The organism is Haliea sp. E17, from assembly GCF_048323675.1.
Taxonomy (GTDB): Bacteria; Pseudomonadota; Gammaproteobacteria; order Pseudomonadales; family Halieaceae; genus Mangrovimicrobium.
The window spans coordinates 1,203,238-1,260,908 of the sequence record NZ_JBLWFK010000002.1; the positions used below are offsets into that span (position 1 = coordinate 1,203,238).

The following is a 57,671-nucleotide window of genomic DNA, read 5'->3' on the forward strand; positions in this document are numbered from 1 at the left end:
AATCGGCAGCCCCAACTACAGTCCCGTGAGTCGCCAGCACGAACGCGCACAACAGTGCGGACGAATGGCGGCTGATGGGCCCTGTAAATCGCGACATATTCCGGTTTTCTCCCGCCAGCTATTATTGGGCAAGGTGGACTGGCGTGGTCCAAGACTCGTGATCATCCAAGATTAGACCGCGGTATTCCATGTGTCAGGTCAAGGAATGCGAAGAAACAGCGCAGGGCGGGCGAGAAAATGGCATAACTGCAATGCAAGGCGGGCCGAAGCCCCCGGTGCAATCCCCATCCCGCCCTGGCTGGCTGGCTGGGGTATTGTACAAATGGCCGGTTAGTGGGATGGTTAATCCAACAGGCAGGAATGAGGTGCGCGAGTGGACGCCAGCAGTCCCCGGAAAAAAACACCCCGCAAGCGCCCGGCGCAAGCAAAAAGCGGTGGCAGGAAGCGCATTGCCGTCGACCGCTGGGAATTCCCCAAGCCCATCGTCGCCATTTTCGACGAGCACCGCTATGCGACGCGGCTGCTCCACCTGCTCAAGGCCGAGGCGGCGAACCTCCGGGCTGGCAAGGATGCCGACTTCGAAAGCATGGAAGCGATCATGCGCTACTTCGTCGAATTTCCCGATCGCTACCATCACCCCAAGGAGGACCTCATCTTCGCCAGGATGTCCGGCCTCGGCAGCGAGATGCGCAAGACGATTGCCAGGCTCGAGCGCGACCACGCAAAGACCGGGGAGCAAAGTGCGGACCTTTACCACCGGCTCCAGGCGCAGAACCGGCCGACGCGCGGTTCGCGCGCCACGGCCCTGGCGAACAAACTGGACAGCTACGCCGACGCCCTGTTGGCCCATATGCAGCTGGAAGAGCAGAGCGTATTCCTGCCCTCGCGCAGCGCCCTCGGCGACATCGACTGGCAGGAGATCAACAAGGCCATTCCGCCGGTAGAAGATCCCCTGTTCGGTGACCGTCTCGCACAGGATTACGTGCAGCTGATGGAGCGCTACCTCAACGAATTTACCTCGGTGGCCAGCAGCGGATCCTTTTCGGCGAACGCCATCCACGCCCCCTTCGTCTGCCTGGAACGGCTCAACTACGCCGCCGCCAAACTCCGCTACCAGTGCCGCGACATGAGTAAATTTTCCGGCGAATTCGCGGCGGAACGCCTGCACCACCTGGGCGAGATCACCGCTGTGCGCACGCCGCACGATCTGCTGGACTGGATTACCGAGGGCGCGGACGCACACCTGCAGGCCTGGGTCCACGCGGCCGGCAGCTGGCGCAAGACCCTGCGCTCGATCACCGCCAAAACCCGGGTGGATGACCCCAATGCGGCATTTGGTCCCATCACCCTGCAAACCGAATCGGAACTGCATGCCTTCCGGGAGCACCCCTACCAGTCCGCCGCCAACCCCCGACTCAGCTGGCAGGCGGCGCTGACCAGCCTCGCCTTCCGGCTGGCCCTGAAGCCGATGATGCGGCGCATGAGCCACGGCGACACCAGCGCTATTCCCTCGGTCGAGCGCATGCCGGCCCCGGTGACCCTGGAAGGTACTCACAGGGAAGTGGTGGAAAACAGAAATTTTCACGCTGAATGGATCAAGCCGGACAAGCAGCGAGCGACCCGCCGCACACTGCTGCATATTCCCGGCGGCGCCTTCGTGTTTCCCGCCAGCAACGGCCACCGGGCCATGCTCGGCAGGCTGGTCCGGCAGACCCGCGCCAATGCCCTGCTGGTCCACTACCGCCTGCTGCCGGAACATCCCTTTCCCGCGGGCCTGGAGGACGCCATCGCGGCCTACCGCTTCCTGCTGGAGTCCGGCACCGCGCCCGAGGACATCACGGTTTCCGGGGACTCCGCCGGTGGCTGCCTGGCACTGGCGCTGCTGCTGGCACTGCGGGAGGAAGGCCTGCCAATGCCGGCGGCCTGCGCGCTGATCAGCCCGCTGACCGACCTGAGTTTCTCCACCGCCGCCCGGATCACCAACCAGTGGCGCGACCCGATGACCCCGCGGCGGATGATGAAAATGGCGGCCTATCCGCTGTACGTGGATGCCAGCCGGGTTCGGGAGCCGCTGGTCTCGCCGATCTTCGGCAATTTCGAGGGGCTGCCGCCCACCTTCGCCCTGGTCTCCAGTACCGAAACCCTCCTCGACGACACCCTCATCGTGGCCAGGAAGGCGCGCGCCCAGGGCGTGGATTTCGAGGTCGAGGTCTGGGAGGGGCTGCCGCACGCCTGGCCGACCTTCTCCTTCATCCCCGAAGGGCAGCAGGCGATCACGCACGTGGGTGAGTTCTTCAATCGACACCTGGGCAAGGGCTCCCGCCGCGCCAGGGCGAGCGCACGCCGGTGAAAACACTGCGCCAGCTGACCCCGAGCGAATCCCTGTTTATCGGCGGGGAGACGCCCAGCGTCTACCAGCATACCGCCGCCCTCGTGGAACTGGACGCCCGGGCCGTGCCCGGTTACAGCTTCGCCACGTTCAAGCGGCACATGCAAACGCACATCCTGCGCATACCCCAGTTCCGCTGGAAACTGCACGAGGTTCCCCTGGGGCTGGACCTGCCCTACTGGGTGGAGGACCGGGATTTCGATCCGGACTGGCATATCCGCCGCATTGCCCTGCCCTCGCCCGGCGACAAAAAGGCGCTGTCCGAGCTTGCCGCCTGGCTCTACAGCCGGCACCTGGATCGCAGCCGGCCGCTGTGGGAGATATGGTTTATCGAGGGGCTTGGCGAGGGGCGCTTCGCCTTCCTGCAGAAGGTGCACCACTGCATGATGGACGGGGAAGGTGCCAACCGCCTGACCGCAGTCATGTGGGACCTCGAACCGGACGCCGGTCCGCGCGAGATCGACCCCGCCATCGCCAACGCCGCCGCAGGGGACGTTCCAGAAGCCTGGCAGCAGTCCCTGAACACCGCCCTTCACCTGACCCGCTCCTCGTTGCGCATCACCGGGGAGATTTATGACACGTTGCGGCACCAGCTCACCACCTACAACCCCTTTACACCGCCGAAACATGCCAGGGCGGGCGCGCCGGAGACCTGCCTCAACGGTGATATCAGCGGGGACCGGGGCCTCGTCTTTGGATCGCTGCCGCTGGCCGATATCAAGGCCATCAGGCGTCGCTATGGCGTCACCGTCAACGATGTGCTGCTGGCCATCGTGGGCGGCAGCATGCGGGAGTATCTGCTGGCCCGGGGGGAGCTTCCGCAACAGGCCCTGCGGACATCGGTGGCGATATCCCTGCGCACGGCAGCGGACGACAAATTCAGCAACCGGGTCACGACGACGTCAGTGACCCTGGCGACCGACCTCGCGGACCCCCTGGAGCGCCTGCGCGCGATCTCCGGGGAGTCCCAGCGGGCCAAGGAATCGGCACACCACGGCAGCAAGAGCGTCCTCGAATACCTGCAGCTGTTTCCCCCGCTCGCTGTCAAGGCGATGATGTACCTTGCCCCGGCGGAGCAGATTGCCAGGCTGATGGGGGTCAACCTGATCGTCTCCAATATCCACGGCAGCCCTCGCCCCATGTATGTGGGTGGAGCGCGCGCCAGGGCGATCTATCCCGTTTCCATCATCAGCCCCGGTGGCGGCCTGAATGTCACCTGCATGAGCTATGCGGGACGGGTGTACTTCGGCCTCACCATCGAACCGCGGCTGGTCGCCGAACCCTGGAAGCTCATGGATGGCATCCGCAAAGCGCTCAGGGAGTACAAGGCCCTGGCGGGTGTGGGCCGGAGGCGCTCCTAGCCGGCTCCCGTCCTGCTATTTTTACCCTTTACTGCGGCTCCGCCGATCTGCATCATTGCACTTCTCAGCCCCCCGACTGCTGACGCCGAGTCATTCAAGTACTGATCAAACCCGCTCCAACGCTTTTTTATGAACAATAGATTGAACATTGCGCTGCTCATCGCCAGCGTACTTTTACTGTCAGCCTGCAGCAACCAGCGCACGGCCTACAGCGACGAACACTTCGCGAGTGACAGCCCATTCAAGAAGCGCATCCACGGGGAAGTCGGTCCCGCCTGCGAAAGCGCCCGCCGCGTGCTGCTCGGCCAGGGCTACCTGATAGAGGGCGCGAACAGCGAAGGCGTCAAGGCGCGCAAGGCGGTCAAGCGGGAAGACAACCCGAACAGCTTTATCGAGATGAACGTGGTCTGCCTGCCAGAGAGCAGCGGCAGCACGGTGTTTGCCACAGGGCTGCTCACTACCTACGCGCTCAAGAAAAGCAGCAGCTCCGCCAGTGTTGGCGTGAGCGCCATCGGTACCATCTCCTTGCCCATAGGCCAGAGCGCGGATTCCCTGGTCAAGGTTTCAGAGGACACCATTGAAGACCCCGGCTTCTACCAGCGCTTTTTTGCTGCCGTCAAACGCACCCTGAACGACATGCAGCCCGACGCACCAGAGCCCGCAGTGGCAACCGACGCCGCCACACCGGAGCCGCCCACAAACGAGGCCGAGGCTATTATCGCCACGGAGTTTTCCGCCGTGCCGGAAACGACCAGCGAAGAACCCCAGCCCGGGACCGTGCAGCCGGCCGCGGGCGCAGCGATCGTGAGAGTGGCCCCGGCCCTGCCGCCGGAAACCACACCGGACGCGGAAAACACCGCCAGCCCCGGGGCTGTCGAACCGCTCCCCCCGGAGCAGCCGCAAGCCGTCGATTCGGATCCGTTGCAGGAAGCGGTGCCAGAGGCGCTGCCGGAAGTCCTGCCCGAACCCCTGCCCGAGCCCTCGTCCGAGCCGCTGCCGGAACCCTCGCCTGAACCGTCAACGGAGACAGTATCTGTGCCTGAACCTGCACCTGAATCAGGCGCGGTAACTGGCGAGGGCGATGCCACCCCGCCAGAAACCCCTGCACAGCTGTCCCCGGATTCTCCGCATCCCTACGGTGATCCCGCCGACTGGCACTACGACGAGGAATAGCGCCAGTTCCCGCGCCCTGTGCGGATCGAAAACGATATCGCGGCGCGGTTCCCGGGGAACAGAGCCACGGGTTAAATGGCACTTTTCGGCAAATCCAGGCTTCGCTGGAGCCCCATTCGGACTACAATCCGGTAAAAACGGTGGGGGAATAAGATCGCGTGAGGGGTTTGCTCGGAACGATGCTGGTTGCGCTGGCCGTGCTGGCGCATTCCGCCACTGCGGAGCGTGGACCAGTGGTGCTCGGCGCCGACCATCCGGCGGCAGTGCCCGCCGCCGGAACAGGACCCAGGCTCAAGGTGTACAAGTACACCGACCGCACGGGCGCCACCTCATTCTCGGATCGCGCACCCAGCGGGCAGAAATACCAGGTCGTCACGGTCATGCTCGGCTGCTACGCCTGCAATCCCCGATCAACCGTGGACTGGAATACCACGCCCCTTCACCTGAGCGCCTTCAAGGATATCATCGACACCACCGCGAACGAGTTCGGGATCGACCCCGCGCTGGTGCGCGCGGTAATCCATGCCGAGTCGGCGTTTCAATCCAACGCGAAATCCAGGGCGGGCGCGCTCGGCCTGATGCAGTTGATGCCTGACACGGCCAGCGACATGGGTGTTGCCGACCCCTATTCCCCGCAGGAAAACATCCAGGGCGGCGTGCGTTACCTCGCCTGGTTACTGGAAAAAAACCACGGCGATACCACGCTCGCAACCGCTGCCTATAACGCGGGACCCGGCGCAGTGGAACGCTTCAAGGGCATACCGCCCTACGAGGAAACCGAAGTCTACGTCAAGCGGGTGAAAATCCTGCACGCGCGCTACCGTGACGCGCTCTCCAAAACGTCCTAGGCATCACCCGCGAATATTCCGTGTACAGCCCCCCCCGGACAAACTGGTCCACTGCAGCGGTGTCGCCGCAGGTTGGCTACCCGCGCCGATTTTCCCACTCGAGCGGCAGGCGATCGACCCCGAATACACCGCCGGCGTGATAGCTCACCGTCTCGCCCTCCGGGATGCGGATATTGTCGAAGCGCGACAGGAAGGTCTCGATCACGATGGCGATTTCCCGCCTCGCGAGGTGCATCCCCAGGCAGATGTGCGGCCCTGTCGCAAACGACAGGTGGCGCGCCGACCGGTCGATGTCGATTTTGTCGGGGTCCGCGTAAACACGGGGGTCGCGGGCGGCGGCAGGGATGCAGGGTATAACCAGTTCGCCGGCTTTCATTGCGATGCCGTGGAATTCGCAATCCTCCCTGACCCGCCGGGTAGGGCTGGGCACACCGAACGCCCGGATGAATTCCTCGACGGCCCCGGGGATGCTCGCGGGGTCGTTGCGCAGGCGCGCCTGCAAGCCGGGGTCACTGGCGATATGCTTCAAGGTCCAGCCGAGAACGCTGTAAATGGTATCCAGACCGGCGATGTAAAGCAGGTAGCACATGCCCAGGATCTCCTCGTCGGTGAGTCCCCGGCTGTCGTCGTAACGGGCAGTCACCATCGCTTCGAGTAGCTCGGTCGTGGGGTTCTTTTTCTGTTGCTGGATGAACTCCCCGAGATAGCCGATGGTCGATTGCATTGCCGCTATGCGTTTGCCGGGGTCTTCGGCGCGTATCAGGTCGTGCTCCCAGGCGAGGAATTCGTCCAGGCGGTCTTTCGGCAGACCCATGAGGTCGAGAAAGATATGGGCGGGCAGGATCTCGCCGAATTCACTGATGAACTCGCAGGAACCCCGGTCTTCGAATTTGGCAATCAGGTCGTCGCAGGCAGCCCGGATCGCGTCCTCGCGTTCCCTGACTTTCAGCGGGGTAAAGAAGGGATTGAGAATCCGCCGGTAGAGATGGTGTTGGGGCGGATCGAATTCCAGCGGCGTCAGCTTCAGCGTCATGCCGAGTAATTCGAGGGCCCGGTAATCGCTGGAAAACTTCTCCCAGTCGCTGAATACCTCGCGAACATACTCGTTACTGGTGACCAGCCAGCCGGGCTGGCCAAAGTGCGCGTTGGTGATCCACACGACCCCCTCGCCCCCGTGCAGCCTGCTGATCGCCTTGAACGGGTCGTCGCCTTCCATGCTGTAACGGATGAAATCGTCATCGAGAAACAGCGCTTCGGGTACGTGCGAAGGCCTGGATGCGGTGTCGGTGGTCATGGCACTCCTCCTTTTTCGGGATGGGTTTACGGGGTTCAAAAATTCAGCGGACGCACCGTAAGACGCAGCCAGATAGCCCTGCCCGGCGCGACGTTGCAGTTGAGTTCATTGACGCCGCTGGCGCCCAGGAAGTCCTGGCCGGTGACCACATTGCCGAGAATGCCGCCGTTGGCATAGTCGGTACCGACACAGTTGCCCGAGACCAACTCGTCGGTGAGGTTGTCAGCGATCAGCGCGACATCCCAGCGGCCTTGCTTGTCCCGCAGCGCCAGGCTTGCGCTGATCTTGGTATAACTGTCCTGGTACATGTCGGCACGCGCCAGCGGGTTGGTCAGGAACTTCGATGACCAGCTGACATTGGAGCCGAACATGTATTCCATCGATGCGGTGAGATCGCTGGTATATTCGAAGCCGGCATTGGCCGACCATTCGGGTGCACGCAGTAATTCCGTGCCGCTGAGATCCTGGGCGGTGTAGCCACCCAGTCCGCCGTTGACCTTGTCGTCATAGAGCTGGTCGCAGCCGGCGGCGATTGTCTGGCCACCCCAGCAGGCCGCATCTCTGAAATCGGAGTACTCCGCCTTGTTCCAGCTGAGGGCGCCATAGAGCGTCATCGCGGGCAGGAAAGCGGGAATATAGGCGGCATCGACATCGACGCCGTACACGTCCGCGCTTGCCGCGTTGACCGTATGGGTGATGAGCGTGCCCGTATTGGGATCGAAGTCCGAGCGCTCGACCTGCAGGTCCTTGAACTCGTAGTAATAGCCCGCAGCATTGAAGGAGAACCGGCCGTCGCTGAAGCGCGCCTTGATGCCGCCCTCGCCACCGGCCACCTCTTCATCATCAAAAGACGTCGAGGTGCCGTCGGCGGGTATGCCGGCAACATCGTAGGATCCGGATTTATAGGCCTGCTTCAGGGCACCGAACAGCGTGATGTCGTCGCTGGGCGTGTAGGTCAGGGTCAATTCTGGCGCCCAGTTGTCGGAGCCTATCTTGGGCTCCAGCAAATCCACCCGGCGCGGACTGCCGCCATTGACGACATCGCTCAGGTTGTTCACTTGGTGCGTCCGCTCCTCGTCGGTCCAGCGCACACCCACACCCAATTCGAGCTCAGGCAGGATATTCCAGAGCAGTTGGCCGAAAAACGACAGCGCCTCTGTGTTCACCCGGTGTTGTGCTGTCCCCAGGCTCTGCAGGGGCAGGCGCTGCGCCTGCGCTATGATCTGGTTGAACGGCAGGTCGACGAAAAAGTCGGTGGTGCCATCCTGGTAGAACGCGCCCAGCAGGTAGTTCAGGTTTCCATCGTAATCAGAGGTCAGGCGCAGTTCCTGGGTGAAATCGTCGCGCTCCAGGTGGCTGAACGCCGAGAAAGCCGGACCAAACTGGGTGGTCGTCGTACCGTTGATCATGGCCTCGATATCGATATCGTAATAGCCCGTGACCGAGGTTATGACCAGTGCATCGCTGATCGAGTAGTTGAGTTCCAGCGTCGAGAACTGCTGGTCGGCCTCGGTGTAGGGTTGCCCGCCGTTTTTCACATTGGGATAAACTTCGGGTTTGAGTGAGGCCACGTTGACCTTGTCGTCGATCTTGCAGTCTTCCGATCCGCCGATGAAGTCGAGAAAGAGTCCGCCTGTTCCCTCCGGGCAGGATGCCATTTGCCCGACCCCTCCCGACCCCGGCGACTCGTCGCTGGCGTAGTTCAGTTTCAGTCGCGCGCTCAGTATGTCTGTGGGTTCCCAGACCACCGTGCCCCTCACCAGCCAGTACTCATGGCTGTCATAGTCCCTGCTGTCCGGCGCCCTCGCCCCGAGGCTGCCGTCGCCGAGGCTGGCTGCCAGGGGGTCGAATCCGGGCACTGCGGTGTTTTCGAAATAGCCGTCGCCATCGGCGTAGCGCGCGGCGAGCCTTACACCCAGCGTGTCGGTGAGCGGACCCGAGAGAATCATTTCCGTGAGCACTTCCTCGGATTCGTATTCATAGCCCCCGAGCAGGGAGATCTCCGCTTCGCTTCCCGGGTCCGCGGTGGTCACCGCGATCACGCCCGCGGGGCTCGCCTTGCCGAAGAACAGGGCCTGGGGACCCTTGAGCACTTCGAGTTGCGCGATGTCGAACATCGCCATGCGGTAGGCGAAACCCTGGGTCATCTGCATCCCGTCCACGTTCAGGGCCACGGACTGGTCCACAGCGGGATTCAGCGTCGAGGTGCCGATACCGCGCAAGGTCACTTGGGTGCCACTGGCGAGGACCTGGTTCCCGACGTTGAGACCGGGTACCTGCTCGGATACGGAATTGAGATCTTCCAGTGCATAGTTGCGGATTTGCTCGCCTGAAAGTGTGGTGGCTACCACCGGCACCTTCATGATCGATTCCTCCCGCTTGCGGGCAGTGACGATGACCTCTTCCAGTTGCGCCTGGGCGAGCGAGGGGAGCGGCTGGGTCATTGCTGCTGCGGCCACAGCGGCCGGCAGGTAGCGCAGTGCGTGGTATCCGGACATATTATTCACCATTTATAGTAATTCTCGGTGCTGCGACATGCAGGTTGCCGCATTTCGGGGCATGTTCCAGTGCTTGAGTTCACGCGCCAGTCTGTGGTGCTTCAGGCCACGAGAGCAGCTGAATCGGTCTCTGGAGTCGGCCTCCGACATAAGGTAAACTACACCGTACCGTTTATAAACGTCAAGCCAGGATTCCTGGCGCGGCTGCCTGGGCCGGGGTATTTGCGCTCTGCAGCGGCGAAAACCATAATGGCGGACCCGGGAAACCGCCAGCCATCCGGGCACAGGGAGACGCCAAGCAGTATGAAATCCACCCAGTCCTCCGCCAGGGAGCAACGGCGACGAGGAAAAATTCAGCAGATAGTCGATGCTGCTGCCGAGGTATTTTTCGAGGTGGGCTTCACCGCCGCCAGCATCGATAGCATTGTTGAAGCCGCCGGTGTGTCAAAGCGGACGATCTACAACTATTTCAGCAGCAAGGAAGAGATATTCATCGAGGTGATACGGCGCCAGCTCGACCATATCTATCAGGATTTCGAGCCCGGTCACCTCGATCAGCTGCCGCTCAAACTGCAGTTACAACACATTGGCAGGCATGTCCTGGAAATTACCAATGCTCCCGAAACGCTGGCCCTGTTCCGTAACATGGCCGCGGAATCCCGCCGCTTTCCGAAGCTGGCACGGCACTACCTCGAAGAAAGCAACGAGAAAGTCATCGAGGGCATCATGGCTGTTCTCGGAAGGGCGAACGGTCAGTCGGAATTGGCTATCGACGACATGCACGAGGCGGCGGAACATTTTCTGGATTTGCTCGTCGGCTCGGATTTCCACCGCGTCATCTTCGGCACACGGCCGCCGATGAGCACACGGATGATCAACAAAAAGACCGATAAAGCCATCGGTTACTTTTTCCGCGTGTACCAGCGGCGGAGCTGATTTCCGCTCCCGCCGGTCGAATGTTCCCGACCCCGCCCTGTGCTAGAATTCCGGTAACCTCTGCAGGAAAAAAACAGTAAGTTTCGCAACCAGGAGTTCACCCATTTGAAGGAGCGGCGTCACTGATCGCTGTCTCGAAAGGAATGCGCCAGACAACCGTCGGAAAAAGCTTGTTTCTCCTGATACCCTGCTGGTTTCTGGCATTGGTGGTATCTACCGCCTTGGCACAGGAGACCGTCAGCGTTGAAGACGGCAAAGTTTCCCTGCTGCAAGCCATCCTTGCCAACACGACCTGGCCCGATGAGCGGCAAATTGACCCTTTCGTCATCGGCCTGTACGGACGTGACAGGGCCCTCCTGATTGCACTCAGGAAGAAGGCACCGCAACTGTCGGTGCGCGGCAAACCTGTGGTCGTCATCCAGTACGATTCAGTGAAAAATGCCAGGGCGGCCCACGTCCTGGTGCTGTCCAAATCGAAAAGTGCCGACCTGGTTGACATCGATCGCGAGTTACACCAAAGCAACACCCTGATTGTTACCGATAGCAGTGACGATCAAAGCCATATCATGGTGAATTTCACGCACCCGACCGACCAACGGCTGTCCTTCGAAATCAACCGCAGCAATATCGTGTATGCGGGCTTGCAACTGTCGAAGGATATTTTACTTTTTGGCGGTACCGAACTCGATGCCGCCACGATATACCGCGAGACCGAGGCGGAACTGGTCCGGGCGAAGGCGATCGCCACCCAGCAACTGCAGCAACTGGAAGCCCAGAAACAGTTATTGGCGAAACAGGAAAGTACCATCGAGGCGCAACGGCGGGAGATGTCGGCGAACTCGGCGGAACTGACCCGGCTGGAACAGCAACTCACCGGCGTCCAGTCGACGCTCCAGGAGAATACGCAAAGGCTGAGGGAAAGTGAAAGCAGGCTGGGGGAGAATGCAACCGCACTGGCGGAGAAAGAGCGTATTCTCGCGGAAAAAGAGGCCCATATAGAAAGCTATTCGGCAAGAATCAACCAGAACCTGCAGCGGCTGGAGGAGCAGCAGGCGGAGATCGAAAGCCAGGAGCGCCGGATAGCGGAGCAGAGCACGGTGCTGGCAAAGCAGGTCAGCACTATCGAACACCAGCAGTTGATCCTGAGCGCGGCTATCGCTGCCCTGTTGCTGGTGCTGACGCTGATCGTCATCATATTTCGCGGCTACCGCAGCAAACACCGCATGGCCCGGAAACTGGAGGGCAAGACCCGGGAACTGGAGGTGCTCAACGAGCGACTGCAGCAGGTAACCGAGGCCAAGAGCCGCTTTCTCTCCACCATGAGCCACGAGATACGCACGCCGATGAACGGCGTGATAGGCATGGCTGAACTGCTGGAGGGCACCGACCTGACCGGCCAGCAAAGAGAATATGTGTCGTTGATTATCAAGTCGGCAGATACGCTGCTGGGCCTGATCAACAATATCCTGGACTTCTCCAAGATCGAAGCGGGCGGGCTCGAACTCGAGGCCATCCCCTTTAACGTGCGGGACATACTCGGCGACACCCTGCAGAGCATGGGGCTGCGTGCCGCCGAGAAAGGCCTGGAACTCACCTTCCATATCCCTCCCGAGGTCCCCGAGCACCTGATCGGCGATCCGCTGCGACTGCGGCAGATCATCGTGAACCTGGTGGGCAACGCGATAAAATTCACCGAATCCGGGGAGGTGGCGGTCGACCTGCAACTGGAATCGCACGACGCAGTCACGGCGCGAGTGGTGTTCGAGGTTCGCGATACCGGCCTGGGCATTTCCGCACAGCAACAACAGAAAATTTTTGAAGCGTTTGGCCAGGCCGACTCATCGACAACCCGCCAATACGGCGGTACCGGACTCGGCCTCGCGATTGCCGCCCAGCTGGCGGAGAAGATGGGCAGCAAAATGGAGGTGACCAGCGATATCGGGCTGGGCAGCACATTTTCATTCACAGTCGACTTCCAGCTGCCCCAGGGGCCGGTGGCCGAGCGCCTGCACCCGTCCAGCCTGCGCGCCAAGCGCGCCCTGGTGGTCGATGACAACAGTACCAATCGCGCTATCCTGCAGGAACTCCTGTCGAACTGGGGGATGCTGGTGAGTGTCGTCGATAGCGGCGAGGCCGCGCTCGCGGAACTTGCTCGCGCCGAGCGCGACGGGCACAAGTTCGTCATTGGTTTACTGGACGTCATGATGCCGCACATGGACGGCTTCGAACTGGCCGGGAAGATCCGCGAGCAAGCCGGGCAGGCAGATATGCGAATTCTCATGTTGACCTCGGCTGGCCGATCGAACCAGGAGGCACTGCGCGCCAGACTCGACATTTCCCGCATCCTGCTCAAGCCGGTAAAACACTCCGACCTGCTGGTGGCAATCACGGACGCCCTGGGTGTCACCAGGGCGGCACCCAGGACGCAAGTGCCCGGCGGGCGCCCGGAGGGACTTGTCGCTCGCCGGGTGTTGTTGGTGGAGGATAATCCGGTCAACCAGAAAGTGGCGCGGGACCTGCTGACCCGACGGGGGCATATCGTCGAACTGGCGCAAAATGGCCGGGAGGCGGTAGCGGCCCTCAGTCAGGGCGCGTTCGACGTGGTCTTGATGGACGTACACATGCCGGTAATGGATGGGCTCACAGCAACACGCACGATTCGCGAGCGCGAGCGCGGCACGGAGGCGCACGTACCGATCATTGCCATGACCGCGGGTGCGACCACCGAGGACCGGGAGCAGTGTTTCGCCGCCGGCATGGATGACTTCGTGACCAAGCCGTTTCGCGCCGTCGAATTGAACCGTGCAGTCGAGTCGGTTTTACCAGGACGCCAGGGGGCTGAATCCGCGGCGGCGGCGCATCAGGCGGAACGCGAATTACCCGGTGCGGGGGCTGGCGCTGCGGTATCTGGCGCCGCCGCGCTGGCGCTACCCGCCACCGGGAGGGACGCCAGCCGGGAGGGCGCAGCCTGCCTGGACTGGCAGGGCGCGCTGGAGAAGCTGGAGGGCGACGAGGCCCTGTTACTGGAACTGGCGGAAATGTTCCTGGACCAGTGTCCCGCCCTGCTGGCGACTATCGAGGAGGCAATTGCAGGGGAGGCGGCGGAAGCGCTGCGCCTGTCGGCGCATACCCTCAAGGGTTCCGCACAGGTCATCGGCGGGCGCGCCACAGGCGCCGCCGCCCTGGTACTGGAGAATCTGGGCCGGGAGAACAAGCTTGGCGCGGCCCCCGCCGCTCTTGACGAGCTGAAAGAAAGACTGGCCGAGCTGGAACAGGCGCTGGCGTCCATGCGCGACCGGGCGCCGGTGACTGACGGTGACTGAGGGTTTCTACTCCTTGCGTTCCAGATCCGCTCGCAGGGAATTGACCACCCCCTGAAATACCTCGCGATTTTGCGGGCTCAGCGAAGCCAGCGTCTCATGTGCGCTGAGGATGCGCGCGCCCTGCCCCGCCGGGTCGCTGTTCACCGGCCGCAGCGGAACCATGTTATCCGGGAGGGGGACGGCAGCAGGGTTTGCATGCTTCAGGACCTCGTCCATGCTCAGCTCCTCAAAGCTCTCCCGGATATTATCGGGCAGTCGCTGCAGGGAAACGGCGTCCGGTTGCGACATCACGATCTCGTGCAGGGTGCCGAGGCAGGTGCTGTCCAGGTAGGAGCATTCTCCCAGGTCAATCGTCAGCTGGTCACAGTGCGCAAGCAGCTCGCTGGCGGTCTCGAGGAAGGCCTGGCCGCAGGTCCAGGTGGCCGCCCCGGCAATACTGATAAAGGCGTGATTGTCCCGCACGGCCTGCCGCAGTTCGGGATGGGTGGAAGGTGCCTGGACTGCCTGGCGCTCTTCGCGGGCAGGGGTGTCGTCGAACCGGCTGGCGCCCTGCCCTCGCTCGACAAGGATGACGGTAATGTCGTCACGCTCCCCGGCGGCGTCCCGGGTGGCCGCCCTGTACAGGTTGCCGGGCACATCGGCCCGGTCGACCCCTGAACACAGCGTGCCGGCCAGGTCGTCACACGAGAAGGTCTCCCCCGCCCCCAGAACCCCATCGGTGTACATGAGCAGCCGATCACCGGCTTCCAGTTGGCAGGCCCGCTCGGTGTAGCTGGCGTCGGCGTCCAGGCCCAGCGCCGGGCCGGTGCGTTCGAGCAACTGGACCTCGCCGCCCGGCGTGCTGCGGATGCAGGGCGTATGCCCGGCCGAAGCCATCCGCAGCTCGCCAGTGTGCCGATTCACCATGACGTAGGCGGCGGTGATAAAGGTGCCGGGCGCCGACACGGTCGCGATCAGCCTGCGGTTGAGGTTTTCCAGGACCTGGTTTGGCATCAGCAGGTTGGCGTCCCGGTCGAAGAAGCTCAGGCGCAGCTTGAACAGCACCGATAGCATGGCCGCGGCAACACCGTGCCCGGAGGCGTCGGCAATCACCAGCCCCAGGTAATCGCGATTGAGTACGATGACATCGTAAAAGTCCCCGCCAACGCTGCTGCCAGAGCGGTACAGGGTCTGCATGCACCAGCCGTCGATTGCCGGTGGTTCCTGTGGTAACAGCGCGCGCTGGATAATTTCGGCCCGGTCGAGGTCCGCCTGGATTATCCCCGCCTGCTCCTCGAGCATGCCGCAGGCCTTCTCCAGTTGATCAACTTTTTCGGCAAGCTGCGCGTTGCGCTGCTCGAGCGCGTCGTACAGCCGCTTGCGTTCACGGACCAGCTCGATCTGGTCCAGGGCATTGCGCACCGCGACCCGCACACGCTGCACTTCCGGCGGCTTTGCCAGATAGTCGAAAGCGCCGAGTTGCAGCGCATCCACGGCGGCGTCGAAGGTCTCCAGCCCGGACAACACTATCCACAGCGGCCCCGGACAGTGCTGTTGGGCCCACTTCATGAGCTCGAGGCCGCTCATCTGGGGCATGAGCACGTCGGTAACCACCACATCGACGTGCTTCTCCAGCAGCACTGCCTGCGCCGCCGCTCCGTCCGCCACCTCAATCACCTCGGCTGGATCGAGCCTGGCAAGCCCCCTGGCAACGATCTTGCGCACCATCGGGTCGTCGTCCACCACCAGCAAGGTCGCGCCGTTGGTGCGGTGTTGGTTGGCCGCGATGGTTTCGCCGGCACTATCGGAAGGCTTATTGGTCATCGCTGGAAGTATAGCGTCCACAGGCCTCGCGCACCCGTGTTTACGCCATCCGGCCGGTACGCGAGCAAGCGCCCTGTACCCGGACAGCGCCGCGCTGCGCGGTCTACCGCAAGCCGGCGGTAGTGACCAGGAGGCGGGAACGGTGCCGGGAGGCCTGCACGGCGGGTGACATACCGGCGCCGGCCGTCCGCGCTTTGCTCAATGGACGTGCCGGTAGTATTCGGCGGTGTCCGCGGCGCTGCTGATGGTGGCATAGTCCGCCTTTGCCATCAGCGACATGAAGTCACCGTGCCCCAGGTGGATCAGGTGGCGGTGGTCGCCAGCCTCCAGATAGACCTCTTCAGCGTGGCGCAGGCTGTTATCCCACACCACTTTCATACCGTAGGCCTGGCCCAGAGCCGGGACCGCACCGGGTTCGCAGTCGGGAAACAGCCCGGCCAGTTCCTCTTCGCTCACCAGCTGGTAGTGGCCCCCGTAATCCCGTTCCACCCAGTTGAGTATCAGCTGGTTGCACGCGGGAAGGATGCACATGATCACCTGGTCCTGGCTGCGGATCACCACGCCCTTGGCCAGTTGAGCCGGCGTCACATGCGCCGCGTGGGCGGTCTGCAACGAGGTGCTCGAGTGGGGGTGCGCCACCACGTCAAAGGGGATGTGCTGCGTATTCAGGTAGTTTTCAACGACGGGAGAGAGACTCATCAACTTGCCTCCTCTACTGGATGGACCCTTCAAGTATAGTCCCCGGCGCACGCAGTAATTAATGAGAAACCCTTCTAAGGAGGCGGGTGAATCCATCGCCCGCGCTCTATGCCAAACGGGAGCGCTACCACTCACAGCGCGCGTTCAGGAAGCGGCAGCGGTGGACACTGGTAGCGGGGGTTGCCCCGGTGCCTAGCCGCTGCCCTACCGGGCGCGAGTTCCCGCTAACCGGGAGGCGGCCGTCCCTGTTGGCGCTGCGTTACTCCAGCATGCGCAGGATCTGGTCCTTCAACTGCACCCGGCGCAGTTTCATCTGTTCGAAGTTCTGGTCCGACGTGGGGATATTGCGCATTTCCAGGCCCCGGACACTGTGATCCAGCTTGTGGTATTCACTGGCGAGGCTGGCGAAGGCTGGGTCCTCCTGCTTGAGCTGCCGGATACGTTCGGCATGTTGCGGAAAATCGGTGTAGAGGCTGTGATTGAAATCGGACATGGATTGGCACTCCGTGGATTCATCGGGCATACGCCCGCGGCGGGGCGCACCCCGCCGCTGCCCGGGCCCGTTCGCGGGCCCTGGTAACAGTGTAGCCAATGGCCCCGCCCCCCTGCGTGCCCGGATGGTCGATCGGTAAATGGTTTTTTCGTCTAGGCATGAGTGCTGATATTCCCCATCGTTCTTTGACCCCAGTGCCGCTCCTCCGGCTGATGTCCTAAGCTGATAGGGATTCCCTCCCGCCAAGGGGGTTCGACCCATGGACACGCGACATTTCGCGCCCGACAGGATTCGCAACATCGGTGTCATCGCCCATATCGACGCCGGCAAGACGACCACCACCGAGCGCATGCTGTTCTACAGCGGCTTTGCCCACAAGCTTGGCTCGGTGGACGACGGCACCACCATCACCGACTGGATGGACCAGGAGCGGGAGCGCGGTATTACCATCGTCTCCGCCGCAATCACCACGCAGTGGCGCGATCACCAGGTCAATATCATCGACACCCCCGGGCACATCGACTTTACCGCGGAAGTGCAGCGCGCCTTGCGGGTCCTGGACGGCGGGGTCGTGGTGTTCGACGGTGTTCACGGCGTCGAGTCGCAGAGCGAAACCGTGTGGCGCCAGGCCGATCGCTACGGCGTACCGCGGGTCTGTTTTATCAACAAGATGGATCGGGTGGGAGCGGATTTCGACCATGCCCTGGCCAGCATTCGCCAGCGCCTGCACGTCGAGCCGGTGCCGGTGAACATCCCCGTGGGCCGGGAACACGATTTCACCGGCGTCATCGACCTGCTGGGCATGGAGCTGGTCAAGTGGCCCGACGCCCTCGGCGCCGATCCCGAGCGAGGCCCCCTGCCAGACGCGCTGGTTGAACAGGCGGAGACCGCGAGGCGGCAGCTGTACGAGGCGATCTGCGATACCGACGACACGCTGCTGGAACGCTACCTCGGCGACCAGGTGATTGAGCAGCCCGAATGGCGGGCGGCCCTGCGCCGGGCCACCCTGGACAATCGCCTCTACCCCGTGCTCTGCGGTGCCGCCCTGCGTAATATCGGCATCCAGCCCCTGCTCGACGCGGTGGTGGATTACCTGCCCGCGCCCCCGGAGCGGCGGGAAATCGTCGGCTACGACCCCCGCACAGGCGCCGAGGAACAATGGCCACTGAGTGCGGGAGAACCCCTGGGCGCCCTGGTGTTCAAGACCGTCACCGACCCCTACGCCGGGCAGATGGCTTATGTCCGCGTCTATTCCGGAAAACTCCGCAGCGGTGACCAGGTATTCAATCCGCGCACGGCCAAAAAGCTGCGCATCGGGCGCCTGGTGCGGGTGTTCGCCGACCAGCGCGAGGATATCGACTGCGTACCCGCGGGTGAAATCGATGCGGTGGTAGGGCTCAAGGAGGTGCACACCGGCGACACCCTGTGCGCCATCGACCATCCCCTGGTGCTGGAAGCCATCCAGTTTCCCGACCCGGTCATCAACATCGCCATCGAGCCGCTGGCGGTCCGCGACCGGGACGAACTGGATCGCGCCCTGCAGGCCTTGATGGAGGAGGACCCCACCTTCCACGTGCACGTGGACGAGGACAGCGGCCAGACCATCCTGTCGGGCATGGGCGAACTGCACCTCGAGATCCTGATCGACCGGATCGAGCGCGAGCACAAGGTCCGCTTGCGCAGTGGCCCTCCGCTGGTTACCTACAAGGAGACGGTAAGCCGGCCGGTGAATCGGGTTGAGGGCCGCTATGTCCACCAGAGCGGCGGCCACGGCCAGTACGGCCACGTGGTGATCAACCTGCGCCCCGGCGCAACCGGTTCAGGCGTGGTGTTCTCCGACCGGATAAAGGGTGGTGTCATCCCCGCCGCCTTTATCCCGGCAGTGGAAAAGGGGGTGCGCGAAGGCGCCAGTACCGGCCTGATGCAGGGCCAGGAGCTGACCGATCTCGAAGTGGAACTGGTGGACGGCAGTACCCACCCGGTCGACTCCAGCGAGCTGGCCTTCAGGAATGCGGGCTTCCAGGCACTGCGCAAGGCGGCCGAAGCGGCCGGTCCGCTGCTGCTCGAGCCGGTTTGCCGGATTGAGGTGGTCACCCCCGAGGAATACCTGGGCGATGTACTGGGCCAGCTCAACGCGCGCCGCTGCGATGTGCTCGGCACCGAGCAGCGGGCGGACGGTACCCACGATATCCAGGGCATGGTGCCGTTGTCGGAAATGTTCGGCTATGCCACCGACCTGCGCTCCGCCACCCAGGGCCGGGCGCTGTTTACCCTGGAGTTCGATCACTACAGCCCGGTGCCGGAGCGGCTGGTGGGAAAGCTCCGGCGGGCCTAGTCGCCCTGTTCAATTCCGGGTGAAAATGAGCGGGTTTACGGTGCCTGTAAATCGGGTGCACCGGCCCATGCTCCATTTTACCTCCGGGGAAACGACAGGGTGACACAGGACGCAAGCAAGGGCTATCCCGCTACCGACCAGCTGCTCACGCAGGCAGCCCACCTGCTGCCCGTGGAAGAGCTCCTGTCGCAACTGGGCAGTGACGCAGCGCAGGGCCTGACCGCCGGGGAAGTCGCCAGGCGGCAGGCGCGCTTCGGACCCAACCTGCTCGAAGAGACCGGCCGCCAGCCCTTTTACCGCCTGGTGCTGCACCAGTTTCGCGACCTCCTGATCCTGGTGCTGTTCGTCGCCGCGGGCCTGGCCTGGTATCTCGGCGATACCCGCGGCGCGACCGTGCTGCTGATGATTATCCTGGTCAACGCCGCGATCGGACTGTACCAGGAGTATCACGCCGAGGCCCTGCTGGAAAAATTGAAATCGATGATCAGCGGTAAAGCCCGGGTGGTGCGTGACGGGGAAACCCGGGAAATAGAGGCGCAGGACCTGGTGCCGGGGGACATCGTACTGCTGGAGGAAGGGGCCGCAATCCCGGCGGACCTGCGCCTGCTCGAGGCGCGCGAACTGGCCACCAACGACTTCATGCTCACCGGGGAATCGGTACCGCAGAGCAAGGACCCGACCCTCCGGCCAGGCGCGCAGGCTGCCCTTTCCGACCGGGATAACCTGGTTTTCATGGGCACCAGCGTGGCCCGCGGCAGCGCGCGAGGTGTCGTCGTCGCCATCGGGATGACCAGCGCGATCGGCGAGATAGCCGGGATCGGCCAGACCATCCAGCGCGACCTGTCGCCCCTGCAGCGGGAGATGAACGCACTCGCGGGGATGCTGACGCGCATGGCCGGTGTGATCGCACTGGCCCTCTTCGCGATCAACGTCTTGCTGCGGGCGGACGAATTCGCCGACACAGCGGCCCTGGTCAATGCCAGCGCACTGTTCGCCATCGGCGTGGCGGCGGCCTGTGTTCCCCAGGGACTGCCGGCGCAGATCACCGTGGCGCTCTCATTGGGCGTCGGACGACTGGCGCGTGAAAATGCGGTGGTCAAACGCCTTTCCGCGGTGGAGACCCTGGGCTGTACCACAGTCATCTGCTCTGACAAGACCGGCACCATCACAGAAAACCAGATGACCATCGTCCGGGGCTGGAGGAATGGCCACTGCTACGAGGTCAGCGGGGGAGGCTACGACCCGCAAGGCGAAATTCACGAAAACGGACAGCCACTCGCGGAACGTGAGCTGGAAGGCGCAAAGCATTTTTTCCAGCACGGCCTGCTGGCCAGTAACGGGCGCACCCACCCGCCGGACGAAGGCCACCCGGACTGGTACGCCCTGGGCGACCCCACCGAGGCCGCCTTTACCCCACTGGCGATCAAGGCCGGGCTGGACCCCGAGGAACGCTTCGAGGGCTTCCCCCTGCTGGCCGAACTGGCCTTCGACAGCCGGCGCAAACGCATGACCCTGGTGCGACGCCACAAAGGCAAGACCATCGGCTACATGAAAGGCGGGACACTGGCGGTACTCGAGGCCTGTAGCCATTACCAGAGCGACGGCGACATCCTGCCCCTCGACGCAGGATTGCGTGCAACGATCGAACAACAGATGGAGGCCTACAGCGCTGAATCACTGCGCGTGATCGCCCTCGCCTATCGCGACTTCCCGCCTGAACAGCGCGAATTTTCGGTCGAGGAATCGGAGCGGAATTTCGTCTTTGCCGGCCTGGTCGCCATGCTCGACCCGCCCCGCGAGGGCGTGCGCAGGGCCCTCGAGGAAGTGCGCGGCGCCCGGGTACGCATGTTCATGCTGACCGGCGACAGCCCGATCACCGCCACCGCCATCGGCGAACGCATCGGCATGCCCGACGGCGCTGTGCTCACCGGCGACGAACTCTCGCGAATGCCGGACCACGAGCTGCAGCGGGCGCTGGGCGGCGAATCGCTGATCCTCTCCCGCGTCTCGCCGCAGGACAAATACCGCGTGGTCAAACTGCTCAAAGCCATGGGCGAGGTGGTTGCGGTGACCGGCGACGGGGTCAACGACACCCTGTCCCTGAAGAGCGCGAACATCGGCGTAGCTATGGGCGAACAGGGTTCGGATGTCGCCAGGGAAGCGGCCGAGGTCGTGCTCACCGACGACGATCTCACCACACTGGTCGTCGCGGTGCGCGAGGGCCGCACCATCTTCCAGAATCTGAAGAATGTGATTCTCTCCTCGATCACCTCCAACATCGGCGAATTGAGCTGCGTTTGCCTGGGCTTCGCCGGGGCGGCCGCGGGACTGCCGATTCCCCTCACCGCGGTGCAGATCCTGTCGGTGGACCTGATCGGGGAAATGCTGCCGCTGATGGCGCTGACCTTCGACCGCGCGGAACGGGAGCTGATGCACCAGGCGCCGCGCAAACTGGGCGCGCATATCATCGACCGTCCGCGACTGCTGGAACTCATCTTCTTCGGCAGCCTGATGGGACTGGGGAGCTATTTCAGTTTTTACATGGTACTGGGTACCGGCGGCAGTACGGAAATGGCGCAGGCAGGGGCCTTCCTCGGCATCGTCCTGGTGCAGTACGTCAATATTCTCTCGCGGCGCAGCGCCGATTCGATTTTCAGTGCCCACCTGTTTACCAACCGGGCCCTGTGGCTGTCCCTGCTGTTTTCCTTTGCGCTGGTGGCGATCATCACCAGCGTTCCGCAAATCGGCCAGTGGTTCGATTTTCAGTCCTTGCGCCTGCACGACTGGACCTGGCCAGTCATCGCCGCGCTGGGTTACCTGGGCGTGATGGAAGTCAAGAAACGCGTGCTGAATCCCACGTCTAAAGCACACTGACCGTTGACCCCGCGATTACCCATTCACCCCGGCCCGGTCTAGACTGTTCGGATGTACTAGCAACCTGGGGGCCACTACACCTGGAGACAGGTGCTGCCTCCTGCGTTTCGCCACGCCAATCCCCGGAGAAAGTTAATGGACCGCGCCAGTATCGAGCGACTCTGCCGCCCCGGGGCCTTCGATCATTCCGTGGAAAACCTGGTCCTGCGTGAAACGCATATCTCCTGGATCATTCTCTGTGGGCCTTTCGCCTACAAACTGAAGAAGCCGGTGAACTTCGGATTCCTGGACTTTTCGACACTGGCGCAGCGCAAACATTTCTGCGACGAAGAGTTGCGGCTGAACCGCCGTTTCTCTCCCGAACTCTACCTCGCAGTAGTCCCCGTCACCGGCACGCCGGGGGAGCCGGTGATGAACCGGAGTGGAGCCGCAATCGATTACGCGGTAAAAATGCACCGCTTCGACGAGGGCCAGTTACTGGACAACGTGGCGGCGCGCGGCGAACTGGACAGCGCGCTGGTTCGCAGTATCGGCCGCGAGATGGCCCGGCTGCACACGGAGCTCCCCCGCTGCTCACCCGACCCGGATGGCCGCGAACCCGGCACCCCGGCCGCCCTGCAAGCCGCGATGCTGCAGAACTTCCAGCAGGTTCGCGCCTACCCGCTGCAGCCCGCAGAACGCCAGCAGCTCAGCGCGGTGGAGAACTGGTCCGGGGCGCGGCTGGACGCGCTGCTGCCCGCCATGCACCGGCGGATACGCGAGGGCTGGGTGATCGATGGTCACGGTGACAGCCATCTCGGCAACATGGTGATAGTCGAGGGTCGGCTGCGGCTCTTCGACTGTATCGAGTTCAACGCTGCGTTCCGCATTGTCGACAGTATTGCAGAAATCGCGCTGCTGGACATGGACCTCAACGCGCGCGGTCATCCGGCAGAGTCCCACCGCCTGCTCAGCGACTACCTGGAATACCGCGGGGATTTCGACGGGCTGGCCCTGCTGGATCTCTACCGCAGTTACTATGCCCTGGTGCGCGCCAAGGTGAACCTGCTGCGCCATCCGGCGGGCCGCCCGGGGCTCGCGGACAGCGAGGACTATGCAGAAATGCGCCGCTACCTCGGCCTGGCGTACCGCTACTGCCGGCCCCGCAGGCGTTTCCTCGTGATCACGCACGGCCTGTCGGGCAGCGGCAAGTCCACGGTCGCTGGCAAGCTGGTGGAGGCCTCCGGTGCCATACGCATTCGCTCCGATGTCGAGCGCAAGCGACTGGCCGGACTGGCGCCCGAGCAACGCAGCCACCCGGAGGATACGCAAGCCATGTACAGCACGGCGATGTCCGTCAGGACCTTCGATCGTCTGGCGGACCTGGCCAGTACTATCCTGAACGCCGGCTTTGCGGTGATCGTCGATGGCACCTTCCTGCACCGCCACGTGCGCGACGACTTTCGCCAACTCGCGGAGCGACTCGCGGTACCCTTCGCTATCGTCGATTGTATCGCCGATCCCGAGGAACTCAGGCGTCGGTTGCTGTTGCGCCAGCAGGGAGAGACCGATGCCTCGGAGGCCGACATCGCGGTGATGGAAATGCAGAGTGTCCAGCGCGAAGAGCTGTCGAACGACGAGCGAAAAGTCACCCTCAGTGTCGATTCCGGATCAGAACCGTCGCGCTTGTGGGAGGCACTGGAAAAGTTTCTTCGCAGCGCGTGAGCCGCAGCAGCCCGCATATCAGGCACAGGATACGCAAAACGTAACCAGAGGGTATTACAGCCCCAGGCGTTCGATCTCCTGCTGCAACAAGGGGCTGGGCTTGCCCGCGGCGTGATGGCCGATGAGGAAGCCGTGGGTCATGCCGCGCGCATTGGATATGCCGCTTTGCATGACCGCGCCGGTCTCCATCCTCGCCATGGAGTTGCCGGCGACGTACAGGCCGGCGATCGGTTCGTTATCCCAGCCCAGCGCGCGGCAGTGGTGATCCGCCAGCAGGCCGGCGGCCGGTATCCCGCTGCCGCCCATCCGCTTCAACTCGACAGCGTAAAACGGCGGCCGGGACAGCGGGCCGAGATTGCCGTTGGGGTGGTGATTGGGATCGCCGCACATCGAGATACTCCAGCGGTGGGTGCCGCGACCAAAATCCGGATCTACGCCTTTTTCGGCGTTGGCGTTGAACGCCGTGACGGTCGCCTCGAGCGCCGCCGCGTCGATGCCGATGGCAGCGGCCAGGCCCGCAATGGAATCCGCGCGGACACCCAGTCCCTCGGGCCAGTCCTGGCCGGGCATGATCGAGCCAAAGGGATATTTTTCCCTGGCCTGGCTGTCGAGAATCGCCCAGCAGGGAAAGTTCGGATGGGTCTGGGTCGCGCCGTCGATCTGGTCGATGGTGTAGTTGAACTGGCGGTAAAACGCCTCATTGCCAAAGCGCCGGCCGCTGCGATTGACGACGATGGTGTGCGGCAGGCCGATGGACGCCATCGCGCTGCGCGGCATCGGTTCACCCGCCTCGGTTTCCTCCCCGGGAATAAAATAACCGACCAGGGTAATATCGGGTACCCGTGCGACGCGCGCCCCGACCGGGCCGGCGAGTCGCAGGTTGGCGCCGTCGATGGTATTGATCACATAGGAAATCGGGTTGAGCTGCTGGCCCAGGGTCTTGTTGTACTCCTGGTTGCGCTCGTAACTGCTGACGGCGATGACGACACCGCGCCTGGCCCGCACAAACAGGTCCTGCCCCTCCCGGGTAGCGCGCACGCCGACGATGCGCTCACCGTCGCCGATCAGTTCCTCGACGTTGACGCCAGTATGCATCGGGATATCGCGATCGATCACCGCCTTGACGAAATAACCCACCAGGCCGGGACCCAGGCAGCGGATGTCGTTGACCAGGCGCTCGCCCATGAGTTCGAAATCCCACTTCGCAATATTCGCGGTGCCGCCCGGCTTGTACATGTCTTCGTGGGTCATGCCGAAGGGCACGATAGGCGACACCCGCGTGCGCGATTGCCAATCCCCCAGCGATTGCGCGGGAAAAGGCCGCACTTCGAGCATGCGCCCCTCGGCAACGCTGTCGTCGTCGACGCCGTAGTAGTAATCCGGCAGGCCGCGGATAACCTCCATGTCGAGGCCTATCCGGTCCTCGAAATAGCGTAACGCCTCACGCGCATGGACCACCGTGTTGAGTATCAGGTAGTCGCTGGCGTAGCCCATCGACAGGCGCTTGAGATAGCGGAAGCCGGACTCCGGCGAATCCTCCATCCCCAACGCCGCTGCCAGGTGATTGCCGGGAACCCAGACCTCGCCCAGGGACAGCGCGGTAACCCCGCCCACCTGGTCGGCGCGCTCCAGCACGATGGCGCCGAGGCCCTCATCATGCGCAGTTACAGCCGCGGACAGGCCGCCGATACCCGAGCCGATAGAGACGACGTCGGTTTCCATATCCCACTTTGCGGGCAGATTTCTGATCATGTCGGGCAGCTCCGGAAATTCTTCGATAAAGGCGTTGGCAGTTTCAGCCCTTGAGGTGTGGCAAAACCTTGTCGGCAAACAGTTTGGCCTGTTCGTACACCAGTTCGTAGGGCAGCCCGCCAAAACTGAAATTGCACAGCATTTCGTAATCACCGACCATCGACGCGCGTTCCAGGTGATGCTCGATCAGCCGCTCCGGCGTACCGATCATATTGCCGCCGATGTAGTCCTTATACGCCTTGTGCGCACCGCCCGCCGCCTCCGCCCTCTCCCCCATGTAGGCATAGGTGGAGTAGGACGGCAGGTTCTTGAAGTGGTCGCTCATGAACTCGTAGTGATTGGCGACCGTCTCGAACATCACGGAAAAATACCTGTCGCAATATTCCGTTACCCGCTTCTCGTCCTCGAAGCAGAGCATGAAATCCGAGATGATGAACGGCGGCGCCTGCTTGCCGTGCTTGCTCTCGAAGGTTTCACGGTACTGGTTGATTTCCGGGATCGCCTTGCGCCAGTCGCCCTGGGAGAAACGCAGGGTCTTCAGGCCATAGTTGGCCGCCACTTCCACCGAGGACGGCGACATGGAGACCATCACCGTGCGGTCCTTGAATGACTTGAAGGGCCGGGGCCGGACTTCGGTGCGCGGAATCTTGTACCACCGGGTGTCCGCCTCGACGATACCGGTTTCGATGCCCTCCATGATGATCGCCGCGGCTTCGTCGAACATCTCTCTCGAATCGGCCAACTCGACCCCGAAAGACCTGAATTCGCGCCGGGCGGCGCCCCGTCCCATACCGGCGATCAGCCGTCCCCCGCAGAGGATATCCAGCTGCAGGAACTGCTCGACGACGCGCAGAGGGTTGTTCCAGGGAAGTATGACAGCTGCCGTGATGAGCTCGATACTGGTGGTTTTCGCTGCGATGTACGACAGCACACCGAAGGGATCGGGGCAGGCCGCGTAGTCGGTAAAATGGTGCTCCACCGGACCGACGAAATCGAAGCCCATGGCCTCCGCCTCGACGGCAAACTGCGTTTCCTGCATGAACGTCTTCACGTCCGGTTCACCATGCAGGTTCTGGTAGCCCAAATGAAGCCCTACTCGCATATTATTATCTCCGCACCTGCGGCCCGGCCCGCGCCACGGTGCCGCAGCGATTTCGATGCAGTTTTCCGGGGGCGGGCGCAACAGCAGTTGCTGTGGGGTTGCGCCCTGTCAAACACCTTCACGGCGTTTAATATCACTTTTAGAGTTTCATTTAAACAATATCACTTGGCCCGTTTCATAACAAGCGGGGGATGGTGCCAATGCCGGGCGCAAAGCGCTCACCCGCCGCGGTGAAAATACCGGCGTCGAGCGGTGATACGGCAGCGCCATCATTCAATTAACCCGCATTCGGTGGCATGATTCCGGGCAAAGAATAACCAACTGGAGTACCCGCCAATGGAAGACGCCCTGCAGCGCCTGCTCGATGAAGCGGCCATAAAGAAAGTCCAGCTCCGCTATTGCCGGGGGATCGACAGGATGGACTGGGAACTGGTGCGCTCCTGCTACCACCCCGATGCCATCGACGATCACGGCGAGTACGTGGGTGGTATCGACGGGTTCATCGAGTACTGCAAGGCGGGCTGCCCGAATTTCGTCTCCACCACCCATTTCACCGGCAACCAGCTGGTAGAAGTGGATGGCGACACGGCCTGGGCGGAACACTACGCCCGCGCCTACCATCGTGTCGCCGCGCAACCGGGCGGTCCGGAAAAAGACCTGGTGGTCAACACGCGCTATATCGACCGCTACGAGCGGCGCGGCGGCGAGTGGCGTATCACCCGGCGGGTTGTCGTCGTCGATACCGACCGGGTGGACCCGGTGCTCGAACGCTGGGTCCCGGAAGAGCAGCTGCGCAGCAGGCGCGACCGGAGTGATCCTTCCTACCTGCCGGCCTGATCGTCGAGCACGCCGTGGAGGAAAAGCTTCACCGAATAACGCGCGTGCTCAGTGATTGAATCCCGGTCGAAGGTCATGCCCCAGGCTGTCAGGTTGGCCGGAGCACCGACGATAATGTTGAGGAAAGCAAAAGCGGCCCTGTCAGCGTCGAACGCGCTGCCACGCTTGCGTTGCATACGCCGCCGGAACAGGTCCGCCAGGTAATCCAGGGTCGGGCGGGTGCCCTGCTCATTGGTGAACGCGCCGATCTCGGGCATCCGGTAGGCTTCGGCGTTGGTGATGCGCAGCAGGCGCAGCCCGGCATCGGAGAGCATGTTCTCTACCAGCAGGCTGCCCACCCGCACCAGGGTCTCGTCGAGGTCATCGGTTTCGGCGGAGCGCAGGCGTTCCGTGGGGATGATCCAGGCGTCGATCGCGCGCTGCAGGACTGCCTTGAACAGCGCCTTCTTGTCACCGTAGTGACTGTAGATAGTTCGCTTCGCCATCCCCAGTGATGCGGCGATATCGTCCATGGTGGTGTGCTGGTAACCCTTTTCCGAAAACAGGTCCAGGGCGCTGTCCAGCAACTCGACATGCCGCGACATGGACTGGGATTTGGTCGGCCTGCCGGGGCCGGGTCTCGCTGCCTTTTTCCTGCTGTCCGCGCGTTTCTTGCCGGCTTTTTTTTCAGTAGTCACAGCGTCCCAGTCGAAGTCGTTGCGAAATGCGGGTATGCGCTCGAGTCTATGGAAGTTGGCCGAAGCTGGCAACCTGGCCGCAGTGCCGGGGGCGGCGGCCTTCGCTGCCGCGTATCCCGGCGTATTACTCCTGCTCCCAGGCCAGCCACTGGCGCGCGGTCCTGCCCATGATCCACTCGCGCTCCGCGGCGCTCACCTCGGGGTTTTCGCTAATCGCGAAGATCAGCTCCGCCCAGCTTTCACCGGTCTGGTTGGCGGAAATATCGCTGGCCCACATGACCCGCTCGGCACCGAAGGCATCCAGCGCCTTGCGCAGGAAGGGCCGCGCCGCGAGATTGGGATAGCCCGCCGCGTTGAACATCACCGGCGCGTGGGCCCACTTCAGGGCAACCTGCGGCCACTGCGCGGCGCGCAGCACCTTGGTGAACGCCTGGTCCAGCGGTTCCTCCCCGACCCGGCGCCAGTAATCCTCGCTGTCCTCCAGCCCTTCCATCTGCGCGAAGATCGGCCAGAGCCTGGCACCGGGAGGCATGCCGCAATGGCACAGGACAATGCGGACATCCGGGTACTTGCCGATGATGCGCTCGAGCAAATCGGCGTGGCCGGCAATCTGCACGAAAACCGGCAGACCGCTGGCGGCAGCCAGGGCGAACACCTCATCGTAGACCCCGCCGGCAAAATCCGCGGTTTCGGCGCGCGACATGCCCGGGGAAACACGCAGGGCCCGGGCATGGGTGGCATCCCTGGCAAAACGCACCACGGCCTTCAGTTCCGGGTCCCGGGGGTCGACACGCACCAGGTAGGAAAACCGCTCCGAGTGGGCCCAGGCGGCGAGTTCTGCGGTGGGCGAGGTTGTGCGCTGCGCTGCGCCCGCAGGGCCCACCCTGTAGTAGGGATGCCCCGGCGTTCCCATCCACCACTCGTCCACCAGCACGGATTTCACGCCCAGCGCATCGATAGCGGCGAGCATTTCCGGGACGCCCCCGGGGCCGAGATGTACCTGGCTGTCGACGATATCCATGCTCTGTCTCCCGCTTGATGATTGTCGCCTCTCAGCGAGCCGCTAGCCCCTCATTACCGGGGATCAGGCGCACTCGCATCGAGTTATAAAGGAACGCGATTTCGTGGTAGAAGCCGACCATCATCAACAATTCGATGATCTGCTTGTCGCTGAAGTTTTCCGCGACCACCGCCCAGGTGGCGTCGCTGACACAGGCATCGGCGTGCAATTCCTCGGCCAGCCGGACCAGCGCGCGGTCGCGCTCGTTCCAGCCCGGCGCCGCGGAGCCCTGCACCAGCCACTCGATCTCCTGCGCGCTCAGGCCCGCATTCCTGCCGAACCTGACATGCTCGCCCCAGGTGTAGGCCGAGCGGCACAGCCAGCCGGTGCGCAGGATGACGACCTCGAGATCGCGCATTTCCAGCGTGAGGGCTTTGGCGCGCTGGGTGATGTAATCGACCTGGGCGCGGTAGATTTCCGGGTGCCGCAGCATCGTTGCGACCGCATCCGGCAACTCCGTGGTCTCGAGGCCGAACAGGGAGCGCAGCCGGGCCGCCAGTGGCAGCGCCTCTGCACTGAGCTCAGCCTCCGCCAGCGGCGCAATCCGCGGCTCGGCGTTGCAGACTGTTTGATCTTCCGCCATCAACTGCTCCCGCCGCTGGCCAGCGGCGCCGTGGACCGGCGATCAGGCACTGTCGCCGAGCCAGTCATCGAGCACCGCGTGAAAATGGGCGACCCGCGGCTCCTGCCGGGTGAGGCTCATGAATTTCACCGCGCGATTGCGCAGCCCGTCCTGCTGTTGCTGCATCTGGGAGTAATCCTGCTCCAGCGCCAGGAAATAATCGAAGTGCTCACCCTCCGGGATCTCGACCAGCTCGGCCCGCTGTTCTTCGCGCAGCTCCGCGGGCAGCCACAGGTAGTGGCACACATGCCAGCTGCAGGCGTTGGGGTCGCCGTCGCGGTCCGGCGCCGCAATGATCACCGTCGCCTCGCCCGGGCACAGCTGGAGATAGACGTTGGGAAACAGCGCCCAGAACTGGTAATCGCTCATCTGGGTATCGCTCAATGCGCTGACATCCAGCCCCCTGGCCGTCATCGTCTCGCGCACCGCCTGCTGCATCAGGCCACGCGCGGATACGCCTGCGGGAAAGTGCGGGGCCCCGTCGCCATCGAGGTACAGCGCCACCAGGTTTTCGAAGCGCGGCAGCGCCGCCACGATGCCGGGGAAATTCGGCGCCGGCAGCTGCCGGTACATTGCCACTTCCTGCTCCGGCCCCGCGGTGGCACTCCTGGCGCCGCCAAAGGGCACGGTACAGGCGCAGTGCAGGCCGAATTCCATGAAGCGCTCCCGTGCCATATCCATGTAGGAGACCAGCTCGGGATGAACGCCCTGGACGTGGTAGCCCTCCTGGAAGGCATCGATGACCACTTTCCAGTTACAGCGGATTTTCTCCCGCACATTGAGCCCCACGGGGACCATCTCCTCGAGCCGGTAAGCGGCCAGGGCCTGTGCCGCGGGGCCGAGGAAATCGGCGAGGGGCGCGGCACTCATGTCGGGGTTCAGGAAGATGAAACCGGCAAACACCTCGACCTGCACCGGCAGCAGGCCCAGCTCGTCCTTCGGTCCCACGAATTCCTCGACGCTGCCCCGGAAATCCGGCATGGCGACGCCGATGAGTCGCCCGTCGAGTTCCCAGGTCCAGCGATGATAGGGACAGGTGAAGCGCGCGGAGTGACCCGAGCCCTGGCAGAAGGCGTTCGCGCGATGGCGGCAGGCGTTGACGAAGCCGCGAATCGCGCCGTCCCTGCCCCGCACCAGCACATAGGACTGGTCCAGCACCGTGTACACCTTCCAGTCGCCCGGTTCGGGCAGCTCGTCCGCGCGGCCGGCGATCTGCCACACGCGCATCCACAGCTTTTCCCGCTCCAGCTCCTGGTAATCCCTGGAGGTGAAGCGCTCCGTGGACACCCGCATGTGGTAGCGACTGAAGTCGATTTCCGCTATCGGCAGGGCGCTGTCCATGCCGCTGCCGTGGTTTTCTGTGCGCATCAGGGCAAACTCCTCCCAACCCGGCCTGGCTGGATCGGGGAGCGGCTGCCGGCAGCCCCATGGCGCCCGGTGACGGAAAGCAGGACCGCGCCGGGTGGCTTGCTACGACAGCGTCTCAGCAAATTATTATTTATAGGCAAGTCGCCGCAGGATTAATATCACTTAGTGAGTTTCATTTCAAGCCGTTATCCGCTCCACGCGTGCAAAGCGCGCCGACCGGGATGCCGGCCTGGACGCCAGCCGCGAAAACGCCGCCGTCAGGCGGAGTCGAAAGCGATCGGCAGGCCGCGAATCCCCCAGACTCCGGGAAAGGGACGCCAGTTCACTGCACCCACCAGCCGCGGATTACGCAGCCGCCGGGCTATCAGGTGAAAGCCCTCCTCGATCTGCGCCCGGGCAATGAACTGGCCCAGGCACATATGGGCGCCCATGCCGAAGGCCATGTGGTGCCTGCAGCCCGACCCGCGCTCGGGGTTGAACACGTCGGGGTCGTTCACCGCCGTCGCATCCCTGCCGGACACGCTCCAGGGAAACATGACCAGCGTCTTTACCGGGAACTGGACGCCGCGAAAGCTGAATGCCTCGTTGACCACCCGTGTCGCCGACGAGGGGTTGCGGTAGCGGAACGACTCCTCGATCACCTTGCGGCAAAACGCCATGTCCTCGCCACAACGGCGGTAGTCCTCCGGGCGGTCCAGCAGCATGTGCATGATCAGGGTCAGCACGTTTTTCGAGGTGTCGTAGCCGGCGCCGAACAGGAAAATCAGCAGGTTGTAGAGTTCCTCCTCAGTCATCCCTCCCCCGGCCTGTGCCTCCAGCAGGCGGTCCAGCAGGTCGGGTTCCGGCCACAGCCGCTGTCCCGCGCGCCGCTCGTCCACCAGCTGGCGCACGAAACCGTCGAGGATGCGGACGCTCTCCTGCAGCTGGGGCAGGTACTGGCGATCCATGCTGAGCGCAAGGCCCAGGGCTTCCAGGGACGAGCGCAGGCTGGGGATGACATCCGGCGACGCGCCGATAATCCGGCACATGACGGTGATCGGGAAATACGCGGCGAACTCCTCGAAATCGAAGGCCTGCCGCGGCGCCCAGGCGTCGAGGTGCGCGGTGACCACCTCGCGCATCATCGAACGGTACTGGTTGGCCAGCCGCGGGGTGAAATGCGGCGCCAGCACATCGCGCAAACGCCGGTGCGTCTCGGCCGACTGCACCTGCACGGTACCGGCAATGAAGTCGCCCCAGGGCGTACCCGTCGCCCCCATGAACTCGACGATGTCCACGAAGCCCATCTGCATCTTCGCGTCGTGGGCCAGCAGGTCGCGCATCGCCTGGTATTCGGTGATCACGTAGCCGAAGGAGGCTTTCGCCAGCCAGGGATGCTGCGTTCGCGCCGCGCGAAAATGGGCGACGGGGTCGTCGGAAAAGCCGGGTTCGTCCACCGCCAGGTAGGGCAGGTCAATCCCGGACAACTCTATCCCGGACAACATGGCATTTTGCATACGTGTACCTCCGGAACTGTCACCTTCAGGCGCTGGACGGCGTTTCCCCTCGCGGCCCCCTACTCTCCCCTGCCCGTTGCCGTGTAGGGGCGGATGTCCGCCTCCGACTCGACGCCACCGAGCCCGATAACCGTATCCCGGGGGCTGCCCATGACCTGCCCCCAGTTGGCGGCGATCTTCTCGACGGTGATGTCGCGATCGGCAATGCCCTCGCTCTGGGCGACGTATACCCGGCGCACCACCCCGCCCACCGCCTCCAGGCTCTCGCCGGTGACCGGGCACGCTTCGTGGGCGAGAAACGCGACCGCGGGCGCGGCGAGTTCCGCGGGCAGGTTCTGTTGCGCGTACTGGTACAAGTCCGAGGACTCCTGCCGCTGGGCGTGCACCATGCGGGTATAGGCCCCGGGCAACACCGTGTTGACCTTGATGCCGAGGGGCTGCCCCTCTACCGCCAGGGCGCGCGTCAGGGAAAAGATGCCGCCCTTGGCCGCGCCGTACATGGCCAGGGCCCACATGCCGGTAAAGGCCCCCGAGCCGGTGTTGACGATGCGCCCGTAACCCTGCTGGCGCATGTGCGGCCAGGCCGCGCGGCACATCCAGACGGTACCCATCAGGTTGATATCGATGTGCCGCTGGACGTCGGCGGCAGACATCTCGTCGAACGCCGCTGCGATGGAAATACCCGCATTGTTGACCAGGATATCGACACCGCCGAATGCCTCGATGGCCGTGTCGATCACCGCCGCCGCGCCGCGTTCGGTCGCCACCGAGTGGGTATCCGCCACAGCGTTGCCACCCAGCGCGCGAATCTCCTGGGCCACCGCCTCGGCGGACGCGTCGCCGGTATAGTTTGGCGCGTCGATCCTGCCGATATCATTGACCACCACATTGGCGCCGCGGGCGGCCAATAGCATGGCGTGCGCCCGGCCGAGACCAGGTTTGCCACCGGCGCCGGTGACGATGGCGGTGCGGCCGTCGAACCTGAATTCTTCCATGCACTTTACCTTATGAGCGTTATTCTGGGTGCTGGTAGTGCCCCACTGACTGGTGCAATGCGCGATGGTATTGCACTGTGGAATGGCGGGGTTATTGGATTAATACAACTTTAAAGGTGATATTAGGGAGATTGTCGGGTGGATGCAAGTTGAGCGCGGATGCGCGGGATATGGCGACAAATATGGTGCCGCAGGTGAGCTGGAGTTCCCAGGAATGTGAAGCCACAGGCAGGCATGCCTAAAGCTTGTGTCCACCAATTCCTGAAAACCCCACAGAGCAGAGATTGAACACAGAGAGGCACGTTTTAAGGAATTTTAACGACAACACAACCCGTGCGCGCTTCCACTTCAACGCGCTTGTGCGCCTCTATAATCTCGGCCATTGGAAAAACCTGATCAACCGCCGTTGAAATCTTCCCTTCTCGTAACAGATTGGCCAGCTCGCTCAACTCTTCTTTGCTTTCCGCAGCAAAGCTGACAATGACTTTTTTACCGGTTCGTTTAAATACTCTGTTAGCCGAAATCAGCTTTTTGAAGGTGGGGTTAGCCGATGCATAGCGCCCTCGTTCCTCTAGACAGGCCAGCGAACTTTCCAAATCGGAACCCGCGACCATATCAATAATCACATTCCACCTTTTGCCCAAACTCGTATAAGGCTTCCTGGTGTAATCGATAAATTCATCGGCGCCGCTTGCTAAAATAGCCTCCTGTTTATGTGGTGCATCCACGGCTGTCACATGTGCGCCATAAGCTTTTGAAATTTGCAAAGCATACATGCCAATACTTCCACCTGCGCCATTGATCAATACCTTGTCACCGGGCTTGATATCAGCCTGCATGCAAAAATGAATCGCATTTAAACCACCAAGCGGTACCGATGCGGCATCTTCAAAACTCAAATTTTCAGGAATGTGCGCAATCCCGGCATTTTGCGAAAGTCTGATGTATTCAGCATAGGCACCCATTGCAAAGCCGCTCGAGCCAAATACTCGATCGCCGGGTTTAAAAGCTTCCACCCCCTCGCCAACGGATTCGACCTTGCCGGCAAAATACCCCCCAAGAACAGGATTGCGCGGGCGGAAAATACCGAAGGCCAAACGCAGTGGAAACGCAAACCACTTTACTGCAAAGGTAAAAGAACGCAGCTCACAGTCGCCTTTCGTCACCTCGGCTGCGTGCACCTTGATAATCAGTTTTCCTTTCCTGGGCTCAGGCTTGGCAATATCACCCAATTCAAGCACTTCAGCTGGGCCATATTGCTTGCATAAGATTGCGCGCACTAGAACTTCCTCGCGGTTATATTGAACCGGCAAGTAATTATTTCGGGTTAATAGAAGCTGTGGTTCTCCCCCGGCATGCCGGACATAGTCCAGTGTCTCTAAAGAACCTTATTCGCTCTAATCACGAAAAACTCGCTCTGTAAGTCTGAGGCTGGAGGTTTACATATTGATCGACAGCACCAACCAGCTGGAATATTCTTACCCGGCGCCTGAAGTCGAAAACCCTATATAGAGCGTACTGAGAAGACCACTCTTTGGAATACTCCAACTCATTACCACTTATGTAAAATGGCTGATACTTTCCACTATTGGTAGTTTTGACCTCAATAAACAGTTCCGAGTCCTTGCCTGGATTGAAAGACCGAACATCAAACCCCAGGCCATCACCGCGCTCCCTGCTACTCCACTCCACCTCTCTCGCGAGATCAGCTCTGCCTAGCGCTATCAATCGCTGCCTTTCGTACTCAATCACAAAAGCTTCACCACGCTCTCCGAGCTTGCGGTTTGTACGCTCACGTTCAGTAAAATTTAGTTTTTTTGCAGTGTACTGTCGTACAGGCTCATTGATGGTTGCTATCTTTTCCGGAACTTCTGAATCGAGCACTGACTTCCAATCGATCACTCTCGGTGAAATATCGATGGCCGTAGACGCGGAATCCAGAAGACTGTCCACACTCACCTGGTGGCGCGCGAGATACGCGAGAACCACGTGCTTCAATTGAGCTTGGTAATTGAAGGCCGGCTTGTAACCTTGAATATAAGGCTGCCCCATTTCCAACATTATTGCGCTGATGTTTTGATGCTTATACTCAATGGAACCCTCGCTACGCTGCTTTAGCGAAGCCATTAGTTTTCTACGATGATCTGCCTTGCTGTATGAGTTACCCAGCAGTTCAAGATTGAGCATCTCGAAGTAGTCTTGAACTATTGCCTCACATTCCAGCCAATTCCAACCACCTCCCACACCCAGCATGGTATCGACTTCGTTCTGGCTCAAGTTTTGATATAACGCAGCACGGAGCAATTCGCGGCACGTGCCGTAACTCACATACTCGAAAAGTTCATCGTCCAAGTACACGAAGTCGATGGTATTCTCTATAACTCCGGCACTACTCGCAGTGGTCAGTTCGGCATATTCCGCCGCATGACCGGGTTTAGCCCGGTGATGCCAGAACCCGCTGCTACGCAAGTGGAAATATGGAAGGTGTGGGTTGTTCCGATCCTGAGGGCTGGAGAGCCTCTCGAAATGCTTTGAATACGCGCGCTTCAGGCTTTCATCGAAGGGAATACGGTTATCTGCGATCTCGTCTGCTTCATATAGATCGAGTACCGCGAGTAGCATGGCGACCTTGTGCGGACTCTTCTCTCCTCCAGCACGAACATTTACCTTTAAGTTGGAGAAACGTCTCTCGTAATCCAAGACGCTCATCTTGAGCTCCAATAATCTGCTCGCTCCGGAATGATCCAGCGAATCCCACCCCTGGGATCAGTACCAGGTTCGTCATATCGCGGGATAACGTGAATGTGCAGGTGGGGGATCGTTTGCCCTGCTGCGACACCGTCATTGATCCCAATGTTATAAGCACTGGGCTGGTAACGCTGATCAAGTCCTACCTTCGCTCTCTCGATCAACTGAAAAAGTGCTCGCCTCTCTTCGTCAGAGGCATCGAACAGGGATTGAATGTGTCGTCTTAGAATGACAAGACTGTGACCAAGAGTAACGGGAAAGCCGTCTTCGATTAGTATGGCCAATCCGTTCTGGTCTATGACTCGTCCACAGGAATTGCTGGTCGCAATATCACAGAACGGGCAGGAATCTGCCTCCATGCAAGGTTTCCTCAATTGATCTCTAAGCACTTTAATAGAACTGTCTCCAATTGCAAATCAAGGCAGGGAAATGTGTTAAGGCGCGAGTAGAACGCAGGGCGCTACCGTGATGGTGGGGCGAGGGATTGATCAGAACAGCCTTGGCCGGGGTTGCGCGCGACCTGTTCGATCCGTTCGGGGCGCCTGCGCCTCGCTGCAGCGTCAAAATTGCCCCTAAGGTCGCAATTTTTCGAGCGAGGCGTCGAACCCGGTCATCACTCTCCGCCACAAACAAAAAAGGCCGCCCAAACGGGCAGCCCTTTTCGCTTATGGCGGAGAGCGAGGGATTCGAACCCTCGATAGGGGATAAGCCTATACACCCTTAGCAGGGGTGCGCCTTCAGCCGCTCGGCCAGCTCTCCGGAATCTGATTTTTAGCTGTAATCCCAAGCCTGAAAACGGCCCGAAAGAATCCGCGTACCTGCATGGGTTACAGGCGCGGCATCATACCACAATCGGTGAAGAATCAAAGCATTGGCGCTTTGATTACAGCAGTTTATTCGCCCTTGGATACCGCTCGGGGCTGCTGGTTGTCGTCCTGGATACGTTCGTAGATTTCTTCACGGTGTACGGCGACGTCGCGCGGGGCGTTGACGCCGATCCGCACCTGGTTGCCCTTCACGCCAAGGACTGTAACGGTGATATCGTCGCCGACCATCAACGATTCACCAACTCTGCGGGTCAGAATAAGCATATGGTTTCTCCAAAAACCCGGGGCCTCATGGCTTTTTGGGGCTGGGTTCATGCCCAGCCCTTCTATGCCCGGTACTTCCAGTGTAGTAAAACTGCCACATTTCGTATATCCCACTAAAGTCTAAAGTGGGTACACGGTCCCTACCGGTTTAGGCAGCTGTTTCGTCCTGGGGTTCCCCTTCCAATCCAAAAGAAGAGTGCAGCGCACGCACTGCCAACTCCAGGTACTTCTCCTCGATGATCACCGAAATCTTGATTTCAGAGGTGGTGATCATCTGGATATTGATGCCGTTGTCCGCCAGGGCACGGAACATCTGGCTGGCGACACCGGCGTGGGAGCGCATGCCCACACCGACGACGGAAACCTTGGCAATTTTGTGGTCCGAGGTCACTTCCAGGGCGCCGAGCTCGGCGGCGACCGTTTCCAGCACGTCGCGCGCGCGGGGCAGGTCGGTGCGGCCAACGGTGAAGGAAAAGTCGGTGGTGCCGTCGCCGCCCACGTTCTGGACGATCACGTCGACCTCGATATTGGCTTCACCCACGGGGCCGAGAATACGGTAGGCCACGCCGGGCATATCGGGCACGCCGCGAATGGTCAACTTGGCTTCGTCGCGGTTAAAGGCGATACCGGCGATGGTTGGCGTTTCCATTTCAGACTCATCCTCAAAAGTAATCAGGGTGCCAGGCCCTTCCTGGAAGCTGTGCAGCACCCGCAGCGGTACGTTGTATTTGCCGGCAAACTCGACGGCGCGAATCTGCAGTACCTTGGAGCCCATGCTGGCCATTTCCAGCATCTCCTCAAAGGTGACGCGGTCCAGGCGCCGGGCGCCGTCAACGACCCGTGGATCGGTGGTATATACGCCGTCCACGTCCGTATAGATCTGGCATTCGTCCGCTTTCAGGGCGGCGGCCAGTGCCACGGCGGTGGTGTCGGAGCCGCCGCGACCCAGGGTGGTGATGTTGCCGTCCTCGTCAACGCCCTGGAAACCGGCGACCACGACCACGTAGCCCTGGTCTAGGTCGGCGTGCAGGCGAACGTCGTCGATTTCGCGGATGCGCGCCTTGGTGTGGGCATCGTCGGTCAGGATGCGCACCTGGCTGCCGTTGTAGCTCTTGGCTTTGACGCCGCGCTTGTTCAGCGCCATGCTCAACAGCGCGGTGGTCACCTGTTCACCGGTAGACACCAGCACATCCATTTCCCGGGGCACAGGGCGCTCCTGGATCTCGTGGGCGAGGCCGATCAGGCGGTTGGTTTCGCCGGCCATCGCGGAGACCACGACGACGACGGCATGACCATCATTGCGGAACCTTTCGACTTTCTCCGCAACCTGCTCTATACGCTCAATGGTGCCGACGGACGTCCCGCCGAATTTCTGTACGATCAAGCTCATTGACTGCTGCCGAACTCCTTTCGCGGCCACCGGGGCCTGTCGCAAGGTAGAAAAAGGGCGCTATTTAACAACATAACGCCCAAAAAGCAAACACACTTGACGGTGAATCACCGCCGGGGTGTTGGGGATTAGTTCACAGTTCTGCTCAGGAGCCGGACAGCTGGGAACCGACCCATTCCGGCACCGCTTTCAGTGCCTCGGGCAGTGCGGCCACGTCGGTACCGCCGCCCTGGGCCATGTCCGGCCGGCCGCCGCCCTTGCCGCCCAGGCGCTGGGCGAATTCACGCATCAGGTCGCCGGCCTTGACCTTGTCGGTCAGGTCCTTGGTGACCCCCGCGGCGAGTGCCACCTTGTCGTCGTTGACCGCGGAAAGCAGGATGACGCCGGAGCCGAGCTTGTTCTTCACCTGGTCCAGGGTATCGCGCAGGGACTTGGCATCCGCGCCGTCGACGTTGGCCGCCAGTACCTTGATACCCGCCACTTCCACCGCGCCGGCGGTGAGGTCGCTGCCCGCGCCGCTGGCGAGTTTCTGCTTGAGGCGGGCAATTTCCTTTTCCAGCTCGCGGCTTTCGGCGCGCAGGGCCGCGACCTTGTCCGCGACGTTGTCCTGGGTAGCCTTCACCACCTCGCAGACCGCCGCGAGTTTTTCTTCCGCCGCATCCACCAGGGCCAGCGCGCCGGCGCCGGTGACCGCCTCGATGCGGCGCACGCCGGAGGCAATGCCGCTTTCAGAGACAATGCGTATCAGACCGATGTCGCCAGTGCGGGCGGCGTGGGTACCGCCGCACAGCTCGACGGAAAAATTGTCCTCGCCCATGGCCAGTACGCGCACCTCGGCGCCGTATTTTTCGCCGAACAGGGCCATGGCGCCGGCGGCGACCGCATCGTCCATGCTCATCAGGCGAGTGCTGACCTCGGTGTTGGCCCGCACCTGTTCGTTGACCATGTTCTCGATGGCCTTCAGCTGCTCCCGGGTAACCGCCTCGGGATGGGAGAAGTCGAAACGCAGGCGTTCGGAATCCACCAGCGAGCCTTTTTGCTGCACGTGCTCGCCGAGCACCTTGCGCAGGGCCGCGTGCAGCAGGTGGGTGGCGGAGTGGTTCAGGCGGGTGCGCTGGCGCAGGGAGGAATCGACCTGGGCGTGCAGCTGGTCGCCCAGGGCCACGCTGCCCTCGAGCACCTTCACCTGGTGCAGGTGCTGGTCGGAGGCCTTGGTGGTGTCGGTGACTTCCAGCCGGGTGCCGTTGGCGCTGAGGTAGCCGGTGTCGCCGGCCTGGCCGCCGGACTCGCCATAGAACGGGGTGCTGTCCAGCACCACGATGCCGCTATCGTCGGCGCCCAGGGAATTGACTTCCTTGCCGTCCTTCAACAGAGCAGTGACCTTACCCTGCCCCTGCAGGCTGTCGTAGCCGGTGAACGCGGTCTTGCCTTCCAGGCGCAGCACGTTGGAATAGTCGACCTTGAAGCTGCCGCCCTCCTGGGAGCGCGAGCGCTGCTCCGCCATAGCCGCTTCATAACCGGGCATGTCCAGTTTCAGGCCACGTTCGCGGGCGATATCGCCGGTGAGGTCCACCGGGAAGCCATAAGTGTCGTAAAGCTTGAACACCACGTCGCCGGGAATTTCATCGCCCTGCAGGCCCTGCAGCGCCTCGTCGAGGATCTGCATGCCGTTGTCGAGGGTCTTGGCGAACTGCTGCTCTTCCGCCAGCAGGGCCTTTTCGATCTGCGCCTGCAGCTTCAGCAGTTCGGGGTAGGCGCCGCCCATCTGCTGGGCGAGAGTGGCAACCAGCTTGTAGAAAAAGGGCTCGGAGGCGCCGAGCTTGTTGCCGTGGCGGATGGCGCGGCGGATGATGCGGCGCAGCACGTAGCCGCGGCCTTCGTTGCCGGGCATGACGCCGTCGGCGACCAGGAAGGCGCTGGAGCGGATATGGTCGGCGATCACCCGCAGGGATTTGTCCGCGCGGTCGCTGACGCCCAGCACTTCGGCGGCGGCGTCGATCAGCGCCTGGAACAGGTCGATCTCGTAGTTGCTGTGCACGCCCTGCATCACCGCGGCGATGCGCTCCAGGCCCATGCCGGTGTCCACGGAGGGCGCCGGCAGCGGGTGCATGGTGCCTTCGGCGTCGCGGTTGAACTGCATGAACACCAGGTTCCAGATCTCGATGTAGCGGTCGAGATCGTCGTCGGGGCTGCCGGGCGGGCCGCCGGGCACATCCGGGCCGTGGTCGTAGAAAATCTCGGAACAGGGGCCGCAGGGGCCGGTATCGCCCATCTGCCAGAAGTTGTCCTCGTCCAGGCGGGAGATGCGCTCTTTCGGGAAGCCGATCTCGTTGACCCAGATCGCCTCCGCCTCGTCGTCGGAGATATGGCAGGTGACCCACAGGCGCTCGGGGGGCAGTTGCAGTGTTTCGGTGAGGAATTGCCAGGCGAACCTGATCGCATCCTGCTTGAAGTAATCGCCGAAGCTGAAGTTGCCCAGCATTTCGAAGAAGGTGTGGTGGCGGGCGGTATAGCCGACGTTTTCCAGGTCGTTGTGCTTGCCGCCGGCGCGCACACAGCGCTGGCTGGACGCCGCCCGGTTGTACTCCCGGGGATCGGTGCCGAGGAAGGTATCCTTGAACTGGTTCATCCCCGCATTGGTGAACAGCAGGGTCGGGTCGTTGGCCGGCACCAGCGAACTGGAGGGCACCCGGGTGTGGCCGTTCTTTTCAAAAAAGTCGAGGAAGGCTTCGCGTATCTCTACGGTTTTCATAGTGTGTCTCGGTGGATTGCGCGTGGCGTTCAGCGCGCCATGAAACCCTCGGGCATAGCCATGCCCGCGAGGATGTGCAGGTGCAGGTGGAAGACGGTCTGCCCCGCCCCTTCACCGTTGTTGACGATCAGGCGGAAGGCGTCCTGGACGCCGAGTTGTTCGGCAATCCGGCCCGCGGCCAGCATCAGGTGGCCGAGCAGCGCCTGGTCGTCGGCGCCGGCGTCCACCAACCGGGGAATGGCCTTTTTCGGAATCACCAGCACGTGTACCGGCGCCTTGGGGGCGATGTCGTTGATCGCCACGCAGTGCTCGTCCTCGTAGATGAACTCCGCGGGAATTTCCCCGGCGATGATCTTGCCGAAAATCGTATCTGTCATGTCCCTATCCCAGTTTCTCGTCGGCGGTCAGCGGGCGCGCCTCGGATTCCAGCATCACCGGGATGCCATCGCGCACCGGGTAGGCCAGGCCAGAGGCCTTGCACACCAGTTCCTGCTTTTCCTCGTGGTACTCCAGTGGCGCCTTGCTCACCGGGCAGACCAGGATGCTGAGAAGTTTCTTGTCGATCATGATCCGCTCGCGGTCGCCAAAAGGCGGACATTATACGGGCTTTACCCGCCCCCGGGCCATAGTCGCGACAGGCATGACCGGCAGCACAAGTCCCCGCCAGCGAATCGCCACTGCCAGGGGATCGGCGCCAGGCGGTACCGCGACGCTGCCCTCCCAGGGGCTGTTTTGTGCGTGGTGTGCGCCGATTCAACAAGCGATGGACTGGCGCCGGGGAGCGGGAATTGCGAACCGGTTCACAGAACTCAAACCCCGCTGATCACGCTTTAACCGATTCCGGCATCCAGTGCGCAAAGCCAATTGTCTTAACACTTCCCAGCCCCTAGGATGCCGCGAGCCGGTGTAAAAAATCGTGAAAACAAGCTGTTCAGATGCCGGCGCGATCACCATTACAGACCACTAAGGGGACTTCGTGAGAATCAAGACTCTGGCCGCGCTCGCGGTTGGGTTCGGCCTGCCATTGGCCGCCCATGCCAATTACTCTACCGACTTTTCAGGACTCACCAGCGGCCAAAGTGTCGACGGCCAGGACGGCTGGACCGCCACCGGCGCCTGGGACGAGGAGATCGTCGATATCGGCGGCGACCTGAAATGGCGCCTGTCGAATGCTGTCACCGCTGGCAGTTTCGGCGATATGCCCTTTACCCCGGCCTTTGCGCCGACGGCCGGCGAAACCACGGCGACACCCGCCGCCGGCGCCAATATCTTCGAAGCGGAATTCAGCTTCCAGTCCGCCACCGGCGCCGCACAGAACGGGCTCGCCATCACCATCAGCCCGGACAACGGCAGCGGCGCGCGGCTGTCTTACATCAACATTACCGATAGCGGCAGTGGCCTGGATGTGGGCTTCTACGACTACGACAGCACCCAGCCGACTGTCGGCCCGTTCACCAACTTCCAGTTCAGTACACTGGCCAGCGGTCTGGACTACAGCTCGGCGCACACCCTGCGCATCGCTATCTTTTTTGCCGAGGGACCGAGCAAAAACCCCGTAGACCCCGCCACCTCCCCCAACGACGTGGTCATGGTATGGGTCGACGGCGCACTGGTGCACACCGGCTCAACCTGGGAGCAGTACTACCCGGAAAACCAGCCCGGCACTCCCGGACCCTACTCCATCAGCCAGCTGCTGTTCCGGGTATCCGGCACGGCGCAACCGGCACTGTCCGGCGGTGGCCTGCTGTTCGATGACTTCGCTGTGAGCACCCAGGCTGTGGCCGACGTGGCGGCATTCAACGCCCTGATGGCACCGCCCCCAGCGCCTCCCGCTGCCGGCAGCAGCAGCGACGCGGCCCCGATTCCCACCATGGGCGTCTGGAGCCTGGGCCTCACCGGCCTTTCCCTGCTCGGCCTCGCCGGGCTGCAGCAGCGCCGCCGACCGCGCTGACCCGGCAAGGGCGGTCATCGTTTCGACCGATGGCCGCCCTGCCCGCTTCCCGCCACTGGCCCCCGGCGCTAGAATTCGCCCATGAGCAGATACCGACCGCCGCGCAAGCGCGGCTCCCGCTATATCACCCCCGAAGGCGAGCAGACCCTGCGCGCTGAACTGCACCAGTTGTGGAAGGTCGAGCGGCCGCAGGTGACCGCCGTGGTCCACGAGGCCGCCAAGAATGGCGACCGTTCGGAAAACGGCGACTACATCTACGGCAAGCGCCGCCTGCGGGAGATCGATTCGCGGGTGCGCTTCCTGACCAAGCGGCTGGAGGAACTGGAGGTGGTCAGCCGAACTCCCGACGACACCAGCCGCGTGCGCTTCGGCGCCTGGGTGACGCTCGAGGACGAGGACGGCGAGGAGCAACGCTGGCGCATCGTCGGGCCCGACGAGTTCGACGTGAAGGCCGGCAAACTGAGCATGGATTCACCGCTGGCCCGGGCGCTGCTGGGCAAGGGGCTGGACGAGGAAATCCGGCTGCACAGCCCGGAGCGCGGCGAACGTTTCTACGTGGTCACCGACATCCAGTACCGGCCACCCGCGCCGGCCCGCTGAGGCCTGCGCCCTAGCGCCGGCGGTGGTGAAACCACCACATGGCAAATCCGCTGAAACCCAGCACACAGAGAATCACCCCGAGCCCGTCGACGATAGCGAGGCCGAGCCAGCCGCCCAGCCGGCCGCTGTGCAAATCCAGCAATACCCGCTCCCAGGTCAGCCAGCGCACCCCGTCCGGCAGCTGGTCCGCAAGCGCCCGCGGCACGGCCGCGAGCGCTATCTGTAACCGCTCCGCTGCCGTCCCGGCCGCCGCAGTGAAGGCCATGGCGTCGAAATCCGCCCGGTACCACTGGCCGGCCGCGCGCAGCTCAACCTGGCCAGCCGCTGTCGCCAGCCCCTGCAGGGGCACCGGCAACCCGCTACTGGCGCCCAGGGCTTCGATCAGTTCGCCCTGCGGGGTGAGCAGCAGCAACTCCTCTGCGCAGGCGGCGTGTATCATCCCGGAGGCAATCGCGGCGCCAACCAGCGCACCGCGGCAGGCGGCAACGGGATGGTCGTCGAAATACAGGGTTTCGTCGTCCGGCCGCGACAGCCAGTGCTCGCCCAACTGGTAACCCTGCGCCGGCACTGTTTCGACACCGTAGAGCGCCCGCACCAGCGGGGACGACACCTGCCAGTGGTCAAGCCCCAGCCCGGAAGTGTGGTTCAGCGCGATGCCGCTGACCGCCAGCACCATCACCAGCAGGAACACGCTGAGACCGAGGCGCCGGTGCCAGCGCCACAGCAGACTGACCAGCCGCACCCTGCCGCGCATCAGGCGCCTACCTGGGAGTCCAGCCAGAGGGCGAGACGGGCCATGCGTTCGACCGCCCGCACGGACAGGGTCGCGCCGGTAATGCCGTCGACGTGGCGCGACAACCTGCCGCCGTCGGACAGGCTGACACCCTGGAACTGTTCGGTGAAAAAGGGATAGCGGATTTCCCAGCCGCGGCTCTCGCGAAAGGCCAGCACGGCCACGTTGAGGATACGGTCGCCCTCGACAGTCACGCCGAGGGTAATCGGCTCTTCCTTGCCGATATGCTCGAGTATCCAGGCGGTGCGCTCGCCCGCCTGCCAGTAGCGCATGCGCATGCCCGCCGGCGCCCAGCCCACCTGGTCCTCAGCGGCCTTGCGCCGCTCGGCGTTGAGCCAGAGGGTCTGCAACTGGGGAGCCTGGCCGGCGAAGGCGCTGGCGAGAAAATCGTCGCGGCTGAGGTATTCCTCCGCGGACAGGCCGGGGGCGAACAACACCAGCAGCGCCAGAACCAGCCCGGCACTGCGCATTGATGTCCTGTTGCCCCCGCGCAATGGCATCAGAAGCTCCAGCCTACCCCGAGGTTGAAGCCGTCGTACTGGTCGCGGCCGCGGGGTGCGTCCTGGATCTGGTAGTCGAGCTTGAACACCACGTTCTCCTCCAGCCAGTAGTTGAGGCCGAAATCCCACTCGTTGTATTCGGTGTCGCCGCCGCCGGCGGCCTGGTTGTCCCACTCGCTGTAGCGGGCGAACAGGCCGAGCTTGTCGAACACCCGCCAGGAGGGTTCCACATACCAGCCTTCCTGCTCGCTGGCGCCTTCGCGGAAGGCCTCGATGCCGTCATCGATATCCCACATGGCGGCCAGGGCGCGCAGGCCGAAGGGGCCGTTGTTGTAGATGAGGTGCGCCTCGTAGAGCAGCGCATCGACCTCGCTGTCCAGTTCGCCCTGGTAGAGGTCCTGCTGGTACTGCAGGGTGCCGGCGATTTCCAGGCCGGCGACGCCGGTGTATTTCAGGCGCGCGGTGTAGGCCGGGTCGGAGGCGTTGGCCTCGGCGACTTTCTGCCGACCGTCGCGAATGCTCCACTCGCCCTCATCGGGGTCGAGGAACAGGCCGGAGGTAAAGGTGGCGTCGTAGCTCAGGCCGGGGGCGATTTCACCGCTCATCGCCAGGCCGCCCTCCCACCAGGTGGTCGGGATGATGCGGGATTCGACATTGTTGCGCTCGGTACCGTAGAAGGTATCCGGCTCGTGGGTTTCATTGAGGATGCCGACCGGCATCAGGAACAGGCCGGCCTTCATGCGCTGGGCGCCGCCGAAGTTGTGTTCGATATAGGCCTGCTCGATCTCCACTTCGCCGCTGTCCTCGCCGCCCTCGACCAGGGCGTGCTCGATTTCAAATTCGGAATAGAAGCGGGTTTTCTCGCTGAACTCGTGGCCGAGGAACAGGACGAAGCGGTGCAGGTCCAGCTGGTCCTTGTCGGCGCCGCCGTCGCGGTCGTTGTCCAGGTTGTTGTAGTGCATCTCGGCGTAACCGCCCAGCGTGGTGCTCTGCGCCCAGCTGCTGCCGGCCATCGCGGCGCCCTCGACCAGGACGCTCTCCTCGACCATTTCCGCGGTGGCTTCCACCTTGACGTCGGTCTCCGCGAGTTTCATATCGGTGTCGGCCAGGCCCTGCTCGGTGGCGGCCAGCTGCCGCTGCAGCGCCTCGATCTGCGCCTGTTGCTTCTGGATGATCTCCCACATTTGCTCGGGAGTCGGGGTGGCCGCAGCGGCGGTCGCTGCAGCGCCGGCAAAAATCGCGGCCAGTACGGAGGCCCTCAGCTTGTCCATGGTCCTACCTCTTGGTGTTTTCTGGTGTGGTGTATGGCAATTGTTTAATTTTTGACCGATCAAAATCGGTGGAACGAATCTTAAATACAAGCTTTCTCATTTACAAGCGAGAACGCGACTCAGTAAACACCATTCTGGTTTCTCGTGCCACGGGTAGAGCGTGAGCCAGACCATTCCCACTGGAACCGTGAGGCGACAGGACGTCGCCGCCCGAGCCTGCACAGGGATGTGCGCTGTTTGGCGTGTTCCAGTGGGAATGGTCTGGATCGCGCTCGGCGGGAGGACTCCCTACCTCGGAGTCACCCAGGGCGATTAATTCAGCAAAATCGACTACTGGCACTCAAGCCGCTCATTCAGGGAATCGCAGCAACCCGCCGCCGCAGCTCCGGCACCACTTCCGCCTCGAACCAGGGATTGCGTTTCAGCCACAGCGTGTTGCGCGGCGAGGGATGCGGCAGGGGCAGGAAACGCGGGCCGAAATCGCGCCAGCGGCGCACCCGTTCGGTCAGGGTTTCCCGGGACCTGCCGAGGTAGTGGTTCTGGGCGTACTGCCCAATCAGCAACACCAGTTCGATCCGCGGCATCTGCTCGAGCAGTGCGGCATGCCACTGTGCGGCGCACTCGGGGCGCGGCGGCAGGTCTCCGGAGCGGCCGCGCCCCGGGTAACAGAAGCCCATGGGCACGATGGCGATGCGGGAGTCGTCGTAGAAGCGCTCGCGGTCCATCTGCAGCCACTGGCGCAGGCGGTCGCCGCTGGGGTCGTTCCAGGGAATGCCGCTGGCGTGCACCCGGGTACCCGGCGCCTGCCCGACGATCAGCAGCCGTGCCGACGCGCTCGCCCGCAGCACCGGGTTGGGCCCCAGCGGGAGGTCCTTCTCGCACAGCCGGCAGGCGCGCACCTCGCTCAGCAGGTCGATGAGTGGCAGGTTTTCAGGCACTGTTTCATACTCCTTTCGGGGGATTGGCCCGGTAGTAATGCAATTGCCGCCACCGGGTGCGGCTGGTAGTATCGCGCCCCTTTAAAACCCCCTCTGTTTCCAACGCCTGACAGCACTGCCGGAGCCCCTATGAGCCGCTTTTCCCTGTTCGATCTGGAACACCACGCGGAGTTTATCCAACGCCATATCGGCCCCTCGGTCAAACAGCAGGACAGCATGGCGCAGGCGCTGGGTTACCCCGGCCTCGACGCCCTGATCGACGACACCGTACCGGCGGCCATCCGCCGCGAGGCCATGGCCCTCCCCGGGCCGCAGCGCGAGACCGAGGTGATCGCGCGCCTGCGGACCCTGGCGGAGCAGAACGTGGTCAACAAGTCCTATATCGGCACCGGCTACTACGACACCATCACCCCGCCGGTGATCCAGCGCAACGTGCTGGAAAACCCGGGCTGGTATACCGCCTACACCCCCTACCAGCCGGAGATCTCCCAGGGCCGGCTGGAGGCCCTGCTGACCTTCCAGCAGATGATCATGGACCTCACCGGCATGGAACTGGCCAACGCCTCCATGCTCGACGAGGGCACCGCCGCCGCAGAGGCCATGACCCTGCTGCAGCGGGTCAACAAGAAGAACCGCAGCGCGGTCTTCATCGTCGCCGAGGACTGCCACCCGCAGACCATCGCGGTGGTGAAAACCCGCGCCCTGCCGCTGGATATCGAAGTGCTGGTGGGCGACCCGGAACAGCTCCTCGGCGCGACCGAGGCCTTTGGCGCGCTGCTCCAGTATCCCGGCACAAACGGTCATGTGCAAAATATTGCAAAGCTGACGGAAAAGGCCCACGCCGCGGGCACCCTGGTGGCGGTAGCGGCGGACCTGATGGCCCTGCTGATGCTGCAATCCCCCGGCGCGCTGGGCGCGGACGTGGCCCTGGGCAACACCCAGCGCTTCGGCGTGCCGATGGGTTTCGGCGGCCCCCACGCCGCCTATTTCGCCACCCGCGACGACTACAAGCGCTCCACCCCCGGGCGCATCATCGGCGTCTCCATCGACCGCCGCGGCAACCAGGCCCTGCGCATGGCGATGCAGACCCGCGAACAGCACATCCGCCGCGAGAAGGCCACCAGCAACATCTGCACGGCGCAGGCCCTGCTGGCGATCATGGCCACCTTCTACGCCATGTACCACGGCCCCGAGGGGCTGCGGCGCATCGCCCGGCGTATCCACCGGCTCACCGCGATCTTCGCCGCCGGCATGGATGAGCTGAGCTTTCCCCCGGAGAACGCCAGCTATTTCGACACCCTGACCTTTGCGGTGGGCGACCAGCAGGACGCCATCGTCCAGCGGGCGCTGGCGGCCGGTATCAACCTGCGGGTACTGGACGGCGGCCGCCTGGGCGTGTCGCTGGACGAGACCACCACCCGGGAGGACGTGGTCGCCCTGTGGCGGGTGTTCTCCGGCAGCGATGCCGTGGCCAGCATCGAGCAACTGGACAGCGCCATCGACGGGCATCCCGGCATCCCCGCGGAACTGCTGCGCGAAGTCGACTACCTCAGCCACCCCCTGTTCCAGGACTACCACTCGGAGACCGAAATGCTGCGCTACATGCGCTACCTGGAAGACAAGGACATCGCCCTCAACCGGGCCATGATCCCGCTGGGCAGCTGTACCATGAAGCTCAATGCCACCACCGAGATGCTGCCGGTGACCTGGCCGGAATTCGCCGGCATCCACCCCTTTGCCCCGGCGGACCAGACCAGAGGCTACCAGCAGTTGCTGCAGGAACTGGAGACCATGCTGGTGGAAGCCACCGGCTACGACGCCATCTCGCTGCAACCCAACGCCGGCTCCCAGGGCGAGTACGCCGGCCTACTGGCGATCCTGCGCTACCACCAGAGCCGCGGCGACCAGCAGCGCACCATCTGCCTGATCCCCTCCTCCGCCCACGGCACCAACCCCGCCTCGGCGGCGCTGGCGGGCATGAAGGTGGTGATCGTGGAGTGCGACGACAAGGGCAACGTGGACCTGCAGGACCTGCGGCTGAAGGCGCAGCGCCACAGCGATGAGCTGGCCTGCATCATGGTCACCTACCCCTCCACCCACGGGGTGTTCGAGGAGGGCATCATCGAGCTGTGCGAAATCGTGCACCAGCACGGCGGCCAGGTCTACGTCGACGGCGCCAACCTCAACGCGCTGGTCGGCCTCGCGGCGCCGGGCAAGTTCGGCGCGGACGTCTCCCACCTCAACCTGCACAAGACCTTCTGCATTCCCCACGGCGGCGGCGGCCCGGGCATGGGGCCGATCGGCGTCGGCGCGCACCTGGCGCCCTTCCTGCCCAGCAACCCGGTGAGCCCGGTGCCGGGCCTCGACGCGGGCAACGACGTGGTCTCCGCGGCGCCCTACGGCAGCGCCTCCATCCTGCCGATTTCCTGGGCCTATATCGCGCTGATGGGCGGCGAGGGGCTGACCGAGGCCACCAAGGTGGCCATCCTCAACGCCAACTACATCGCCCACCGCCTCAAGGACCACTACCCGATCCTCTACACCGGCACCAGCGGCCGGGTGGCCCACGAGTGCATCATCGACGTGCGCCCGATCAAGGAAGCCTCCGGGATTACCGAGGAGGACATCGCCAAGCGCCTGATCGATTACGGCTTCCACGCCCCGACCATGAGTTTCCCGGTACCGGGCACCCTGATGGTGGAGCCCACCGAGTCCGAATCCCTCTTCGAACTCGACCGTTTCTGCGACGCGCTGATCGCCATTCGCGGTGAAATCGCCGCGGTACAGGCGGGCGAACTGGATGCGGCGGACAACCCCCTGGTCAATGCGCCCCACACCCTCGCGGACGTGGCGGCGGATAGCTGGGACCACGCCTACAGCCGCGAGCGCGCCGCCTACCCGGTGGACTCCCTGCGCCGCTACAAGTACTGGGCGCCGGTCAACCGGGTGGACAACGTCTACGGCGACCGCAACCTCTACTGCGCCTGCCCCGCGATCGACAGCTACCGCGAAGAAGCCTGACGCTGGCGCCGCGGCGGCAGCGCGGCGCTCACACCAGACGGGCAGCGAGCGCCTTCCCGGTCCCAGGTCACCATCTCACTCACCCGCCCGCGCCGGCACCGGCGCGGCGTCGGCCACGCGCGGCCCGCATTCGGCGATGTCCCGCTCCGGGCACGGCAGGGCGGGCGATCTGCAGTGACCCGATATATTGATGTCATATTATTGACATCAAAAACCGCTTCGCTGAAAATAAAGCATGGAGCATAACTATGCAGCTCCAACCAGCCATCGGGAGCCAGTACCATGACGGAAACCGCCAAAGCCAGTTGTCCCTTCCACGACAATACCGACCGCCGCAAGTCCGCTGCCATCGCCCGGGAGAATACCCGCGCGCCGGAGGGCTCCCACTGGGTAAAGAGCGCCCTCCTGGCGCAGAAGGTCCTGCGCAACAAAAACGCACTGCAGGCCGGCGCCAGCGCCGAGGCGCTGAGCTACAAGAACCCCGAGCATGCGCCGGTGTTCTTCCTCGACGGCAAGGATCACTTCAACAAGCGGCGCAAGACCCAGCGCTTCCTGTCGCCGAAGGCTGTCGCCGACCAGCACTACCTGATCATGCAGAAATTCACCGACCAGCTGCTGGCGGAAATGCGCTGCAATGGCGGGGCAAAGCTGGAGGACGTCACCTTCGAACTGGCCATCGAGGTGGTCGGTGAAATCCTCGGCCTGACCAACAGCGACCAGGCCGAACGCGCCCGCCGCATCCAGCGCGTACTGTATTCCAGCATCGCCAACGCCAAACCCGGCATGGAAGCATGGCTGCTCAACCTCAAACGCATGTTCCACATGGGCATCTTCTACCTGAAGGACGTCCGGCCCGCGATCAAGGCACGCCAGGAATCCCCCCGCGACGACGCCATCTCCACCTACCTGGACGAGGGCTACAGCCACCTGTCGATCGTTATCGAGTGCCTCACCTACGGCACCGCTGGCATGCTGACCACCCGGGAGTTCATCCTGATGTGCGCCTGGTACCTGTTCGAGGATGCAGAACTGCGCGCGCGATTCATGAACGGCGAGGAAAAGGACCGGATGGCCATCCTGATGGAGATCCTGCGCCTGGAGCCGGTGGCCGCGATGGTCATGCGCCGGGTGCACGAACCACTTGAGGACACGGACGGTTCCACCATCGCCTCCGGCGAGCTCTACGGTATCGACATCCGCGCGGCCAACGTCGACGAGGCGCTGGTCGGCGAATGCCCCTTCGCCCTGGACCCGGATCGCGCCCAGCGCATGCGCGACACCGGCCGCTACCTGAGTTTCTCGGACGGCCCCCACAACTGTCCCGGCTGGCAGGTGGCACTGCATGAAACACGCATCTTTCTCGAAGCCCTGTTCAAGGTGCCGGGACTGAAGCTGGAACAGGAGCCGCAGATGCACTGGAACCCGGCGCTCGGCAGTTACGAGCTGCGCGAGGTGCTGGTCACCTGCGATAAAAGCAGCGCCTGAGACCGGCGCACCCCCGCCGGCGCAACCTCGCGACAATCCAGCAGGACTGACCGCTGAAGCCCGGGCTCCCGCCCGGGCACTGCCGATTACTACCCGGCCCGCTCGCAGTGCCTTTCCCGCGCGCCCGCCCCGCGTTTTATTCACGCGGCCCAGGCGCAGCGACTTCCTGTACAATTACCCCCAAAGACTCCCGGCCGCAGCGCGGCGCCTCGCCCGAGTTGCGACTGCATCGAACACACAATAAAGAGAGCTCGCATGAAGAAATACCCGAAAACCACGGTACTGGCACTGCTCCTGCTGGTCTTTGCCGGCTGGAGTTACAGCTGGACAAGTACGCCTTACGGGCACCTCGACTACCGCGCCGCGGTCTCCCTGCACATGCTGAGTTTCGAACACGAATACCAGCCCGATCCCGATATCGATTTCCGCTTCAAGCTGCCGGTCAACCTGGTCTATACCTTCAGCGCCATGCTGCCGAAAAACGCGGTGGCGAAAGTCGAGGACCGGACCATTCCCGGCAAGGGCGTGGACGTCCCGGTGCGTATTTACTGGCCGCAAACCACCGCCAGCGATGCCGCGCCACCGGTCATCGTGTATTTCCACGGCGGCGGCTTCGTCGTCGGCAGCGTGGAGATTTTTGACCCGCTGACCCGGGAACTGGCGGATGTGGCCCAGTCCATCGTGGTTTCCGTGGATTACCGACTGGCGCCCCGCCACCCCTTCCCCGCCGCCGTGGATGACAGCTACGCCGCCCTGCAGTGGGCGGCGGCCAATGCGGCTGCCCTCGGCGGCGACCCCGATCGCTTGCTGGTTGCCGGTGACAGCGCCGGCGGCAACCTGTCCGCGGTCATCGCACAAATGGCCCGGGACAAGGGCGGCCCGGCCCTTGCCGGCCAGATCATGTACTACCCGGCGACCGACCTGACCAACGCCAGTTACGACAGCATGCAGCACTTTATCGACGGCTACGGCCTCTCCACCGAAGCCAAGCATGCCTTCAACCAGTCCTACATCGGCGATGTTCCCGAGAGCGGGCGGCGCAATCCCTACCTCTCCCCCCTGCTGGCGGACAGTCTCGCCGGCCTGCCTCCGGCGCTGGTGATCACCGCAGGCTTCGACCCCCTGCGCGATGCCGGACTGGCCTATGCAAAGCGACTGAAAGACGAGGGGATACCCACCGAGTCGATCCTCTATCCGCAGACCATCCACGGCTTCATGAGCATCCGGCTGTTCTCCGAACAGGCCCAGGCCATGGCGGCGACCGCGGCATTCGTCCAGGGCCTGGGCAAAAGCGATCGCCCATGAACTACTGGTTATTCAAGTCCGAGCCGGACGAATACAGCATCGACGACCTGTTCGCCGAAGCGGCCGGCAAGGGCCGCTGGGACGGCATCCGCAACTACCAGGCCCGCAATATCCTGCGCGACGCCATCGCCGTCGGCGACGAGGTGTTGTTCTACCACAGCAGCTGCAAGGTGCCCGGGGTCGCCGGTACCGCCCGGGTTGTGCAATCCGCCTATCCCGACCCGGCCCAGTTCGACCCCGACAGCCGCTATTACGACAGCAAGTCCACGCCCGACCAGCCGCGCTGGTTCTGCGTCGACATCGCCCCGCTGGAAAAATTTGCCGCGGTGGTGCCGCTCACCCGGCTGAAACAGCAGGCGGACCTGGCGGAGATGATACTGCTGAAACAGGGTCGCCTGTCGGTGCAACCGGTAAGCGCCGGCGAGTGGCGCAGCATCCGCGACCTCGCCCGGACCGGCTGAACCCTCAGCGACCGGGTGGCGCGGCCAGGGCCGCCCGGGCAAACTCGAGCGCCGCGCCGGCGTCCACCCGCACGCTGTAATCCTCGAGAAACAACTTGCCGACGACTTTTCCTGCCGGATCGATGACCAGCATCCCCGGGTAGGGAATACCGTAGGCGGCGTCCCCCGGCTGGTAGTCGCGATTGAGAATGCCCAGGGTACGGAAGGTCAGGGTGTCCACGTCGTGGAGAATGGGGTACTCGATACCCCACTGCGCCGCGAAAGCCCGCTGCACTTCCGGGTCGTCGTAGGTGATCGCCACCAGGGCGATTCCCGCGGCGTCGTAGGCGGCCTTGTGGGCCTGCAGCTGCACCAGCTGGCGCATACAGAACGGGCACCAGGCCACCGAGCGCGCCGCCACCAGCAGCGTGCCGGAGGGACCGGCAAATTCGTCGAGCAGGCGAATTTGCCGCCCCTGCCAGGTGGCGTTTACGCCGGGAAATGCCGAGCCAGGCAGCGGGCCGGGATCGAAGCTGTCGCTGTCCCCGGCGACAAACATGTCGCGGGTAAGCTGGTCGTAAGCGAGCTGCTTCAAGGGCGCACGGAAGGCCCAGAGCAGGCCCAGGAGCAGCGCAAAAACCACAAAAATCAGCCGTGTTTTCTTCATTTAGCATCCCGTATCATAATGCGGGCACCCCGTTGGTCGCGTAATTCTGGCGTTTTACCGCAGGAATGCTGCGACTGGAAGGCAGCTTGTTACCATGCGCCTCATCGAGGAGCCTGTGCAGACTCCGCAAATAACACTGCAGCGACCGTGCACAACACGGTCAGGACAGGAAAGGACAGTAGCACAACCATGCAAAGCCGCATCCTGAAAATTCTAGCCCCCGTCGCCGTGCTCGCTGCGAGCGTTGGCATTTATTCCCTGCTGCACGCCTCGCGTCCAGCGCCGGAAAAACACGAAGGCGTCTCGCATACCACCAGCGTGTATGTCGCGCCCGTGGTGGAAGCGAGCAGCGCCCTCGACGTGACGACGCACGGCGAAGTGCGCTCGCGGACGCAGATCGACCTGGTCGCCGAAGTCAGTGGCCGGGTGGTCGCGGCATCACCGCAGTTCGTGCGCGGGGGCCGCATCGAACCCGGCGTCCCCCTGCTGCAGATCGACGACACCGACTACAAACTGGCGGTCCAGGAAGCCCATGCCCGGGTTGCCGATGCGGAACTCGCGGTGCAGCAGGCGCTGGCGGACCAGGACGTGGCGCAAAAACAGCTGCGCAATTCCCCCAACCCCAGCGACCTCGCCCTCAAGCGCCCGCAGGTGACCCAGGCCCGGGCGATGCTGGAGGCTGCCAGGGCCGGTCTCGAACAGGCCCAGGTGGATCTCAAGCGCGCCTCGGTCAGCCTGCCCTTCGAGGGCCGGGTCGCGGAAACCTACGTACAGGTGGGCCAGTACATTAGCGCCGGCACACCGCTGGCCAGCGTCTTCGGCACCGACCTGGTGGAAATCCGCCTGCCCCTGACCGACAGCCAGCTGGCCGTGCTGAACCTGCCGATCGGCTATACCGCACCGGCGGGGGGCGGCCTGCCGGTCACCTTCAGCGCCCGGGTCGCCGGCAAGCAGCACCAGTGGCACGGCAAGCTGGTCAGGCTCGACCCCGCGGTGGACCCGGATACCCGGATGCTCTACGCCAGCGCCGAAGTACAGGACCCCTACGGCAGCGCGACCTCTGCCGACGGCATGCCCCTGGCAGTCGGCCTGTTTGTCGACGCCAGGATACAGGGTCGCGACATGGTGGCCGCGATGAACATTCCGGGCAAGGCGCTGCGCGCCGGCGATGTCGTCTACGTGGTCAACAGCGAAGGCCTGCTGGACATCCGCGAGGTGGATGTCGCCTACAGCAACGCCAGCAAGGCGGTGGTCCGCTCCGGTCTCAAGCCGGGCGAGCAGGTGGTGGTATCGGCGCTGCGCAATCCCATCCAGGGGATGGCGCTCACCACGGTTGCGGCGGCGGAGGGTTAAGTCATGCGCGGACTGATCGCCTGGTGGGTCCACAACCCGGTTGCCGCCAATCTGCTGATGTTCGGCATCGTGCTCGCGGGCATTCTCGGTCTCCTGGCGATCGAGAAAGAAGCCTTTCCCGACATCAAGATCAACCAGGTCAGCATCAACGTCACCTGGCCCGGGGCCAACCCGCAGGAAGTCGAGGAGCAGGTCATCGTCCGCATCGAGCAGTCGCTCGAGAACGTGGACCAGGTGTACCACTACTATTCCACCGCTACCGAGGGCAATGCCGAAATCCGGGTTTCCACCTACCCCAATATCGACATCAACGAATTCCTCAACGAGGTGAAGAACGCGGTCGACGCGGTCACCTCGCTGCCCGCGGATATCGAGCCGCCGCGGGTCCAGCGCCTGCAAAACCGCCAGGAAATGATCCGCGTAGCGGTCTACGGCAACGCCAGCGAGCGGGAGCTCACCCGGCTGGCGCAGGAACTCAAGGACGAGATCGCCGCCCTCCCCTACATCTCGACCATCGACCTGTTCGGCACCCGGGAAGAAGAGGTCAGCATCGAACTGTCGGAAGAGGCCATGCGCCGCTACGACCTCAACTTCCAGGAAGTGGCCAACGCCATTCGCGGCAACTCCATCAACCTGTCCGCCGGCCAGGTGCGCACCGCCACCGGCGACGTGCAGTTGCGCGCCCGCAACCTGGCGGACACCCAGCGCGACTTCGAGCGCATCATCGTTCGCCAGACGGCGGACGGCGGCGTGGTGCGGGTCGGCGATGTGGCGAAGGTGATCGACGGTTTCGAGGACAACGAGATCCTGACCACCCTGAACGGCGAGCCGGCGGTCCTGATCCAGATCAAGACCACCGAGAACATGCAGGTGGTGAAAGCCAGCGACGCGGTCAAGGCCTGGATGGCAGAAGCGGAACCGAACCTGCCAGAGGGGATAAAACTCAACCTGTGGTTCGACAACGCGGATATCTACAAGGCGCGCATGGGCCTGATACAGAATTCGGCGGTCCAGGGGCTCCTCCTGGTGCTGGCGGTGTTGCTCCTGTCCCTGCGGCCGAAAGTCGCGGTCTGGGTCACTGTGGGCATTGCCATCGCCTTCATCGGCACCTTCTCGCTGCTGCCGGTAAACGATGTCTCCATGAATGTCATGTCGACCTTCGCCTTCCTGCTGGTACTGGGGATCGTGGTGGACGACGCCATCGTGGTGGGCGAGAGTGTCCACCAGCACGCGCACCAGTCCGGCGGCGGCGCCAACTCCGCCATCGAGGGCACGGTCGCGGTGGCGCGGCCGGTGGTATTCGCGGTACTGACCACCATCATCGCCTTCGCGCCCTGGCTGTTCGTCTCCGGTGAGGCCTCGCAGATGACCCGGCAACTGTCGATTGTCATCACCGTCGCGCTGACGATTTCCCTGCTGGAAGCCTTTTTCATCCTCCCCGCCCACCTGCGCCACCTGGAACCGCGCGGCGAGCTGCACGGCCTGGCCCGTGTGCAACAGCGCGCCGAGCACAGCATCATCGATTTCGCCGACCGCATCTACCGGCCGGTGCTGGCCGCCGCGGTGCGCCGCCGCTACCTGACTGCCAGCGTGTTCATCGGCGCCTTCCTGGTCAGCATCGGGCTGTTCACCAGCGGCTGGGTCAAGTTCTACTTCATGCCGCAGGTGGAATCCGAACAGATCTTCATCAACGTCGCCCTCCCCGCCGGCACCCCCTATTCACGCTC

Annotated in this window: 45 protein-coding genes and 1 tRNA gene (2 of these 46 only partly in view); 18 read left to right on the forward strand and 28 right to left on the reverse strand. The window is 63.2% G+C overall.

The genetic code is table 11. The features are described from left to right. A protein-coding gene (locus ACNKU3_RS08425; protein WP_418258970.1) for a YCF48-related protein crosses the window boundary here: on the reverse strand, nucleotides 1–97 show its 5' portion. 1,058 nt of this gene lie to the left of the window's left edge; only the first 97 of its 1,155 coding nucleotides appear in the window; it begins with the start codon at nucleotides 95–97; the stop codon falls past the left edge of the window. Nucleotides 98–373: 276 nt separating this feature from the next. Here ACNKU3_RS08425 and ACNKU3_RS08430 point away from each other — a divergent pair, with 276 nt between their 5' ends. The 4 genes from ACNKU3_RS08430 to ACNKU3_RS08445 all read left to right on the forward strand — a co-directional run bounded on the left by ACNKU3_RS08430 (nucleotide 374) and on the right by ACNKU3_RS08445 (nucleotide 5,771). Further along, nucleotides 374–2,350 carry an alpha/beta hydrolase fold domain-containing protein gene (locus ACNKU3_RS08430; RefSeq protein ID WP_418258971.1) on the forward strand — a complete coding sequence of 659 codons (1,977 nt, stop codon included), beginning with the start codon at nucleotides 374–376 and terminating at the stop codon, nucleotides 2,348–2,350. Further along, nucleotides 2,347–3,750, forward strand: coding sequence for a WS/DGAT/MGAT family O-acyltransferase (locus ACNKU3_RS08435; RefSeq protein ID WP_418258972.1), 1,404 nt, complete (start codon nucleotides 2,347–2,349; stop codon nucleotides 3,748–3,750). Before ACNKU3_RS08430 ends, ACNKU3_RS08435 begins: the two co-directional genes overlap by 4 nt. A 129-nt stretch (nucleotides 3,751–3,879) precedes the next feature. Next, complete coding sequence (locus tag ACNKU3_RS08440) at nucleotides 3,880–4,923, forward strand: DUF2242 domain-containing protein (RefSeq protein ID WP_418258973.1); 1,044 nt, start codon at nucleotides 3,880–3,882, stop codon at nucleotides 4,921–4,923. Between the two features lie 158 nt (nucleotides 4,924–5,081). Continuing rightward, on the forward strand, nucleotides 5,082–5,771 hold the full coding sequence (locus tag ACNKU3_RS08445; RefSeq protein WP_418258974.1) for a lytic transglycosylase domain-containing protein: 690 nt from the start codon (nucleotides 5,082–5,084) through the stop codon (nucleotides 5,769–5,771). A gap of 76 nt (nucleotides 5,772–5,847) precedes the next feature. On the opposite strand, the gene ACNKU3_RS08450 is transcribed toward ACNKU3_RS08445, so the two are convergent. Continuing rightward, a complete protein-coding gene (locus ACNKU3_RS08450) occupies nucleotides 5,848–7,065 on the reverse strand; it encodes a cytochrome P450 (protein WP_418258975.1) in 1,218 nt (405 codons plus the stop codon). A 35-nt stretch (nucleotides 7,066–7,100) separates the two neighbouring features. Then, complete coding sequence (locus ACNKU3_RS08455) at nucleotides 7,101–9,563, reverse strand: TonB-dependent receptor (protein WP_418258976.1); 2,463 nt, start codon at nucleotides 9,561–9,563, stop codon at nucleotides 7,101–7,103. 303 nt (nucleotides 9,564–9,866) lie between these two features. Between ACNKU3_RS08455 and ACNKU3_RS08460 the strand changes: the two genes are divergently transcribed. Both ACNKU3_RS08460 and ACNKU3_RS08465 read left to right on the forward strand, forming a co-directional pair. Beyond that, nucleotides 9,867–10,499 (forward strand): TetR/AcrR family transcriptional regulator, encoded by a 633-nt coding sequence (locus tag ACNKU3_RS08460; protein ID WP_418258977.1) that lies wholly within the window; start codon nucleotides 9,867–9,869, stop codon nucleotides 10,497–10,499. Nucleotides 10,500–10,720: 221 nt separating this feature from the next. Beyond that, entirely contained in the window at nucleotides 10,721–13,822 is a 3,102-nt protein-coding gene (locus tag ACNKU3_RS08465; protein ID WP_418258978.1) for a YfiR/HmsC family protein, read from the forward strand. Nucleotides 13,823–13,828: 6 nt separating this feature from the next. Here the strand turns inward: ACNKU3_RS08465 and ACNKU3_RS08470 are convergent, their stop codons facing one another. The 3 genes from ACNKU3_RS08470 to ACNKU3_RS08480 form a co-directional block, all read right to left on the reverse strand. Beyond that, nucleotides 13,829–15,625: a SpoIIE family protein phosphatase gene (locus tag ACNKU3_RS08470; RefSeq protein ID WP_418258979.1), complete on the reverse strand. Its 1,797-nt coding sequence runs from the start codon at nucleotides 15,623–15,625 to the stop codon at nucleotides 13,829–13,831. A 198-nt stretch (nucleotides 15,626–15,823) separates the two neighbouring features. Next, on the reverse strand, nucleotides 15,824–16,324 hold the full coding sequence (locus tag ACNKU3_RS08475) for an aminoacyl-tRNA deacylase (RefSeq protein ID WP_418258980.1): 501 nt from the start codon (nucleotides 16,322–16,324) through the stop codon (nucleotides 15,824–15,826). A gap of 259 nt (nucleotides 16,325–16,583) precedes the next feature. Then, the gene (locus ACNKU3_RS08480) at nucleotides 16,584–16,817 is read right to left on the reverse strand and encodes a YdcH family protein (RefSeq protein ID WP_418258981.1); all 234 of its coding nucleotides are present in this window, start codon (nucleotides 16,815–16,817) and stop codon (nucleotides 16,584–16,586) included. Nucleotides 16,818–17,076: 259 nt separating this feature from the next. On the opposite strand from ACNKU3_RS08480, the gene fusA reads away from it, so the two are divergent. From fusA to ACNKU3_RS08495, 3 genes are all read left to right on the forward strand, one after another. Next, complete coding sequence (gene fusA / locus ACNKU3_RS08485) at nucleotides 17,077–19,152, forward strand: elongation factor G (protein WP_418258982.1); 2,076 nt, start codon at nucleotides 17,077–17,079, stop codon at nucleotides 19,150–19,152. Between the two features lie 99 nt (nucleotides 19,153–19,251). Continuing rightward, on the forward strand, nucleotides 19,252–22,026 hold the full coding sequence (locus ACNKU3_RS08490; RefSeq protein WP_418258983.1) for a cation-translocating P-type ATPase: 2,775 nt from the start codon (nucleotides 19,252–19,254) through the stop codon (nucleotides 22,024–22,026). Nucleotides 22,027–22,161: 135 nt separating this feature from the next. Then, a complete protein-coding gene (locus ACNKU3_RS08495; RefSeq protein WP_418258984.1) occupies nucleotides 22,162–23,730 on the forward strand; it encodes an AAA family ATPase in 1,569 nt (522 codons plus the stop codon). A gap of 54 nt (nucleotides 23,731–23,784) precedes the next feature. Here ACNKU3_RS08495 and ACNKU3_RS08500 read toward each other — a convergent pair whose 3' ends face one another. Together ACNKU3_RS08500 and ACNKU3_RS08505 are read right to left on the reverse strand one after the other, a co-directional pair. Next, nucleotides 23,785–25,482 carry an FAD-binding protein gene (locus ACNKU3_RS08500; protein WP_418258985.1) on the reverse strand — a complete coding sequence of 566 codons (1,698 nt, stop codon included), beginning with the start codon at nucleotides 25,480–25,482 and terminating at the stop codon, nucleotides 23,785–23,787. 43 nt (nucleotides 25,483–25,525) lie between these two features. Next, the gene (locus tag ACNKU3_RS08505) at nucleotides 25,526–26,584 is read right to left on the reverse strand and encodes an LLM class flavin-dependent oxidoreductase (protein ID WP_418258986.1); all 1,059 of its coding nucleotides are present in this window, start codon (nucleotides 26,582–26,584) and stop codon (nucleotides 25,526–25,528) included. Between the two features lie 336 nt (nucleotides 26,585–26,920). On the opposite strand from ACNKU3_RS08505, the gene ACNKU3_RS08510 reads away from it, so the two are divergent. Beyond that, entirely contained in the window at nucleotides 26,921–27,421 is a 501-nt protein-coding gene (locus tag ACNKU3_RS08510) for a nuclear transport factor 2 family protein (protein ID WP_418258987.1), read from the forward strand. Here the strand turns inward: ACNKU3_RS08510 and ACNKU3_RS08515 are convergent. The 15 genes from ACNKU3_RS08515 to ACNKU3_RS08585 form a co-directional block, all read right to left on the reverse strand. Further along, on the reverse strand, nucleotides 27,406–28,098 hold the full coding sequence (locus tag ACNKU3_RS08515) for a TetR/AcrR family transcriptional regulator (protein ID WP_418258988.1): 693 nt from the start codon (nucleotides 28,096–28,098) through the stop codon (nucleotides 27,406–27,408). The genes ACNKU3_RS08510 and ACNKU3_RS08515 overlap by 16 nt on opposite strands. 124 nt (nucleotides 28,099–28,222) lie before the next feature. Further along, entirely contained in the window at nucleotides 28,223–29,119 is an 897-nt protein-coding gene (locus ACNKU3_RS08520) for an amidohydrolase family protein (protein ID WP_418258989.1), read from the reverse strand. A gap of 31 nt (nucleotides 29,120–29,150) precedes the next feature. After that, on the reverse strand, nucleotides 29,151–29,741 hold the full coding sequence (locus ACNKU3_RS08525; protein ID WP_418258990.1) for a carboxymuconolactone decarboxylase family protein: 591 nt from the start codon (nucleotides 29,739–29,741) through the stop codon (nucleotides 29,151–29,153). A gap of 42 nt (nucleotides 29,742–29,783) precedes the next feature. After that, the gene (locus ACNKU3_RS08530; RefSeq protein WP_418258991.1) at nucleotides 29,784–31,148 is read right to left on the reverse strand and encodes an aromatic ring-hydroxylating oxygenase subunit alpha; all 1,365 of its coding nucleotides are present in this window, start codon (nucleotides 31,146–31,148) and stop codon (nucleotides 29,784–29,786) included. A 257-nt stretch (nucleotides 31,149–31,405) separates the two neighbouring features. Beyond that, nucleotides 31,406–32,644: a cytochrome P450 gene (locus tag ACNKU3_RS08535; RefSeq protein WP_418258992.1), complete on the reverse strand. Its 1,239-nt coding sequence runs from the start codon at nucleotides 32,642–32,644 to the stop codon at nucleotides 31,406–31,408. Between the two features lie 59 nt (nucleotides 32,645–32,703). After that, a complete protein-coding gene (locus ACNKU3_RS08540) occupies nucleotides 32,704–33,639 on the reverse strand; it encodes an SDR family NAD(P)-dependent oxidoreductase (RefSeq protein ID WP_418258993.1) in 936 nt (311 codons plus the stop codon). 305 nt (nucleotides 33,640–33,944) lie between these two features. Beyond that, nucleotides 33,945–34,919, reverse strand: coding sequence for an NAD(P)-dependent alcohol dehydrogenase (locus ACNKU3_RS08545; protein ID WP_418258994.1), 975 nt, complete (start codon nucleotides 34,917–34,919; stop codon nucleotides 33,945–33,947). Between the two features lie 121 nt (nucleotides 34,920–35,040). Further along, on the reverse strand, nucleotides 35,041–36,348 hold the full coding sequence (locus ACNKU3_RS08550; RefSeq protein ID WP_418258995.1) for a DUF3883 domain-containing protein: 1,308 nt from the start codon (nucleotides 36,346–36,348) through the stop codon (nucleotides 35,041–35,043). Further along, complete coding sequence (locus tag ACNKU3_RS08555; RefSeq protein ID WP_418258996.1) at nucleotides 36,345–36,746, reverse strand: HIT family protein; 402 nt, start codon at nucleotides 36,744–36,746, stop codon at nucleotides 36,345–36,347. The genes ACNKU3_RS08550 and ACNKU3_RS08555 overlap by 4 nt, the downstream gene beginning before the upstream one ends. A gap of 309 nt (nucleotides 36,747–37,055) precedes the next feature. Further along, nucleotides 37,056–37,146: transfer RNA gene (locus ACNKU3_RS08560), tRNA-Ser, on the reverse strand. Nucleotides 37,147–37,280: 134 nt separating this feature from the next. After that, entirely contained in the window at nucleotides 37,281–37,478 is a 198-nt protein-coding gene (gene csrA, locus ACNKU3_RS08565; RefSeq protein WP_418258997.1) for a carbon storage regulator CsrA, read from the reverse strand. A 148-nt stretch (nucleotides 37,479–37,626) separates the two neighbouring features. Further along, the gene (locus ACNKU3_RS08570) at nucleotides 37,627–38,868 is read right to left on the reverse strand and encodes an aspartate kinase (protein WP_418258998.1); all 1,242 of its coding nucleotides are present in this window, start codon (nucleotides 38,866–38,868) and stop codon (nucleotides 37,627–37,629) included. Nucleotides 38,869–39,013: 145 nt separating this feature from the next. Then, nucleotides 39,014–41,620 (reverse strand): alanine--tRNA ligase, encoded by a 2,607-nt coding sequence (gene alaS / locus ACNKU3_RS08575; RefSeq protein WP_418258999.1) that lies wholly within the window; start codon nucleotides 41,618–41,620, stop codon nucleotides 39,014–39,016. Between the two features lie 29 nt (nucleotides 41,621–41,649). Then, nucleotides 41,650–41,997, reverse strand: a complete 348-nt coding sequence (locus tag ACNKU3_RS08580; RefSeq protein WP_418259000.1) for a histidine triad nucleotide-binding protein — start codon at nucleotides 41,995–41,997, stop codon at nucleotides 41,650–41,652. A 4-nt stretch (nucleotides 41,998–42,001) separates the two neighbouring features. Then, nucleotides 42,002–42,187, reverse strand: coding sequence for a Trm112 family protein (locus tag ACNKU3_RS08585; protein WP_418259001.1), 186 nt, complete (start codon nucleotides 42,185–42,187; stop codon nucleotides 42,002–42,004). A 409-nt stretch (nucleotides 42,188–42,596) separates the two neighbouring features. On the opposite strand from ACNKU3_RS08585, the gene ACNKU3_RS08590 reads away from it, so the two are divergent. Both ACNKU3_RS08590 and greB read left to right on the forward strand, forming a co-directional pair. Beyond that, the gene (locus ACNKU3_RS08590; protein ID WP_418259002.1) at nucleotides 42,597–43,571 is read left to right on the forward strand and encodes a hypothetical protein; all 975 of its coding nucleotides are present in this window, start codon (nucleotides 42,597–42,599) and stop codon (nucleotides 43,569–43,571) included. A gap of 81 nt (nucleotides 43,572–43,652) precedes the next feature. Continuing rightward, nucleotides 43,653–44,171, forward strand: a complete 519-nt coding sequence (greB, locus tag ACNKU3_RS08595) for a transcription elongation factor GreB (RefSeq protein WP_418259003.1) — start codon at nucleotides 43,653–43,655, stop codon at nucleotides 44,169–44,171. A gap of 10 nt (nucleotides 44,172–44,181) precedes the next feature. Here greB and ACNKU3_RS08600 read toward each other — a convergent pair whose 3' ends face one another. From ACNKU3_RS08600 to ACNKU3_RS08615, 4 genes are all read right to left on the reverse strand, one after another. After that, on the reverse strand, nucleotides 44,182–44,925 hold the full coding sequence (locus ACNKU3_RS08600; protein ID WP_418259004.1) for a PepSY domain-containing protein: 744 nt from the start codon (nucleotides 44,923–44,925) through the stop codon (nucleotides 44,182–44,184). Beyond that, nucleotides 44,925–45,464, reverse strand: coding sequence for an FMN-binding protein (locus ACNKU3_RS08605; RefSeq protein ID WP_418259005.1), 540 nt, complete (start codon nucleotides 45,462–45,464; stop codon nucleotides 44,925–44,927). The genes ACNKU3_RS08600 and ACNKU3_RS08605 overlap by 1 nt, the downstream gene beginning before the upstream one ends. Next, a complete protein-coding gene (locus tag ACNKU3_RS08610; RefSeq protein WP_418259006.1) occupies nucleotides 45,464–46,735 on the reverse strand; it encodes a porin in 1,272 nt (423 codons plus the stop codon). The genes ACNKU3_RS08605 and ACNKU3_RS08610 overlap by 1 nt, the downstream gene beginning before the upstream one ends. Nucleotides 46,736–47,088: 353 nt before the next feature. Further along, the gene (locus ACNKU3_RS08615) at nucleotides 47,089–47,673 is read right to left on the reverse strand and encodes a uracil-DNA glycosylase family protein (protein WP_418259007.1); all 585 of its coding nucleotides are present in this window, start codon (nucleotides 47,671–47,673) and stop codon (nucleotides 47,089–47,091) included. A 129-nt stretch (nucleotides 47,674–47,802) separates the two neighbouring features. Between ACNKU3_RS08615 and gcvP the strand changes: the two genes are divergently transcribed. The 4 genes from gcvP to ACNKU3_RS08635 all read left to right on the forward strand — a co-directional run bounded on the left by gcvP (nucleotide 47,803) and on the right by ACNKU3_RS08635 (nucleotide 53,945). Next, nucleotides 47,803–50,694, forward strand: coding sequence for an aminomethyl-transferring glycine dehydrogenase (gene gcvP, locus ACNKU3_RS08620; protein ID WP_418259008.1), 2,892 nt, complete (start codon nucleotides 47,803–47,805; stop codon nucleotides 50,692–50,694). Nucleotides 50,695–50,976: 282 nt separating this feature from the next. After that, nucleotides 50,977–52,179, forward strand: a complete 1,203-nt coding sequence (locus ACNKU3_RS08625) for a cytochrome P450 (RefSeq protein ID WP_418259009.1) — start codon at nucleotides 50,977–50,979, stop codon at nucleotides 52,177–52,179. A 255-nt stretch (nucleotides 52,180–52,434) separates the two neighbouring features. Beyond that, the gene (locus ACNKU3_RS08630) at nucleotides 52,435–53,484 is read left to right on the forward strand and encodes an alpha/beta hydrolase (protein ID WP_418259010.1); all 1,050 of its coding nucleotides are present in this window, start codon (nucleotides 52,435–52,437) and stop codon (nucleotides 53,482–53,484) included. After that, nucleotides 53,481–53,945 (forward strand): EVE domain-containing protein, encoded by a 465-nt coding sequence (locus ACNKU3_RS08635; protein WP_418259011.1) that lies wholly within the window; start codon nucleotides 53,481–53,483, stop codon nucleotides 53,943–53,945. The genes ACNKU3_RS08630 and ACNKU3_RS08635 overlap by 4 nt, the downstream gene beginning before the upstream one ends. 4 nt (nucleotides 53,946–53,949) lie before the next feature. Here the strand turns inward: ACNKU3_RS08635 and ACNKU3_RS08640 are convergent, their stop codons facing one another. Continuing rightward, complete coding sequence (locus tag ACNKU3_RS08640) at nucleotides 53,950–54,591, reverse strand: redoxin domain-containing protein (RefSeq protein ID WP_418259012.1); 642 nt, start codon at nucleotides 54,589–54,591, stop codon at nucleotides 53,950–53,952. Between the two features lie 189 nt (nucleotides 54,592–54,780). Between ACNKU3_RS08640 and ACNKU3_RS08645 the strand changes: the two genes are divergently transcribed. After that, the gene (locus tag ACNKU3_RS08645) at nucleotides 54,781–55,944 is read left to right on the forward strand and encodes an efflux RND transporter periplasmic adaptor subunit (RefSeq protein WP_418259013.1); all 1,164 of its coding nucleotides are present in this window, start codon (nucleotides 54,781–54,783) and stop codon (nucleotides 55,942–55,944) included. A 3-nt stretch (nucleotides 55,945–55,947) separates the two neighbouring features. Continuing rightward, nucleotides 55,948–57,671: the 5' portion of an efflux RND transporter permease subunit gene (locus ACNKU3_RS08650; protein ID WP_418259014.1), read on the forward strand. It continues 1,393 nt past the right edge of the window; the window shows 1,724 of its 3,117 coding nt (coding positions 1–1,724); its start codon is at nucleotides 55,948–55,950; its stop codon lies off the right edge, out of view.

What these genes read in the sequence shown, in the direction of transcription:
- ACNKU3_RS08645 (WP_418259013.1), top strand. Translation starts at nt 54,781, where the DNA reads ATGCAAAGCCGCATCCTGAAAATTCTAGCCCCCGTCGCCGTGCTCGCT.
- ACNKU3_RS08510 (WP_418258987.1), top strand. Translation starts at nt 26,921, where the DNA reads ATGGAAGACGCCCTGCAGCGCCTGCTCGATGAAGCGGCCATAAAGAAA.
- ACNKU3_RS08625 (WP_418259009.1), top strand. Translation starts at nt 50,977, where the DNA reads ATGACGGAAACCGCCAAAGCCAGTTGTCCCTTCCACGACAATACCGAC.
- ACNKU3_RS08480 (WP_418258981.1), bottom strand. Translation starts at nt 16,817, where the DNA reads ATGTCCGATTTCAATCACAGCCTCTACACCGATTTTCCGCAACATGCC.
- fusA (WP_418258982.1), top strand. Translation starts at nt 17,077, where the DNA reads ATGGACACGCGACATTTCGCGCCCGACAGGATTCGCAACATCGGTGTC.
- ACNKU3_RS08535 (WP_418258992.1), bottom strand. Translation starts at nt 32,644, where the DNA reads ATGCAAAATGCCATGTTGTCCGGGATAGAGTTGTCCGGGATTGACCTG.
- gcvP (WP_418259008.1), top strand. Translation starts at nt 47,803, where the DNA reads ATGAGCCGCTTTTCCCTGTTCGATCTGGAACACCACGCGGAGTTTATC.
- ACNKU3_RS08470 (WP_418258979.1), bottom strand. Translation starts at nt 15,625, where the DNA reads ATGACCAATAAGCCTTCCGATAGTGCCGGCGAAACCATCGCGGCCAAC.
- csrA (WP_418258997.1), bottom strand. Translation starts at nt 37,478, where the DNA reads ATGCTTATTCTGACCCGCAGAGTTGGTGAATCGTTGATGGTCGGCGAC.
- ACNKU3_RS08530 (WP_418258991.1), bottom strand. Translation starts at nt 31,148, where the DNA reads ATGCGCACAGAAAACCACGGCAGCGGCATGGACAGCGCCCTGCCGATA.
- ACNKU3_RS08610 (WP_418259006.1), bottom strand. Translation starts at nt 46,735, where the DNA reads ATGGACAAGCTGAGGGCCTCCGTACTGGCCGCGATTTTTGCCGGCGCT.
- ACNKU3_RS08635 (WP_418259011.1), top strand. Translation starts at nt 53,481, where the DNA reads ATGAACTACTGGTTATTCAAGTCCGAGCCGGACGAATACAGCATCGAC.
- ACNKU3_RS08570 (WP_418258998.1), bottom strand. Translation starts at nt 38,868, where the DNA reads ATGAGCTTGATCGTACAGAAATTCGGCGGGACGTCCGTCGGCACCATT.
- ACNKU3_RS08500 (WP_418258985.1), bottom strand. Translation starts at nt 25,482, where the DNA reads ATGATCAGAAATCTGCCCGCAAAGTGGGATATGGAAACCGACGTCGTC.
- ACNKU3_RS08605 (WP_418259005.1), bottom strand. Translation starts at nt 45,464, where the DNA reads ATGCCATTGCGCGGGGGCAACAGGACATCAATGCGCAGTGCCGGGCTG.
- ACNKU3_RS08520 (WP_418258989.1), bottom strand. Translation starts at nt 29,119, where the DNA reads ATGGATATCGTCGACAGCCAGGTACATCTCGGCCCCGGGGGCGTCCCG.
- ACNKU3_RS08630 (WP_418259010.1), top strand. Translation starts at nt 52,435, where the DNA reads ATGAAGAAATACCCGAAAACCACGGTACTGGCACTGCTCCTGCTGGTC.
- ACNKU3_RS08450 (WP_418258975.1), bottom strand. Translation starts at nt 7,065, where the DNA reads ATGACCACCGACACCGCATCCAGGCCTTCGCACGTACCCGAAGCGCTG.
- ACNKU3_RS08440 (WP_418258973.1), top strand. Translation starts at nt 3,880, where the DNA reads ATGAACAATAGATTGAACATTGCGCTGCTCATCGCCAGCGTACTTTTA.
- ACNKU3_RS08475 (WP_418258980.1), bottom strand. Translation starts at nt 16,324, where the DNA reads ATGAGTCTCTCTCCCGTCGTTGAAAACTACCTGAATACGCAGCACATC.
- ACNKU3_RS08550 (WP_418258995.1), bottom strand. Translation starts at nt 36,348, where the DNA reads ATGAGCGTCTTGGATTACGAGAGACGTTTCTCCAACTTAAAGGTAAAT.
- ACNKU3_RS08585 (WP_418259001.1), bottom strand. Translation starts at nt 42,187, where the DNA reads ATGATCGACAAGAAACTTCTCAGCATCCTGGTCTGCCCGGTGAGCAAG.
- greB (WP_418259003.1), top strand. Translation starts at nt 43,653, where the DNA reads ATGAGCAGATACCGACCGCCGCGCAAGCGCGGCTCCCGCTATATCACC.
- ACNKU3_RS08505 (WP_418258986.1), bottom strand. Translation starts at nt 26,584, where the DNA reads ATGCGAGTAGGGCTTCATTTGGGCTACCAGAACCTGCATGGTGAACCG.
- ACNKU3_RS08540 (WP_418258993.1), bottom strand. Translation starts at nt 33,639, where the DNA reads ATGGAAGAATTCAGGTTCGACGGCCGCACCGCCATCGTCACCGGCGCC.
- ACNKU3_RS08455 (WP_418258976.1), bottom strand. Translation starts at nt 9,563, where the DNA reads ATGTCCGGATACCACGCACTGCGCTACCTGCCGGCCGCTGTGGCCGCA.
- ACNKU3_RS08640 (WP_418259012.1), bottom strand. Translation starts at nt 54,591, where the DNA reads ATGAAGAAAACACGGCTGATTTTTGTGGTTTTTGCGCTGCTCCTGGGC.
- ACNKU3_RS08460 (WP_418258977.1), top strand. Translation starts at nt 9,867, where the DNA reads ATGAAATCCACCCAGTCCTCCGCCAGGGAGCAACGGCGACGAGGAAAA.
- ACNKU3_RS08580 (WP_418259000.1), bottom strand. Translation starts at nt 41,997, where the DNA reads ATGACAGATACGATTTTCGGCAAGATCATCGCCGGGGAAATTCCCGCG.
- ACNKU3_RS08525 (WP_418258990.1), bottom strand. Translation starts at nt 29,741, where the DNA reads ATGGCGGAAGATCAAACAGTCTGCAACGCCGAGCCGCGGATTGCGCCG.
- ACNKU3_RS08600 (WP_418259004.1), bottom strand. Translation starts at nt 44,925, where the DNA reads ATGCGCGGCAGGGTGCGGCTGGTCAGTCTGCTGTGGCGCTGGCACCGG.
- ACNKU3_RS08555 (WP_418258996.1), bottom strand. Translation starts at nt 36,746, where the DNA reads ATGGAGGCAGATTCCTGCCCGTTCTGTGATATTGCGACCAGCAATTCC.
- ACNKU3_RS08495 (WP_418258984.1), top strand. Translation starts at nt 22,162, where the DNA reads ATGGACCGCGCCAGTATCGAGCGACTCTGCCGCCCCGGGGCCTTCGAT.
- alaS (WP_418258999.1), bottom strand. Translation starts at nt 41,620, where the DNA reads ATGAAAACCGTAGAGATACGCGAAGCCTTCCTCGACTTTTTTGAAAAG.